Raw genomic sequence first — 56,683 nt, forward strand, 5'->3', positions numbered from 1 at the left:
GGAGCAGGTGCCGGACCGGCCCTTCCTGCTGTTCGGCCAGATGACCACGGCCGATCCGACCCGGTCCCCGACCGGAACGGAGTCCGCCTGGGCCTACACCCATGTGCCCCGCCGTATCCGCTCGGACGCGGCGGACCAGGGCATCACCGGGCGGTGGGACACCGCGGACCAGGAGCGCATGGCCGACCGGGTCGAGGAGCAGGTGGAGCGTTTCGCGCCCGGTTTCCGCGGCCTGATCCGCGGACGGCGCATCCTGGCACCCCCGACCCTGGAGGCGCTGGACGCCAACCTGGTCGGCGGGGCGATCAACGGCGGCACGACCGCCCTGCACCAGCAGCTCGTCTTCCGGCCCGTGCCCGGCTCCGGACGCCCCGAGACCCCGGTGGCGGGTCTCTTCCTCGCCTCCTCGGGAGCCCATCCGGGCGGCGGCGTGCACGGCGCGCCCGGCGCCAACGCCGCCCGTGCCGCACTGCACCGCGGCCGCGCACCCGCACTGGCGGGCGTCCAGCGGCTGCTGAGCCGGCGCGACCGCACCGGCGGAGTCCCGTGAGCGGGCCGCTGGCCGACCGGGTGGTGGTCGTGACCGGCTCGGCGCGCGGTATCGGGGCGGCGCTGGCACGCGAGCTCGCCGCGCGGGGTGCCCGCGTCGCGCTGCTCGGCCACGAGAAGGCCGCCCTGGAGGCGGTGGCGGCCTCCCTGCCCGGCACCGTCCCGGCGCTGGAGGCGGACATCACCGATCCGGCCGCCCTCGCGGCCGCCGCGGGCGAGGTGCGCGACCTCCTCGGACCCGTCTCGGCCGTGGTCGCCAACGCCGGAATCGCCGAGGGCGGCCCGTTCCTCTCCTCCGATCCGGTGACCTGGCAGCGGGTGATCGACGTCAACCTCGTCGGCAGCGCCCACACCGCCCGCGCCTTCCTGCCCGACCTGATCACCACCGCGGGCCACTTCCTCCAGGTGGCCTCCCTGGCCTCGATCGGGGCATCACCCCTCATGAGCGCCTACTGCGCCTCCAAGGCCGGGGTGGAGGCATTCGCGCACAGTCTGCGGGCCGAGGTGTCGCCGTACGGCGTCAGCGTGGGCATCGCCTACCTCAACTGGATCGACACCGACATGGTCCGCGACGCCGACCGGCACACCGTCCTGCGGCAACTGCGGGCGCACATGCCACCGCCGGCGCGCCGTACGCACAGCGTGGAACAGGCCGCCGCCCGGCTGGCCCGCGCGGTCGAACGCCGCCGGACCGCCGTCTACGTGCCGGCCTGGCTGCGCCTGCTGCAGCCGGTGCGCGCCGCGCTGCCGCCCCTCGTGCTGCGCGTCGCCCGGCGGCGGCTGCCCGGTATCCAGGCCGGGTCCGCCTTCCAGCACACCGGTCCGCTCGGCGCGGGAGGCCGTGCCGACGAGACGGCCCGGCGCCGGGACGGCTGACCAGGTCCTCGCCCGCCGGGAACGGTGCTGTCCGGGTCAGGCGTGCCCCGCCCGGACCCTCGCGCGGGTCGGGGCCAGCGCCCAGCGGATGCCGGCCGTGGTCGCCGTACCGAGCGGCCGTACGAGCAGGTCCTCGGCCACCGGGAGGCGGGGCAGGCGCAGTTCACGGGAGGCCCAGGCCGGCAGCAGTGACACGGCGTTGACGGCGAGGGCCGCGTAGGGCAGGCGGGCGGGCCACGGGATCGGCGGGCGCAGCAGCAGGAAGCGCGCGGTGTCGCGGGCCTCGGGCGTGGCGCGCAGTTCGTCGCGGTAGGCGGCCAGGCAGCGGTCGAGTCCGGCCCGGTCCGTGGGCGGGTCGGGCACGCCGAGCTCCTTGGCGATACGGGCCATGTCGGCGACGTATCCGTCACAGCCGCCCTCGTCCAGCGGATGGGCGCCGTAGCGCTGGTGGGCGCGCAGGAAGCAGTCGACCTCGGCGATGTGCACCCAGCGCAGCAGGTGGGGGTCCGACGCGGCGTAGGCGCGGCCGTCGGGGGCCGTGCCGCGTACGGAGGCATGGACGGCCCGGACACGCTCGCACGCCTCATGGGCGCGGTCGGCGGGGCCGTAGGTGGTGACGGCGAGGAAGGTGCTGGTGCGCTGGAGGCGGCCCCAGGGGTCGCCGCGGAAGCCGGAGTGTCCGGCGACGGCGGCCATGGCCAGCGGGTGCAGGGCTTGGAGCAGCAGTGCGGCCAGTCCGCCGGTGAACATCGCGGCGTCGCCGTGCACCCTGCGGATCGGCCGTTCGGGGCCGAACCAGCGCGGTCCGGGCGTGCCGTGGATGCGGGCGCGGTTCGCCGGGCCCTCCGGCCCGGCCACGCGGGAGAAGATCGCCGCACCGACCCGCTCGCGCACGGGGCCGAGATCCGGCAGCAGGTTCATGGTGCGCTCGCCCCCTTCGCGGAGGGGTCGTGGCAGGCGTCGACGACCGTGGCGATACGCATCTCAGGGTAGCCCGCCCGGAGTCCCGGCCCCGGCCGGCGGCCCCGAGGGCTCACGGCAGCGAAAGGATCCGGCCATCCTGGGATTTCCGTACGGCGAGCGCTTCCACTGCTGCTTTGTTCCTGGCTGTACGGGTGGGTTAACCTGCCGCGTATTTCTCATCGCGCAGGACCGCGAACTGCGGAAATGCGCACAGTGTGCCGGGGTTGGGGGTCCCTGCACGGGTCCGGGTCCTCGGTGTCGGGGACTCCTGGGGTGCGGAGCGAGGGGTGCGCATGACGAGGGACAGCGCCGCGGTTGCCGAGGCGGCACCGGGTGACCAGGAGCTGAGGCAGCTCCTGGCGGGACTGACCGCCGTACGGGACGGGGACTTCGGGACCCGCCTGCCGGACGACGGCGACGGGCTCATGGGCGACATCGCCAAGGTCTTCAACGGCATGGTCGACCAGTTGTCGGTGTTCACCTCCGAGGTCACCCGCGTCGCCCGCGAGGTGGGCACCGAGGGGACGCTGGGCGGGCAGGCCCAGGTGCCGGGGGTCTCGGGTACGTGGGCCGATCTGACCGACTCCGTCAACGCCATGGCGGGCAATCTCACCACCCAGGTGCGTGACATCGCGCAGGTCGCCACGGCGGTGGCCAAGGGTGATCTGTCGCAGAAGATCGACGTGCCGGCGCGGGGCGAGATCCTGCAGCTGAAGGAGACCGTCAACACGATGGTCGACCAGCTCTCCGCCTTCGCCGACGAGGTCACCCGCGTCGCCCGCGAGGTGGGCAGCGAAGGACGCCTCGGCGGCCAGGCCCAGGTGCCGGGCGTCGCCGGTGTCTGGCGGGATCTGACGGACTCCGTCAACCACATGGCCGGAAATCTCACCAGCCAGGTCCGTTCCATCGCCCAGGTGACCACGGCCGTGGCGCAGGGCGACCTGTCGCAGAAGATCACCGTCGACGCCCGCGGCGAGATCCTGGAACTGAAGAACACCATCAACACGATGGTCGACCAGCTCTCCGCCTTCGCCGACGAGGTCACCCGCGTCGCCCGCGAGGTCGGCACCGAAGGACGCCTCGGCGGACAGGCCGACGTCAAGGGCGTCAAGGGCACCTGGCGCGATCTGACGGACTCCGTCAATTTCATGGCGGGCAATCTCACCGGCCAGGTCCGCAACATCGCGCTGGTGGCGACGGCCGTGGCGCAGGGCGACCTGTCGCAGAAGATCACCGTCGACGCCCGCGGCGAGATCCTGGAACTGAAGAACACCATCAACACGATGGTCGACCAGCTCTCCGCCTTCGCCGACGAGGTCACCCGCGTCGCCCGCGAGGTCGGCACCGAAGGACGCCTCGGCGGACAGGCGCAGGTGCGCGGTGTGTCGGGCACCTGGAAGGACCTCACCGACAACGTCAACGTCATGGCGTCCAACCTCACCCACCAGGTGCGGTCCATCGCCCAGGTGGCCACCACCGTCGCCCGCGGTGACCTCTCGCAGCGGATCACGGTGGAGGCCAAGGGCGAGGTCGCCGCGCTGGCCGATGTCATCAACACGATGGTCGACACCCTGTCGGCCTTCGCCGACGAGGTCACCCGCGTCGCCCGCGAGGTCGGCACCGAAGGACGCCTCGGCGGACAGGCCCACGTGCCGAATGTGGCGGGCACGTGGAAGGACCTCACCGACAACGTCAACTCCATGGCCAACAACCTCACCGGCCAGGTGCGCAACATCGCGCTGGTGACGACCGCCGTGGCCCGCGGCGACCTGTCGAAGAAGATCGACGTCGACGCGCGCGGCGAGATCCTCGAGCTCAAGACGACGATCAACACGATGGTCGACCAGCTCTCCGCCTTCGCCGACGAGGTCACCCGCGTCGCCCGCGAGGTCGGCACCGAAGGACGCCTCGGCGGACAGGCCGAGGTCGAGGGTGTCTCGGGTACCTGGAAGCGGCTGACGGAGAACGTCAACGAACTGGCGGGCAACCTGACCCGGCAGGTCCGCGCCATCGCCGAGGTCGCCAGCGCCGTCGCCGAGGGCGATCTGACACGGTCGATCACCGTGGAGGCGTCCGGTGAGGTCGCCGAGCTCAAGGACAACATCAACTCGATGGTGGAGTCCCTGCGCGAGACGACACGGGCCAACCAGGAACAGGACTGGCTCAAGACGAATCTCGCCCGGATCTCCAGCCTCATGCAGGGGCATCGGGACCTGCCGGTGGTCGCCGAGCTGATCATGGACGAGCTGGTCCCGCTGGTGTCGGCCCAGTACGGCGCCTTCTATCTCGCCGAGGACGGCGCGGACGGGCCCGAGCTGCGGCTCGTCGGATCGTACGGCTATCCCGCGGACAGCGGGCTGCCCACCCGCATCGCCTTCGGCCGCACCCTGGTGGGCCAGGCCGCCCGCAGCCGGCGCGCCATCACGATCGACAAGCTCCCGCAGGACTACGTGACCATCTCCTCCGGGCTCGGCCAGGTCGTGCCCACGAGTCTGGTGCTGCTGCCCATCGTGGTCGAGGGGCAGGTCCTCGGGGTCATCGAACTGGCGTCGGTGAGCGCGTTCACCCAGATCCACCGGGACTTCCTGGACCAGGTGATGGAGACCATCGGGGTCAACGTCAACACCATCGTCGCCAACGCCCGCACCGACGAGCTCCTGGCCGAGTCCCAGCGTCTGACGGCCGAACTCCAGGCGCGGTCCACCGAACTGCAGGTGCAGCAGGAGGAACTCCAGCGCTCCAACGCCGAGCTGGAGGACAAGGCATCCCTGCTGGCCGCGCAGAACCGGGACATCGAGGCGAAGAACCTCCAGATCGAGCAGGCGCGGCAGGAACTGGAGGCGCGCGCCCAGCAGTTGTCCCTGGCGTCGAAGTACAAGTCGGAGTTCCTGGCCAACATGAGCCACGAGCTGCGTACCCCGCTCAACAGCCTGCTGATCCTCGCCCAGTTGCTCGCGCAGAACCCCTCGCGCAATCTCACCCCGAAGCAGGTGGAGTACGCGCAGATCATCCACTCCGCGGGCTCCGACCTGCTGCAGTTGATCAATGACATCCTCGATCTGTCGAAGGTCGAGGCCGGGAAGATGGACGTCACCCCGGAGCGCGTGGAGCTGCGCCAGCTCATCGAGTACGTCGAGGCCACCTTCCGGCCCATGACGACCCAGAAGAGTCTCGACTTCACCGTGACCACCGCCGCGGGCGCGCCGGCGGATCTGCTCACCGACGACTCCCGGCTGCGGCAGGTGCTGCGCAACCTGCTGTCGAACGCGGTGAAGTTCACCGAGTCGGGCAGCGTGGAGCTGTCCATCGAGCCCGTCGACGACACGGAGGTACCCGCCGAGGTGGTGCGGGGCGGCACCGTCGTGGCGTTCCGGGTGAAGGACACCGGCGTCGGCATCCCGCCGCAGCATCTGGAGAGCATCTTCGGCGCGTTCCAGCAGGCGGACGGCACCACCAGCAGGAAGTACGGCGGCACCGGCCTGGGGCTGTCCATCACGAGGGAGATCGCCACCTTGCTCGGGGGGGTCGTCACCGTGGACAGCACCCCCGGTCACGGCAGCACCTTCACGCTCTACCTCCCGGTGGCCCGTCCCGACTTCGCGGAGCTGCTGGCGAACGGCGGAGGCTCCCAGGGCGGCCCGGCCGATGCCGCGGTCGACGTTCCGTCGGAGCCGGCTGTGCCCGGTCTCACCTCCGGTTTCCAGCAGCGCCCCCGGCGCCTGCTCATCGTGGAGGAACGCCCGCGCGGTCTGCTCACGCTCGTGGCGGAGAGCGTGGTGGCCGACCTGACACGGGGACGTGACGACTCCGGGGTCCCTCGCCCGTCGATCGACCTCATCACGGCCGCGGGCGCGCAGGAGGCGGCCGGGGCACTGGCGGCGCAGCCCTGCCACTGTGTCGTGGTGGATCTGGGCATGCCGGAGGGGGAGGCGTCCCGGTTCCTCGACGCCGTGCAGGGCGACTCGGCGCTGTCGGCCGTGCCGGTGCTGCTGCACAACGGGCAGCCGGCCGACGTGGCGCTGCAGGAGAGCCTGCGCGCGCGGGCGGAGGCCGGGGCGTTGGAGGTCCTGACCAGCCTGGACGAGCTGCGCGAGCGCATCGCGCTGCATCTGTCGGCCGAGGAGCCCGGCGACGTCCTGTCCCTGGTACGACCGGACGAACCACAGCTTCCGGTCCCCCATCTGGTCGACCGGTCGCTGTCCGGGCGTACCGTCCTCGTCGTCGACGACGACGCCCGCAACCTCTTCGCGCTCAGCGGGATCCTGGAGCTGCACGGGTTCCGGGTCCTGCACGCGGAGAACGGCCGCAAGGGCATCGAGACGCTCGTCGACAACCCGGACGTCGCCCTGGTGCTGATGGACGTGATGATGCCGGAGATGGACGGCTACGCCGCGACCGCCGAGATCCGCAGCATGCCGCAGTACGCGGATCTGCCGATCATCGCCGTCACCGCGAAGGCGATGCCGGGCGACCGGGACAAGTCCCTCGCCTCGGGGGCCAGCGACTACGTCACCAAGCCCGTCGACACCCACGACCTCATGGCCTGCGTACGGCGCTGGCTGTCCGCATGAGGCCCCGGTCCACACAGCGCGGCCCGGCGGGGCCCGCCGGTGCGCGGCGTCCCGCGTCGCGCACCGCATCGCCCCGCAGCCGAGGAGCACTGAAGCCATGAGCACCCGCCATCCCTCCGGCGAGCCGGTCCGTGCGGAGCCCGAGTCGCGCCCGGAGGCGACGCCGCCGACCGGCGCCCGTCCGCCGGTGCGGCTGCCCGCCTCCCGGACGGACTCCGCCGTGGACGACCCGTCCATCGAACTCGCCGACGCCTCCGCCCGGTCGTCCGTGGGCAGACTGGCCGCGACCGTCGACCGGCTCAGCCGCGCGGTACGGGCGGCCCAGGCCGAGGTCGAGGGGCGTGCCTTGATCGAACTCGCCAAGGGCATCCTGGTGGAGCGTCTGGGCTGCGGCCCGGCGCATGCCGCGCGGCAGCTCACCGAGCTCGCCGAGCAGGCGCATGTGACACCGCTGGAGTTCGCGGTGGACATCATCAACCGGGCCGCCCGCGACCGTATGTCGGAGGTGACGGACGCGTTCCTGGCGGCGACGGCCATGGCGCGGACCGGGGACGCCGCTGCGTCCGACGACAAGGAGAGCGGACAGGTCTCCCTGCGCCTGCGGGCCGCCGAGAGCGGCACGCTGGCCGCGAACGACACCCAGGCCGCCGCCCACGCGCTGCTCGAGCACGCGCTGCGGCCGCTCGGCGCGGTGGCCGTCGCGATCTGGGCGGCGGGCGTCGACGGGTCGCTGAGCCTGGCGGGACACGCGGGCTTCTCCCCCGCCGAGGCCGCCCGCTGGCGTTACGTACCGCCGGACGTGGCGACCGTGGCCCGGCGCGGTCTGACCGAGCGCACGGGGCAGTGGATGACCTCGCTGGCGGAGACCGGGCTGCCCAGTGTGGGCCGGCATCAGCATCCGCGGGGCGGCCGGGTCGCGCTGCCCGCCGGAACCGGCGGCCGGATCCACGGCGTACTGGAGATCGTCTGGCCGGAGCCGCTGGAGCCGCAGCCGCCTCAGGTGATCAAGCAGGTCGAGGCCCTGGCCGAGCTGTGCGCGCACACGCTCGAGAGCTACACGCCGCCCCGCGAAGCCCTGCACGAGCGCCGGGTGCTGCCCGACATCGCGGAGCTGATGGACCTGGCCGACGCCTTGCACGACCCCGCGCTGGTCCTCGTCCCCCACCTGGACGGCGACGGGGAGTTGGTCGACTTCCGTATCCAGCACGTCAACCACCGCTTCCAGGACCCCGCCGGGCGGCCCCGAGCGGTCGTCAACGGGGCTCTGCTGCTGGAGGCGTATCCGCTGGCCGCCGACACCGGCGGACTCCTGGAGAACGTCGAGCGGGTGTACGCCACCGGGGAGCCGTTCCGGGCGCGGCGCGCGAACCTCACCGCTCTCGTCGACCAGGTGCCGCTGTCCTCCGTCGCGGACATCAGCATCAGCAGGCACGGCGGCGCGGTGCTGCTCATCTGGCGCATCGAGGACGAGTCGGCCCGGCTGGCCAGCCTCCTCCAGCACGCCCAGCGGCTCGGCCGAATCGGTGGCTTCGAGGAGAACGTGCTCACCGGTGAGATCACCTGGAACGGGCAGCTCTTCGACCTCTACGGGCGCCCCCGTTCCAGCACTCCGGTACCGCTGGAGGATCTGGCCGCCCATGCCCACCCGGACGACTTCGTCGCCATCGGCCGGTTCCTGCGGACCGTGCTGCGCCATCACCGGTCCGCGTCGACGGCGTTCCGGATGCAGCGTCCGGACGGGGTGACCCGTCATATCCGGGTGGTCGCCGAGCCGGTGCTGGACGCCGAGGGGCGCCTGCTCAGTGTGCGGGGCGCCTACCAGGACATCTCCGCCCAGCACTGGACCGAGGTTGCCCTCGCCGTCACCCGCGACCAGTTGGCCCACACCGCCCAGCAGGCCAGTGAACACAGCCGGCTGGCCTTGCAGTTGCAGCACGCCATCATGCCGCCCACCCAGGATCCGCTGCGCATCGACGACCTCCAGGTCGCCGTGCGCTACCGGCCCGCGGAGGAGGAGCAGTTGGTGGGAGGCGACTGGTACGACGCCGTCGTGCTGCCGTCCGGGCTGGTCCTGGTGTGCGTCGGTGACGTGGCCGGGCACGGCATAGACGCCGCCACCAGCATGGTCGTCCTGCGCAACGCGCTGCGCGGCCTCGCCGTCACCGGAGCCGGACCGGGCCAGTTGCTGTCCTGGCTCAACATGGTCGCGCACAACCTGACGGACGCGGTCACCGCCACCGCGGTCTGCGGCCTCTACGACCGCGACCGCCGCACCCTGCGCTGGGCCCGTGCCGGGCACCTTCCGCCCGTGCTGGTGCGCGACGGACGGTCGAGCCGCCTTCCGCTCACCAAGGGTCTGCTCCTCGGTGCCGTTCCCGAGGCGGACTACGAGGAGGCGGAGATGCAACTCGTACCGGGCGACACCCTCTTGATGTACACCGACGGCCTCGTCGAACGCCGTGACCGCTCGGTGGACGAGTCCCTGACGTACCTCCTCACCGCCGCCCGCACCCCGCTCGGCACGCTGGACCAGCAGTTGGACCGCCTCCTGACGTACAGCAAGTCGGACACGGACGACGACACGTGCATCGTGGGGATCCGCTTGGCGTGACGGTGCGGGATGCCACCGCTTTCGGCTTTCACACCAAGCAAGGGGGACGAGACATGAAGCCGTTTAAGAGGACCGTGGCCGCGATGGCCGCCACGCTTGCCGCGCTCTCGCTGGCGGCATGCGGGAGTTCGCCGGATTCACCGGACGGCACGGATCGCGAGCCGGCGCCGGAGCAGAGCGCGGCCGGTGCCGCCGCGCCGAAGAAGGCGATACCCGAGGCGTTCGACAGCACCAAGGGCTGGGTCGCCGAGCCGGACGGCAACACGGGCGATGAACTGGGCAGCCCCGTCATCGCGGCCGACGCGGGGCTGGTGCTGCTCCGGTCGAACACCGCCGACGGCAAGAGCTCGCGCATCGTCGCTCACGACGCGAGGACCGGAGCGATCCGCTGGGCCTCTGAGCCGATGGTCCGGCCTGCGCCCGGCGACGGTCATGACCACATCGATGTCCGGGTGTTCGTGACGCACAAGGACGGCAAGGAGTACGCCGTGCTCGCCGCGACCGGCACCGAAGGCGGGGACGCCGTGAACAAGGGCGCAGGCGTCACCCGGCTCGCCGTGTACGACACCGCCTCCACCGGCAAGCAGGCGGCACCGGTCAGGGAGACCACGCTTCCCGGCCTGGCGTCCGGTGGTTTCACCGTGCTGCGGGACGGCGGCCTCGCTCTGGTGAGGCTGGACGATTCCACGGCCGTGGTGGATGTGCTGTCGGGCCGGGTGACCACGCACGACCGGCAGAGCCCGGCGCTGAAGAGCCCCAAGCCCTGCGATCAGCTCATCGCCTCGTGCGAGACCGACGCCAGGATCGTCGGGATCACGCCAAAGGGCCCTCTGGTCCAGGGTTTTCGGGCTTTCTGGGTGAGCGGCGGCTGGTTCAGCGGTGACGCCGTCCCGGCCGGAGCGATCGCGAGCGAAGGCTCGCGGGACGTGGAGGTCTACGGCACCCAGGGCGGGCAGGTGGTGGCGGCCTGGCCCAGCGAGACGGGACCCGCCGACACATCGATCTGGGCCGTGCACGACGGCAGCACCGGCGAAGTCGTGGCCTCGGTCGCCTGTGAAGCACCTGACGACGATCCGCTGGAGCCCGCCGTGTCGGCCGACGGCCGCTATGTGATCGCTGATCTCGCTGTCTTCGACCTGCGGGCGAAGCGCGGCCACTGCTTCGAGTCGACCAGCGCCCGCAACCGGGTCGAGCTGGTCGCGGTGGACAAGGACGGCACGGCGTACGGCAATGCCATGGAGGTCGGCACCGTCGGGACCACCAGGGCGCCGGCCTCGGTGGACTTGGGTACGGGGAAGGCGTCCGCGCTGCCGGAGGGAACCCTCGTGCCGGATCTGATCGGCGCGGACGCGGCCGTCTTCGGCACCAGCTCCGGTGGAGGGGAGCGCATCCTCGTCTATCCGCGCCGCTGACGCGATGTGTCCGCGAAAGGCCGCGGCGCCGTGCGGGCAGACCTGAGTCCCCACCCACCCTTCCCGCACCGGCGCGCGCCACCGGGCACGGCTCACTCCGGCCTCGCGCGCCCCTCCCGACGTACGGCACGCGGGCTCGCGCCGAGCTCGCGGCGGCATGCCTTGTTGAATGCCTGGAGATCGGAGATGCCGACGGCCGCGGCGACGGCGGTGATGGAGAGCGTCGAGGACAGCAGGAGGTGGCGGGCGCGTTGCAGGCGCCGGTGCCGGATGTAGGCCACGACCGTGCGGCCGGTGTCGGCGCGGAACACGCGCGTCAGGTGGGTGTGGGAGACTCCGGCGGCGCGGGCGACGTCCGGTACGCAGAGCGGGCCGGCCAGGTGTTCCTCGATGTACGCCTGTGCGGCGGCCACGACAGGGTGGTGGCGTCCGGCCCCCTCGTCCCTCGGCAACTCCGCGATGCGCCACAGGGCGGCCCAGATCTCGGCGGTCGCCCGCGATGGGGATGCCGGCATCGCCGTCACGGCCTCGCGGAGCAGGTCGGCGAGACGCGCGCTCTCGGCGGCGGCATCCTGCATCACCGGGACCACGCGGGCGGTGCCGCGGTCGGGCAGCCGCAGATGGACGTAGAAGTGCTCCGACCGGCCCCGGTAGTGGAAGTGCACCTCCGTGTTCGGCGGCACCAGGCTGACATGGCCCGGCCGTATGGGGTGCACCGACTGCCCGAGGGACAGCGTGCCCTCGTAGTGGTACAGGTGCAGTTGCCACAGGTCGGGCAGGCGGAAGACGTCGTGGTCGGTGAAGACGCCGTGCACCCCGACACCGGCGTCGACCACGGTGGGCGGCTCGTCGAGGCCCAGCGTCACGCGCTTCACGAGGACGAGAAATTACCAGCAGTGGACGATTCCAGCCCACGACCGGGCGTGGCCGGGCACGTACGTTCGCTGTATGCCGACCACAGAGCAACTCCTGACATCGGTTCAGGTGGCGCGCTTCGTCGCGCAGGGATTTCTGCGCCTGGACGGGGTCGTGCCGCGGGAGGTCAACGAACAGGCCCTCGCCGCCTTGGCCGAGGACCTGCCGGCCGTGCCCTACGGCACTCCGCTGAGCCGGGCCTTCACGCCCGGTACCTTCATCCACGAGCTGCTCGCCCTGCCGGCCGTCGCCGGCGCCGTGCAGAGCCTGGTCGGCCCTGAGCCGACCGTCGACCACCATGCGGTGCATGTGCGCGAGCCGCACGAGGGACAGGCGCAGCCCCTGCACGGCGACGCGATCATCGACGTACGGCCCGACGCGTTCGACATCCAGCTCATGTACTACCCGCACGAGGTGACCGCCGGGATGGGCGGCACGCTCAGTGTGCCCGGCAGCCATCTGCGCAGGATCAACGAGACGGACATCGGACGCGTGCAGAACCTCAGAGGGCAGACGCGGCTGACCTGCCCGGCGGGGACGGTCGTCCTCGTGCATCACGGCATCTGGCACGGCGGCCGCCGCAACGACACCGCTCGCCGCCGCTCCATGTACAAGATCCGCCTCAACCCGACCGTGCCGCAGGTGCGTCTGTGGGACACCGCCGACCTCCAGGACCCGGCGGTCACCGCCGAGCTCAGCCGGTACTTCCCCTGGTACGAGCAGGCCACCGCGCGCCTGGAGATCTACAACCGGGTCCTGCTGTGGCGGGCCCTGACCGGTGACGACTCGTTCGATGTCGACCACTGGGTCACACGCGTCACCAACCGCCCCGCCCTGAGGAGTCACCCCAGCAGATCCTGGTCCTGTACCTCTCGACGTCAGCGCTCGACTCCGATGTCGTGGGCTGGTCCCGGTACGACGGGACCGGCCGGACCCGGCCGACGACCGGCGACAGCGACGAGCCGCCCTACCCCACCGGGTCGGCCGCGCTGCAGGACGGGTGGCGCCTCTTCCAGGCGTCCCAGCTGCTGCCGCCTCAGCCGGGTCACGAATACGATGTGTCCTTTCTCCAGCACGAGTTCCTCTTCGAGAAGCTGGAGCGGAGCACCGGTTGCTGACCCGGCGGAACTCGGCGGTTGGACGTCAGAGGCGGTGCCACGCTGTCCGTTCCCGTCCGACCGTCACCCGTACGATGACACTGTGCAAGCCCTGAGCGCGGTGATCGGCTCCGACGTCGGCGCGGGCCTGCCGGGCCAAGGGACGGGGAAGCGGTTCATGGAACGATTCGAGACGGCGAGTCTGGCGCTCATGCCCGGCCAGAAGGTGGAAGCCAGGGTCCTCGGCCACCACCCATGGGGTGTGCTCGTCGAGATCGTCGGCTACGAGAACGCCGGTCTGTCGGCCTCCATCGACATGATCCAGCAGTTCTCCGACAGCGCGAGCACGCACGACGAACTGCTCGCGCTCTTTCCACCCGTCGGTTCACGCATCGATGCGGTCATCGAGCAGATCCACCGCTGGCATCCGCCGGTGTCGGTGCGGCTCAGCATCCGGCCTGCCGACCTGGAATCGCTGGTCTGGAGCTGCGACTTCTGTGGTGAACCGATCACGTTGGGCCCGGGTGGAGACGCCCTCGTCCTGGACTCGCGCAGCAGCGACGGTCCAGGCAGCCACACCGTCATCTCCCACCGGCACTGCCTGGCCGAGCGCATCCGCCCGGAGAACGGCGGAGAGCGGGCGCGGGCGTTGACGATCGGGAAGATGTGCTGATGCCGTGAACGGCGTGATCTCGCGGCCGCCGCCGTCCGCGACGGGTCTCATCGAACCCGGCGCCGCCGGCGGTACGGCCGAGAGATCTCAGCCAGTGCGGCACATCAGGCGGCGACGAGCTCCCGCTCGCGGTCCGGCGTCTTGACCTTGGGCTTCTTGTTGGGCAGCGACAGCCGGAAGACCTTGCGCCACGCGGAGAACACCTGCTTGGGCAGCGGGCCGGTGACGTACTCCAGCTCGTACTTCTCGAACAGGGCGCGCACCTTCACCGCGACCTCGGCGTACCGGTTGCTCGGCAGGTCCGGGAACAGGTGGTGCTCGATCTGGTGGGACAGGTTGCCGGTCATGAAGTGCATGGCCTTGCTGCCGCTGATGTTCGCCGAGCCCATCATCTGGCGCAGGTACCACTGGCCGCGCGTCTCGCCCTTGATCGACCGGCGCTCGAAGACCTGGACGCCCTCGGGGAAGTGCCCGCACATGATGACCGAGTGGGACCAGAGGTTGCGGACCAGGTTGGCGGTGAACGTGGCGGCGAGCGTGGGCAGGAACGACGGGCCCGACAGCAGCGGGTGGATCACGTAGTCCTTGAGCACCTGCTTGCGGATCTTGCGGCCCACGGCCCTGGCCCGCGCGCGGAACTCCGGGTCCTTGCGGCGGTGCTTGCTCAGGTTCTTGCCCAGTTCCAGGTCGTACGCCGCGATGCCGTACTCGAAGAAGCAGGCGTTGATGAAGTTCCACAGCGGCTGGCCGAGGTGGACGGGGTGCCACCTCTGGTCCTCGTCGACGCGCATGATGCCGTAGCCGAGGTCGTTGTCCTTGCCGAGCACGTTGGTGTACGTGTGGTGCAGCTCGTTGTGGGAGTGCTTCCACTGGTCGGCCGGCGAGACGTGATCCCAGTCCCAGGTGGTGGAGTGGATCTTCGGGTCGCGCATCCAGTCCCACTGGCCGTGCAGGACGTTGTGACCGATCTCCATGTTGTCCATGATCTTCGCCACGGACAGCCCGGCGGTGCCGAGCAGCCACGCGGGCGGGAAGAACGAGAACAGCAGTACGCCCCTGCTGGCCAGCTCGAGCTTGCGCTGCGCCGCGATGACCTTGCGGATGTAGGCGGCGTCTTTCTCGCCGCGGCTGGCGATCACCTCGTCGCGGATCGCGTCGAGCTCACGGCCGAGCTCCTCGATCTGCTCGGCGGTCAGATGGGCGGTGGGGTCGATGGCGGTCAAGCTGTTCCTACCGTTCGATGTCGCAGGGGCCCGCGGCGGCGGACACGCAGGTCTGGATGAGGACGCCCGGTTCGGCCTCGGTGATCTCGCCGGTGCGCAGGTCGCGGACGGCGCCGGCCTTGAGCGGGGTGACGCAGCCGAAGCAGATGCCCATGCGGCACCCGGAGGGCATGAGCACGCCGGCTTCCTCACCGACGTCCAGCAGCGGCGTGGCGCCGTCCGCCTCGACGGTCCTGCCGGTGGTGCTGAAGGTGACCTCGCCGCCGTCCCCGGTGACGACGATGCTGGGGCGGAAGCGCTCGGTGTGCAGACGCTCCGGTACGCCGTGTTCGCTCCAGTGCTTTTCGGCGGCGTCGAGCAGGCCCGAGGGCCCGCAGGCCCAGGTCTCGCGCTCGGTCCAGTCCGGTACGAGTTCGCCGAGACGGGCGATGTCGAGCATGCCGTCCGTGTCGGTGTGCACCTCGGTGAGCCGCAGCTTCTTGTCCGCGGCCAGGGCGTGCAGCTCGTTGCGGAAGATCACGTCCTGCGGCCGGGGCGCGCTGTGGACCATGACGACGTCGTCGAACTCGGTGTCGCGCAGCATGCCCATCACGGGCGTGATGCCGCTGCCGGCCGTCAGGTAGAGCACCTTGGCGGGCTTGGCCTGCGGCAGCACGAAGTCACCGGTCGCCTGGTCGAGCTGGATCAGCGTGCCCGGTGTCGCCCGGCGGACCAGGTGGTTGCTCACCTTGCCGTCCGGGATCGCCTTCACGGTGATCGTGAGGCGGCCGTCTGGGCGGTCTGTCGGCGAGGTGATGGAGTAGGCACGCCACAGCCGCACCCCGTCGACGTCGACCCCGATCCGCACGTACTGACCGGCCGTGTGGCCGCGCCAGCCCCGTCCCGGCCTGATCACGACAGTCGCGGCGTCACTCGTCTCGGGGTGCACGGCCTCGATGCGTCCCCGCAGGTCAGCGCCCGCACGCAGGGGGCTGACCAGGTCGAGGTAGTCCGACGGCAGCAGCGGCGTCGTGACCATCTCCAGCAGTTTCCACGCCCGGCTGCGCAGGGCTGTACTCGTCATGACTCCAGCTTGCTGCGTCTCAGGGCGTAAAGTCCTGACCGTAGGACGTGAATCTGGTGGGTGGAATTGTTCGCAGGGAATAAAAACGTGAGCCGTGTAACCCAGAGGGCCAGCGAGCTGGCCCTGGACGAGACGACGGTCACCGCACTGCGGGCCGCGCTGAAGACCACCGCCGACGAGGTCGTCCAGGCGATCATCGACGAGGTCCCTCCCTACGCCAACGCCCTGTCGGGCCACATGGGCGCCACCATACGCCGGGCCGTCCGCACCGCCCTGGGACACTACCTGGACCTGGCGAGCGGCAACGCCACGGGCGGCGACGGCGGCGACGCCGCCTACGAGCTGGGCCGCGGCGAGGTGCGCGACGGCCGTTCGATGGACGCCCTGCTCAGCGCCTACCGCGTCGGCGCCCGCGTGGCCTGGCGGTGCCTGGCGGCGGGGGCCGTACCCGCCGGTCTGCCCGCCGCCGAGGTCGCCAAGTTCGCCGAGCTGACCTTCGCCTACATCGACGAGCTCTCCGCCGCGAGCGCCGCGGGCCACGCCGACGAACTGGCCGCGCGGGGCAGGGCCCACGAGCTCCACCTGGAACACCTGGCCCGCGATCTCCTCGCCGGTGCCAGCCCGGACGCGCTGCTGGCCTCCGCGCAACGAGCCGGGTGGCAGCCTCCGGTCTCGCTCACCGCGGTCCTGCTGCCCGCCGCCCAGGCCCGGCCCGCCTACCGCACGCTCGACCCCAGCACCCTCGTCCTCGACGATCTGCCGGACGCCACCGGTGTGCTGCTCGTCCCCGATGCCGACCGCTCCCATCTCCTGCGGCAGCTGACCGACCGCACCGCCGTGGTCGGCCCCGCCCGGCCATGGACTCGTGCGTCCGCCTCGTACGCACGAGCCGTACGCGCGCGCTTGCTCTCCTCCGACATCCGCGACACCGAGGACCACCTGCCCGAGCTGGTGCTCAGCGCCGACGCGGACGCGTACGCGGACCTGCGTGCCCGGGCCCTCGCACCGTTGCGGACCCTGCCGGCCTCGACCGCACGGCGCCTTGAGGAGACGCTGCGGGCGTGGCTGCTGCACCAGGGCCGGCGGGACGAGGTGGCGGCGGCGTTGTTCGTCCACCCCCAGACCGTCCGGTACCGGATGTCGCAGCTACGGGAGCTGTATCCGGATCTCGCCTCGCCGCACCGGGTCCTTGAACTGACTCTGGCGGTCGGCCTTCCGGCCGGCTGACGCGTCGTCCGACCCCCCGCGACCGCCTCCGCCGGACAACCTTGATGACGTGCCGTCAGGTGATCGGCGCTCCGACATGCTCCTCCGCCTCCGCCAGGTACCGCTCCACCGGGCCCAGGGTCAGCATGCCGCCGGCGGCGCCGGCGTGTTCCGCGCGGGCGCCGCGCAGGGCGGTCGCGGCGCGTGCGGCGATGGCCCGCTCGCCGAGGCGTACGGCGGCGCGGACGGTCAGGCACCACATGGCTTCCTGCATATGGTCATGCGCCGGCTCCGGCGCTGCCGCCAGGGCGGTACGGGCCTCCTCGCCCCGGTCCTGGGCGAGCAGCACGAGCGGGCGCGCCCACGGCAGGTACGGGCCCCAGTCGAGGCGCGGGTCGGTGGGCGCGGGCCGGTCGTGCAGCAGGCGCAGCCCCAGCAGCGCCAACGGGAACAGCCCGCGGTGCAGCCCCGGCATGCCGGCTGTCCGCAGGGCGTCCTCCGCGGCTCGATAGTGCGCCGCTGCCGTGGCGGCGGTCGGTCCGCCGGGTGCGGTGCTGCGCTCGGCGGTCGCCCTCGCCCGGAACCAGGCGGTGAACACGGGGACGAGGGGCGCCTCGGTGGTCGCGGCGAGCCGTTCGGCCGCGTGGGCGTGCGAGGCCGCGGAGTCGAGGTCGCCGAGCGCTGAGGCGGACTGCAGGCGGACGAGTCGGCCGAGCACGGCGAACTTCGGCAGGTCGTGCAAGGTCGCCAGGTCGAGAATCTCGGCCCCGATGCGGTCGCGCACCGCGGCGAGCCCGGGCCGGGCGAAGGACTGCAGGAACAGCCCGTTGAGGGCGAAGGCCAGCAGAGCGGGGTCGGCCAGCTCTCGTGCCAGCGCCTCGCTCCTGCGTGCCGCCCGGTACGCGTGCTCCAGAGCGGCCCCGGACAGATCGGCGCTGCGGCTCTCGACGGCGACCGTGGCCAGAAGGCGGGCGGTCAGGTCGGCGGGGCTGTCGGGGCCGAGCGCCGTGAGCGTGTGCTCGGCGGCCGCGACGACGGCTCGTGACTGCTCCGGGTCGTCGGCCCTGCTCCAGATCGCGGGCACGTCATAGGCGCCGATGACGCGGGCGGTCAGCAGGACGTCGCCCGTGCGTTGTGCGGCCTTAACGGCCGCGAGGCGGTCGCGCCGCGCGTGGACGAGGGCGTCGCCACCGGCCAGTGCGAGGGTGCGGGCCAGGTCCACGGTGGTGCGCGGGCCGAGCCGGACCCCCTGGCCGGGCCACCCGGTCCGTGCGCCTGCGAGGGACGGGGAATCGCTGAGGATGTCCGTCTCCAGGCTCCGCAGGGCGGGACCGGGATCGAGCCCGAGGTGGCCGACGAGCATCGCGCGGGCGCGGCGGAGGGTGGCGAGCGCGTCGGCCCGCCGTCCCGCACGGTGCAGCGCGCGGGCCAGCAGCTCCCAGGCCGGCTCGCGCCATGGATGCTCGCCGACGTGGGCACCCAGCTCGGCGACCAGACCCGGACCCTCCCCGGAGTCGAGGAGGATGCGGGCGCGCAGTTCCACCCCTTCCAGCCGCAGCTCCTCGAGCCGGGCCCGCTCGCGCTGCGCCCACGCGGAGTCGGTCACGTCGGCGTACGCGGGTCCGCGCCAGGCCGCGAGAACCGCCGCGAGCTCGGTGACCGCATCGGGGTCGCGGCGGGCTCGGGACACGGTGTCCTGGAACCGATGGACGTCCACGTCGTCGCGCGGCAGCACCAGCACGTAACCGGGGCCTTCGGTGACGATGACCCGTGGCGGAGTGCGCGGCGGCCGGTCGGGTTCGAGGGCGCGGCGCAGTGCGCCGACGAAGGTGCGCAGGGCGCCCACCGCGCGGGCCGGCGGATCGGACCACAGGTCGTCGACGAGGGTGTCGGTGGTGACCATCCGCCCCTCGGCGGCGACGAGCCGGGCGAGTACCTCACGATGGCGGGGCCCGCCCAGGTCGACGGGACTGCCGTCGTCCCGCAGGGCCCGTACGGCCCCGAGCACGTCGATGCGCATGCCCCCATCCTGGGCGCGAGGAGCCGGTGGCGCGCAATCGCACTGGTCAGCGGCTGCTTCCCGGCCGTGCCCCGCCGTACTGATCGGCTGCTGATCGCCGTCGCGCAGCCTGGTCCGGTCAGTTCTCCGGCCCGAAAGGACGGCCTTCCATGGCGCTCACCATTCCCGGCTTCGACCACATCCGCGTGCCCGGCACGGACGGTGTGGAGCTGGCCGCCGCTGTCGGCGGCAGCGGCAGCCCGGTGGTGCTGCTGCACGGTTTCCCGCAGACCCACCTGATGTGGCGGCACGTCGCCGAGCGGCTCGTCGACGAGCACACCGTGATCTGTCCTGATCTGCGCGGCTACGGCGCCAGCGACAAGCCCGAGGCCGCCGGCCCGGACGTGTACGCCAAGCGCACCATGGCCGCCGACATCGTGACGCTGGCGGCGACGCTCGGCCATGAGCGCTTCGCCCTCGTCGGCCACGACAGGGGGGCACTGGTCGCCTTCCGGGCGGGCCTGGACCACCCCGAGACCATCACGCATCTCGGCATCCTCGACATCGTGCCGACCCTCGACATGTGGAACGTCCTGCGGGGCGCTCGGGCGGCGGTCGGCTACCACCTCTTCCTCATGGCGCAGCCGCCGGGCCTGCCGGAGACGATGATCACCCACAGTGCGGACGCGTTCTTCGGCTCCTTCCTCGACGCCTGGGCCGGCGACCCGACCGCCCTGCCGGAGGAGGTGCGCGCCGAGTACCTTCGGGCGAGCGCCGGAGCAGTGACGTCGATCGTCGCGGACTACCGGGCCTCGGCGGGCATCGACATCGTCCACGACCAAGCGGACCTGGACGCCGGATCGCGGTTGGCCATGCCCGTGACGGTCGTCCAGCAGGACTGGGGCACACGCCTCGGGTACGACGCTGCCGGGGTGTGGAAGGCATGGGCGCCGGACCTGGACCACCGGCTGACCCGAGCGGGGCACTTCATGGCCGAGGAGGCGCCCGACGAGATCACCGCGGCGATCCGGGACCTTTTGGCCCGCTGAACCTCCGGGGCAGCGCCCGTGTCCGGCCGGCGAAGGACGTCACACTGCAGGCAAGCTGCGACCGGCACGTCGCATGGGCGGTCCCAGGATGTCATCGATCTCGGTGGCCACCGTATCCAGCAGCTCCTGGCCGAACAGGCACACCGACGACTCCCACGGGTGCCCGAAGCTGCCCAGCCGGAAGTCCTCCGAGAGGTAGATGTAGTAGTCGCCGTCGGGGTAGGGGCTCAGCGGCCACGGTGCCTGCCCCTGCCCGCCGACGCGATGCGGAGCGAAGGAGTAGGAGATGTGCTGCCAGTCGAGCGCGAACAGCCTGGCCTGCGGCTCGACGCACGCGGTCAGGCCCTGCTCGACGACCGCGGTCAGGCCCTGCTCGACGACCGCGACGAAGCGGTCCAGGCGCCTGTAGTTTGGATCCTCGTCCAGCGACGCCAGACTCCAAGTGACCGAGTCGACCGGCTCCTTGACGGCCGGCCACTCGGCCGGGTTCACGCTCGGGCTGAATGCGAACTCCGTGTAGAAGCGGTCCCAGACGCTTCGGTACTCGGCCTCCGGCAGCTCGGTCACAGGCTCACTCGTCATCCGCATCATCCGCACAGGCTAGCGAGCCGGCCGTGTCGTTCGAACCACTGGCCGAGCGAGGTCCGTTCGTCCGGACGGAGGGGGCTGTTGAGGTGACGCTGTCAACGGGTACGCGTGTAAGACGCCGATGTGGGCAATCGGCCGGAGAAGGATGACGGCTGTCCTCCCCTCTATCGAAGGCCAGGTGCCCAATGACGTTCAACCCCCTGGAACAGCGGGGCATCCCCCTGGACCGGCAGGTGCGGAGCTGGCGGGAGCTGGACGTCTCGCCGATCGATCCGGACGCCTCCGATCCGTACACGCGCTGCCGCGTCATCACGATGAACGGCATCGAGGTCGAGGCGATCCTCTTCAGCCACCAGCTCGCCCGGAACACGGTCGACCCGGACGTGAAGCGGTCGCTGGCCGAGGTCCGTTACGTCGAGGCCCAGCAGCAGAAGGCGGTCAACTGGCTGCTGCCGGGCGTCTCGTCGGTCCTTGAGACGACGATCGCGTACGAACAGGTCGCGGTCGACCTCACCGCCTGGATCGCCCGGATGGAGCCGGATCCGTATCTCCAGCAGGCGTACCAGTTCGGCGTTCTGGAGGACTTCGACCATCTGTATCGGTACGCGAACCTGTACGAGATGATCGAGCACCGCAAGGCCGAGGCGATCGTCGACGGTCTGACGGAGGTCATGCCGGGCCGGCCGACCCGTATGCATCACCGGCACCCGTTCGACAACGTACGGGACGCCTACGACAAGGAGCGCACGGATCCGCTCTCGAAGCTGCACGCGCTGACGGTGCTGTCGGCGGAGCAGCAGACGATGAACTTCTACATGAACACCGGCCCCACCTACATGGAGCCCATCGCCCGCCAGCTCTATCAGGAGATCGGGCTCATCGAGGAGGAGCACGTCACCCACTACGAGTCGCTCGTCGACCCGGGCGAGACGTGGTGGGAGCAGTTGGTCACCCACGAGTACAACGAGTGCTACCTGTACCACTCCTTCATGGAGCAGGAGAGCCACCCCAAGGTGAAGGCCCTGTGGGAGCTGCATCTGAACATGGAGCTGGAACACCTGCGGATCGCCTGCGACCTGATGCGCCGTCACGACGGCCGCGACCCGGAGGAGATCCTGGCGCCGCAGCTGCCGAACGTGCTGACCTTCGAGCCGAACAAGGACTATCTGCGTGAGCTGCTCGCCACGCAGATCGATCTGACCACCTTGGGCGCCGGGTACGTGAGGGAGGCGCACGAGCGCTTCGAGAAGATGCAGCAGCAGCTGCACGACGGGGAGAAGCCGCCCAGCGACCGGGTGATCGACCAGCACCGCGAGATGTTCGACCGTGACTACCGGGTGGAGACCGAGGGCCCCCACCCCGTCGAATCCGAGCGCGCCTGATGACCGCCGCGAGGAAGGGCGCCGTGGACGCGCAGGCTCAGCAGGGTGATCCGGCGGCCGTGGAGGACGTGGTGGCGCTGCTGATGCGCCAGCACGGTCAGATCCACACCCTCTTCGACGAGGTCCGTGCCGCGGAGGGGCAGGAGCGCACGGACGCCTTCCGCCGTCTGGTGCACCTGCTGGCCGTGCACGAGACCGCCGAGGAGGAGGTGGTGCACCCGAGCGCCCGTACCGCCTTCGAGGGCGGCTCGGACGTCGTCGAGGACCGCCTTGCGGAGGAGAAGGCGGCCAAGGAGAAGCTGTCCATGCTGGAGGAGATGGACACGGCCGATCCCCGGTTCATGCCCGCGCTGCTGTCCCTGCGCGACGCCGTCCTCGTCCACGCGCGGTCGGAAGAACGCTACGAGTTCGCGCTGCTGCGCCGCACCACCTCGCCCGCCCGGCTCGCCCTGATGGCCAAGGCCGTCCGGGCGGCGGAGGCGACCGCCCCCACCCACCCGCACCCCGGAGTGGAGAGCGCCACCGCGAATCTCACGCTCGGGCCCCTGGCCGCCGTCGCCGACCGGGCTCGGGACGCCATCCGCCGCACCATGGACGACGGCGACTGACGCGAGGAGCCAAGTCCGAGGCGGCCGGGAGGAGACCGTCCCGTCGATGACCGGGTGAGGCTTACTGCGCCCACCGCGTCCCTGCTACGGCTTCGGCGGACGGGGCCCGGACGTCACAGGACCGTCGGCTTGGTCCCCCGCTCGGCGGTCACACGGGCGCGCCGACCGTGCCGGCAGTGGACCAGGCGGTCGCCCAGGCCGACGGCGTCGAGCTCGGTGAGGAACGCGGACAGCGGCGAACGCATCACGGTGTAGTCGCCGTAGTGGACCGGGAGGATCAGGCGGGGGTCGAGGCGTCGGGCCAGTTCCGCTCCCTGGGCGCCGTCCATGGTCACGACGAAGCCGCCGGGAAGGCGAGTGCCGCCGAGGTGGAGGACGGCCAGATCGGCGGCCGGGAAGCGGCGGGCGATCTCGTCGAGGCCGTCGTGGACGAGCGTGTCGCCGGAGATGTACAGCCGCAGCCGGGCCGGTCCGCCGACGGGGCCGAACTCCAGCAGGCTGCCCATCACCGGCGGCAGCAGCCCGCGTATCAGGGGGTTGCCGGCGTGGCGGCCCGGCAGGGCGGTCACGCGGACCTCCGCGTCCCCGTGCTGGAGGGTCAGGTGCTGCCAGGTGCGCAGCCCCGCGGTGCGCGGGAACCGGTGCACGGTCCTGAGACGGCGAGCCGCGTGCGGTGTGGTCAGGACGGGGACGGTGTGGTCGAGGTCCCGGCGAGCTGTGCGGTCCCAGTGGTCGCCGTGCAGATGCGACAGGACGACCGCGTCGAGGTGGGGCAGGTCGGCGACGGCGAGGGCCGGTTCGGTGCGGCGGCGGCTGAGGAGTCCGTACCCGAGGTAGGCGTACTGGCCGCGGTGCAGGAAGTTGGGGTCGGTGAGCAGCGTGAGGCCGCCGTAGCGCAGCAGTACGGTCGCATTGCCGATGAAGTGCAGATTGAGCGTGCCGTCGGCGGTGGCGTCGGTGATCCGTGGCATGGCCGTGCCGTCCGTTCAGCGACCGTGGGCGTCGTCTCGGGGCAGCGGTCCGACGTCGGGGTGGCGGCCGGGCCGGAGGGCCGCGTGACGCCGGCCGGGGCCGCGGCCGTCGCGGGCGGCGAGCGCGTCGGCGACGGCACCGGTGGCGAAGGCGTAGACGGCCTTGTGCAGGAGGTCCACCGCCAGTTCGGGGCGGGGCCAGGTGGGGGGCGGGGCGCCGACGCCGGTCGCGTTCTCCAGGATCTGGTCGTTCGTGAGGCGCACGACGGCGAACTGGGCGGAGGCGGCCGGTCCGCGCAGTCCGGCCTGGGCCATGACCGAGCGCAGTACGCCGAGCAGGGCCGCCTGGCCGAAGTGCATGGCCCAGTTGAGTGGGAGGGGCTGGGTGCGGGGGCGTTCGGGCAGGCCGGTCAGTCGCTGGAGCACCCGCGCGGGTACGTGCGAGTCCGGCCGGCCGGTGACCGTCTGCTCGATCTTCTCGCCGACGGTCATCACGACGCCTCCGGCGGTACCGGCGACCAGGCCCTGCCACAGGGCACGCGTGATCATGCCCGGCCGCGTACCCCCGGCTGGAGGCTTCACCCGCGGGTGCGGGCGGCCGCCGCCCCTCACGTTCCCCTCCGGCCGAGGTGCGTCAGGCGGTGTGCTCCTGGCCTGTGCCCGTTCCCGCCGGGGACCGGCTCGCGCCGCAGGCGCACTTCGACATGGCCGTCGACGATCCGGGTGTCGAAGGCGGGCTGGGGTGCGGTGGCGGGGCCGCGGACGTTCCAGCCGTCCGCCAGCCGGAAGACGCTGCCGTGCCAGGGGCAGGTGACGCACCCGTCGGCGACCGTGCCCTCCGACAGCGGGCCGGCCAGGTGGCTGCACCGCTCGGCCAGTGCGTGGATCGTCCCGCCGGATTCCCTGACCACCAGCACCGGTACGTCGTCGACGACGCGCCGCACCGGTTCCCCGGCCGGGAAGTCGGCCACGGCACCGACGCGGTGCCAGCCGTCCTGGACGACGTGCGGTACCGCTTCGGCGTGGTTGGCGCCGGACGCCTGCCGGTAGGCCAGGTGCCCGCCCAGCATGCCGCCGATCGCGACCGCCGTGAGTCCGAGGAAGCCATAGGCACGGCCGGCTGCGGTGCGCCCGGAGAGGCGGTGGGTGAGCGAGATGGCGTACAGGGTGACGGCCGCCGTGTTCGTCGCGGCGTGCAGCAGACCCACGCGGCCCTGCTCCTGGTGCAGCTCGGCCCAGTCGACGGCGCCCGCCAGCGCTGCGGGGGCGGCCGCGGTGAGGCCGGCACCGATCAGCAGGCTCGCCTCGCGGTCGCGGCCGGGCCGGGTGTCCAGGACGGCCGCGGAGATCCAGGTGCCGATGGGCACCTGCACCATCAGCGGATGGACCGGGTGCCCCAGCCACCTGCCGTGCAGCACGTCCCGTCCGCGCCCCAGCGGCAGCCGGTGGACGCCTGCCCGGAGGGCGTCGATCAGCGGATCGGCTCGGGGGTCGCGTTCCACCCGGTCGAGGAGCCACAGCATCCGGCTCTGCTTCGTACGGCGGCTACGTGAGGGTGTGCTCATGCGCAGCCGGGTCCCCGCCCGCCGCCGACCGCAAACGGCGGCGGCGCCGTGCGTGGTGAGGTCGCACGCCGACGCGGGCGGCGCGTCCGCTGACGACGTACCACTGGACGGCCAGGGCGGCGGCCAGCGCCACCTCGACCAGGTCGCCGCCGTAGTACATGAGCAGGGCCCCGCTGTGCAGGTCGGTGACGGTGAGGGACGTGCCGGGCGGCGCAGCCGCGTACAGGCTCTTGGCCAGCACGGAGTGGAAGGCACCGGCGGCCAGCAGGGCGGCGCCGCGTACCGCGAGGCTCCAGCGGCGGCGCCCCGGGTCGACCTGGCAGACGGCGAAGGTGAACAGCAGACCGGCGGCCAGGACATGCGCGTGCACCGCGGCGTGCAGCAGGGGGTGGTGCTGTGTGGCGGCGTAGAGCCCGGTGCCGTACAGCAGCCAGAGGCCGCCGATGTCCACCGCTGCCGCCACGGGCGGGCACAGCAGGGCGCGCAGGGGCCAGGCGTGCGTGACGGCCGGCAGTGCCCGCCGCAGCCGGCCGGGCGGCAGGGTCCGCAGGGTCAGGGTGAGGGGGCGGGCGAGGACGACGAGCAGGGGCGCCGCCATGACGATGACCAGGTGCTGGAGCATGTGCGCGGTGAACGGGCCCGGCACGAGGCCCCCGAGCGGACCGGCGTGGGGATCCGCCGCCACCGCCCACGCCGACGCGCAGGCGCCGGCCGTGAACGCCGCGTCCCGGCGCCGGGGCCAGGCGTCGCCGCGGCGGCGCAGACGGCGGGCGGCCAGCAGATAGAGGGCGGCCGTCGCGATCGCTGCCGCAGCGGCGCACGTCTGGGCCGGTCCGTCCCACAGCGCTGCAACGGAGGCCGGGTGGTCGTGGACCGGGGTCACGGTCGACGCTCCGCGCGGTCCGCCCGCACCGCCAGCGCACCTCCGATCAGCAGCAGGACCAGGGCGGCGCCGTTCCAGGCCCAGTCATAGGGGGTGACGTCGACGCCGTAGCGGATCTGGTGCAGTCGCAGCAGCTTGTGGTCCACGACGCCGTCGAAGAGCTGGAAGCCGCCCAGGCCCAGGAGGAATCCCGCGCGGGCGTGGGGCGCGGACAGCGTGCGACGGCGGCGCAGGTCGGCGTGCAGCGCGAACCCGGCGACGAGTGCCAGCAGTTCGGCGGTGTGCAGCAATCCGTCGGAGAAGAGACCGACGCGGGGGGTGCTGCGGTCGTAGAAGTGGTGCCAGCCCAGGAGTTGGTGGAAGACGATCTCGTCGACCGCGGCCATGACGGCCATGCCGATCAAGGCCCACACCGCCAGTGACCTGCGGCGCTGCGGGCTCGGGCCGGTGTCGGTGCGCGGCGGGGTCCGGAGTCTCATCCGTCCGCAGCCTCATCCGTGCAGGTGGCGCGCTGCCGCGCCGGGATCGGCGTGTCAGCGCGGGCGGGCGTCGGCGACCACCTCGCCGGGGGCGAGGTGGTCGTCTTCGTGGTGGTCCGTCCCGTGGGCCGCTGCTCGGCCGACGCGCGCCCGGCCACGGCGTAGAACGCGTGACCGGCGGCCCGCAGGCCGCCGGCCGTTGGCTCCCGTACGTCGGTCACCGTCGTGACCGGCTCGGGGAAGGGGCGCGACCTTGGTCGGCCAAGGGGCTTCACGGTGCGGTCATACCGCGTCCGGACCGCTCCGACCGCCGGTCGGCGGCTGCGGCGCTGGCGGCCAGGCCCAGCAGCAGAGCGATGACTCCGACGATCACATTGTTGACGACGGTCCTGGTCGTGCTGACGTCGCCGGAGACGACCCAGGGCGCGACGATGGTCCACGCACCCAGTGCGCAGGCCGCCCACGCCATGCTGTGCGTGCGTTCGTAGGCGCGGCCGAACCCGCCGCTCATCAAGAGGGCGTAGGCGATGCCGACGATGAGGTTGGTCACCGCCAGCGCGCCGAGGTTGCTGAACCCCGCGATCCACGGGGAGGCCGCCAGATACACGCCGGTGAGCAGAGCCATCATCTCGATGGCCTGGGCCTGGGGCGTACTGGTGGCGCGCTCCGCCATCTCATGACGGTTGCGCATGGCGATGATGTCGGGATGGGTTTCCATCGACGACCTCGGAGAGGTTGTCACGCCCCTCACCTCCGAAGGCTCGATCGGTCAGTGCCGGGGCACCGGGTACCCCCGTCACGCGTCGAACGAACCGTCTGTCCTGGAGGAGGTCTCGGCGCCGGTTGTGCGCGTCGGCGCGCCCGCCGGCCGTACAGGGGGAGGCGCGACGTGTGTCCGGCGGGGCATTGGGGCACTCCTCACTCCGGTCCGAGCGCCACCGTCGTCGTGACGCGGGTGAGCGACGGCTTCCGCGGCACCGATCCGAAGCCGAAACGGACGGGCGGCAGGACCGGCGCCGTACTCCCGAGGTCGGAACCCGCCCAGGAGGCCGAGACGAGGCGGATCGGCCGCATGTCCCGCGCGCCGTACCACTGGCGGCGGCCCCGACGGGCACTCCCCCGGGTCCGCACGCCCGGCAGCAGCACACGGGCCGGCCAGTCCATGAGCGCGCTCCACGCCGGCCGGCGCGCGAGCGCGCCGGGAACGGTCCGCAGCAGCAGCCCCAGGATGCTGCGCCGCCCGGTGACGAACCGAAGGTCGAGCGGGCCCGCGGTGACGGTCCAGGTGTTGCCCGTGACGGCGACGCGCACGGGGACGACGCGCACGCTGTCGAACCGGTAGATGCCGCGGACGAACTCCGCTGTCTGCGGTGTGGGGGCCAGCAGCAGCCGCTCCCCGTCGGCGTGTTCCAGCATCACGTCGCTGAACGGTCCGAACGGTGACCGCTGCCAGTGGCCGAGGACGACACGCGTTCCCGAGGTGGTGCCCACGCCCGCGATCCATCCCTCGAAACGCAGCAGCGGGCGGCGCGCCGCGGGCCTGGGACCCCGGCTCAGCCGCATGGGCCCGCGGGAGCGGCCCCGCGCTGTGCCCTGCCCTCAGACAGCGGCAGCCGCGGGCGGACAAGGCCGTGAGGCTCCGAGCCGCACATCCCTGACTCCTTCCGAGAAGTGCACCACCGGCTCGCCAAGAGGGGCCGGCAGGCCGGCCGAGACGGTCAGCGTCTCCTCCAGCTCCTCCAGGGTGGCGCCGGCCAGCGGCCACGGCTCGTGCTCCACGGGCGTCTCCCAGAGCATGCCGAGTCGGCGTGTGTAGGCCCGCCAGCGCGAGGTCAGCCAGACATCCCGTTCCGTCGGCCGCTCGATCCGGTCCCCTGGGCGGACGACCAGACGGTAGGAGGCCCCGCCCGCCCATCGCCTTCCGGAGTACGTGACGGTGTCCGCGGCCGTGGTGACCTCAAGCGTGGCGGGGTGGTACGGAACACCGATCACCCGCGCCGCCACCATGGCCGGCCAGGCGACTTCGAGGGAGAGGAACCACAGCCCGTCCCGCCCGTCGGCCCGACGGACGTAGGTCCGCAGGTTGGTCTCCGCGAACGTCGGCAGCCCCGGCACCGCGGCGGGCACACCGGGCGGACGTACATCCGCCATCACGAACGGGGTGAGCCCCACCCAGGCGGCGCCCTCGTACTCGTCGACGGTCAGCCCCTCGGGGATCAGGGCCTGAACCGTCTCCGGCGGGAAGGACCAGTGGACGAACGTCTGCGTCAGCCAGCCCGCCGACAGCGCCGGCAGCCGAACCGGATGCTCGGCTTCGTAGGTCACCACAGCAGGTGAGTCCCCTCGCTCCGCCCACGGAAACGTACCGGTGGCAAGCCTTCCTTCCGTGCCTGGCCTGGACTGTCCGCTCGCATACGCCGGCCCTGGCGGGCGACGCCGGGCCTGCACCCGGCGGCGGGCTCGCCCGGCTCGCCCGGCATGGTCAGCGCGACAGGGCGCAGACCGCGGCCGAGGCGCCGGTGGCGCAGACCAGGACGGCGCACGCGCAGACGACGTGCCGGGCGAGCAGGCGGTGCCGCAGCGCTTCGTACCGTGTCTCGTACTCCCGGCGCAGTTCGTGACCTCGCCGTACCGTGGCTCGCAGCATCTGCCGGTGGATCGCGAGGCGCTGGTCGACGTAGTGGCGGGTCACGTCCTCGGCCTGTGTGCGGGTGAGCCAGGGCAGGCGTGCGCACAGGGCCTCGGCCTCGCGGTGCGCCTGTTCTCGCGCGGCCTGGGCGAGGAGATAGCCCTCGATCTCCTTGACCAGGGCTTCCGCCTGCGGCGGGGCACCGGGTCTTGAGAACTCTGCAGTCATCGCTCGCTCTTGTGGCTGTCTTCGTCGACGGCGTCGCGCCGACCGACGTTCGCCGCGTGCTCCAGTTGTGCGATGTGGGGGTGGTGGAGGTCGAAGGCGGGGGATTCGGAGCGGATCCGCGGGAGGGTGACGAAGTTGTGTCGTGGTGGCGGGCAGGAGGTCGCCCACTCCAGTGAACGACCGTAGCCCCAGGGGTCGTCGACCTGGACCCGCTCGCCCTTCTGGGCGGTCCGCCAGACGTTGTAGAGGAAGGGAAGCGTGGACAGGCCGAGGAGGAAGGAGCCGATGCTGGAGACGGTGTTCAGTGCGGTGAAGCCGTCGGCGGCGAGATAGTCGACGTAGCGGCGGGGCATGCCCTCCGCGCCGAGCCAGTGCTGGACCAGGAAGGTGGTGTGGAAGCCGACGAACAGGGTCCAGAAGTGGATCTTCTCCAGACGTTCGTCGAGCATCGTGCCGGTCATCTTCGGCCACCAGAAACTGAACCCGCCGAACATGGCGAAGACGATCGTGCCGAAGAGCACGTAGTGGAAGTGGGCGACCACGAAGTACGTGTCGGTCACGTGCCAGTCCATCGGGGGCGAGCCGAGGATGACGCCGGTCAGGCCCCCGAAGAGGAAGGTCACGAGGAATCCGCACGCCCACAGCATCGGTGGCTCGAACGAGATCGACCCCTTCCACATGGTGCCGATCCAGTTGAAGAACTTCACGCCCGTCGGCACAGCGATCAGGTAGGTCATGAAGGAGAAGAACGGCAGCAGCACCGCTCCGGTCGCGAACATGTGGTGGGCCCACACGGTCGCCGACAGGCCGCCGATGGCGATGGTCGCGGCGATCAGACCCTGGTAGCCGAAGATCGGCTTGCGCGAGAACACGGGGATGATCTCCGTGACCACGCCGAAGAACGGCAGGGCGAGGATGTAGACCTCGGGGTGGCCGAAGAACCAGAACAGGTGCTGCCACAGGATCGCTCCGCCGTTCTCCGGGTCGAAGATGTGCGCACCGAACTTCCGGTCGGCCTCCAGCGCGAACAGCGCGGCGGCCAGCACGGGGAAGGCGAGCAGCACCAGGACGGACGTGAGCAGCACGTTCCAGGTGAAGATCGGCATCCGGAACATCGTCATACCGGGGGCGCGCATGCAGATGATCGTGGTCATGAAGTTCACAGCGCCGAGGATCGTGCCGAAGCCGCCGAGCGCCAGACCCATGATCCACAGATCACCGCCGAGCTGTGTGGTGCGCTCACCGCCGCTGAGGGGGGTGTAGGCGGTCCATCCGAAGTCCGCGGCGCCCTCAGGGGTGAGGAAGCTGCCGAGCACCATCAGACCGCCGAACAGGAACAGCCAGTAGGAGAACATGTTCAGCCGCGGGAAGGCGACGTCCGGGGAGCCGATCTGCAGCGGCATGATCGCGTTGGCGAAGCCGGCGAACGTCGGCGTCGCGAACAGCAGCAGCATGATCGTGCCGTGCATCGTGAACGCCTGGTTGTACTGCTCGTTGGACATCAACTGCAGCCCTGGCCTGGCCAGTTCGGCCCTGATGGCCATGGCCAGCACACCGCCGACCAGGAAGAAGCCGAACGAGGTGATCAGGTAGAGATGACCGATCTTCTTGTGATCGGTCGTCGTCAGCCACTCCACGACCACCCGGCCCCGTCCGCGACGGCCCTCGACCGGTACCAAGGTGGCCGGCTCTTCCTGCGTACTCATCGCATACCTCGCATACGGTCGGTGCGGCCGGGTTCGATCAACCATTCCGTGCGAAGTCCGCCAAAGCACGGACATCGGACCGGAAGGCGGCGTGTCTCACCCTCCGCGCACGAAGAAGCTCTTCGGAGGGCTGTCGGCGACTGTGGGGCAAGCGGCACCGTCCGCGGCCGGCTCGCGGACGACGGCCGAGGCACCAGGACCATGGCATCGGCGCAGGCGAGACACGCCCGTCATCGGTGAGCGGCGACAAGGCGTCCCCAGCCGGACGACAGGCTGTCCGCATGCCGAGTCAAAGCTGCCCGAGTCCGCCCAGCAGCGGTGTCCGGCCGTGAACGCGCCGCACCTCGTCGCGCTGGTCCGTGCCGGGGCCGGCTCGGAGCGGGGCATCCTCGTCGAGCGAGCCGCTGCCCGCGCGGCATGAACACCACCGACGGCCGTCGGCCGGAAAACCGGTGGCGGGCCCGGCCGGCCCGTGGTGAAGATCGCGGCATGTCCACCTTCCTGGAGACCGACCGGCTCGTCCTGCGCGCGTTCACGACGGCCGACACCGACCACCTGTTCGCCTTGGACAACGACCCCGAGGTCATGCGCTTCATCAACGGAGGGCGCCCCACCGGCCGCGAGGCCATCGAGACGAGGGTCCTGCCGCGACTCCTGCACGACTACCCGTGCTGGGGGAACCGCGGCTACTGGGCCGCGCAGGACAAGACCACCGGCACCTTCCTGGGTTGGTTCGAGTTCCGGCCGCTGGAGGAGCACAGCTCTGCCGTGGTCGAGCTGGGTTACCGATTGAACCGGGAGGCATGGGGGCACGGTTACGCCACCGAGGGGGCCCGGGCCCTGATCCGCAAGGGGTTCACGGATCTGGAGGTCGAGCGGGTCACGGCGAACACGATGGCCGTCAACACCCGTTCCCGTCGCGTCATGGAGAAGTCGGGCCTGTCCTTCGTCCGGAACTTCACCGGGGACTGGCGGGAGGCGATCGAGGGCTCCGAACACGGGGAAGTCGAGTACGAGATCACGCGGGCCGGGTGGGAACGGCGGTAGGTGGCGGTCAGTCACCGTGCGACGGCGACGACGTCGAGCGCTGACGGCGGCCGTGCCCGCGCAGATGTACAGAAGCTCCCGGTAGACGGGGGGATCTCGCGTCCATGCCGTCCTGCCAGGAGCTTCCACGTGCTTGCCTGCCCAGTCGGCGCCGACCTGTCCGTCTCAGTCTTGCTCTTCCTGCCACTGCACTGGCGGCACGTCGCCATGAACAAGGCACGTGATGACGAGACCGTCGACGTGTCGGCCCAGCGGCTCCATCCGCGCTCAGCCCTGCCGCGCGGCGCCTCGAAGGGCCTCGTCGGTCATGTCGGCCACCTGGCCGGCCGGCGGAGCCTCCGCGTCGACCTCGGTGCCGAAGTCCGAGAACTGCATCACCGTGCTCATCTTGAGCTGCTGGGGTGCCGCGCCGCTGCCCGGCTCGGCCGAGGAGGCCGGGGCCTTGAGGGTCATGTCGATCTGCTGGCGGCGCAGCCGGCCCTCGTCGTCGAGCCAGACCTCCATCGGCAGCGTCGGGCCCAGCTGCTTGCTCATCTGCTCGCCGCCGGGCAGCTCGGAGACGTCCACGGAGACCTTGTAGTGCGTGGTGTCGGTTCCGTCGATCTTCTCGGTGCCGACCTTGGTGACGTCCTTGTCGGTGATCGCCTTGGCGTACGCGGCGGTCTGGGCCGGGTCGCCGATCTGCTGGTTGTTGACGCCCAGCTGGGCGGCGGCCCGCTTCAGGTCGATCTTGATCCAGGGCTTGCCGCCCGGCGCCTTCTGGCCGGATGCCTTCTGGTAGAGGACCTGGTCGACGACGCGTTGCTCGACGGTCTTGTCCTGCGCCGTGATGGTCATGACGCTGTCGCCCTCGTCCAGGTCGACGACGCCCTCACCGTTGGATGTGATCGTCTGGCCCTCCGCCGAGAGCTTCGTCCTGATCGTCGTCCGCGCCGACTCGGCTTCGGCCGTCTTGTCGTAGGCCGCTCGCACCTGCGCCGTGCCCTGCTCGCGGGCACCGGCGCTCGTGCTCGCGCCCTGCGGCGTGCCGTTCTCCTCCGCCTCGGTGTCGCCACCGTCACCGCAACCCGAGAGGACGACGCTCCCCAACACCGCGGCCACCACGATCGCGCCGGACTTCGTCCCCTTTAACCGCATGTGAATCCCCATCTCCTCGACGTCTGCCGACCGCCGTCCCATCACGGCGGCCCTTGGAGCCGATTGCCCCGAAATCCCGCCGAAACACCCGGTAATGACGGACATTACGGATGAGGCGGAGGCGGTCGGGTACCGCGGTGACCGTCAGGATCCGCGCGGCGCGAGTACGCAGCACTGAAGAAGGCCACCGGGGTGCAGTGGCTGCTCCCCGGTGGCCTCTCGGCACAAGTGTCGTCTTCGAATGTCTCGCCGACGACCTCCAGCGCTGAGTGCTGCGGTGTGGGCGCCCCTTAGAAGGTGACGTTCCAGGAGTCGATCCGGCCGGTGTCGCCGCCGGCGTTGTCGTTGACCCGGAGCTTCCAGGTGCCGACCGCGAGCTCGGCGGAGGCGTTGACGGTGTAGACCTGGCTGATGTTGTCGGCGCTGCCGCCCGAGCGGTTGTGGAGGGTGTAGACGGTGCCGTCCGGGGCGATCAGGTCGACCTTCAGGTCGCCGATGTAGGTGTGCACGATGTTCACACCGACCTTGAGGGTGGCCGGGGCGTTGCCGGTCACTCCGCTGACCGTGATCGGGCTTTCCACGGTGGTGTTGTCACCGATGGCGAAGTCCGTGGTGTTCTCGAAGTACTTGCCGGGCGGCGGGGTGCCGCCGACGGCCTTGAGGGCGTCGACCTGTCCCTCGCCGAAGAAGCCGTTGTTGGCCGTGGTGCCCTTGCAGCGGGTGTCCGACGGACAGGGGATGTCGTTGGCCTGGGTGGCCAGTTTCTCCCGCAGCTGCGCCGGGGTGATGCCGGGGTTGGTGCTGGCCAGCAGCGCGGCCACACCGGCGACGTGCGGCGAGGCCATCGAAGTGCCGCTCTTGGAGCCGTACTTGCCGCCCGGCAGGGTGCTGTAGATGCCGGTGGTGTCGCCGCCCGGGGCCGTGATGTCGATGACGTTCAGGCCGTAGTTGGAGTACGAGGCCTTCGCCGTGGTGCCCATCGCCGAGACGGTGACGACGCCCGGCAGCTCGGTCGGGATGTCCAGGCAGGCGTTGGTGATGGTCCGGGTGACCGGTGTCGAGTCGTTCGGGCTCTCGGTGTCGGTCGTCTTGTTGGCCAGGTCCAGGTTGGAGTTGCCGGCCGCCGCGACCTGGAGCGAGCCCTTGCTCTCCGCGTACTCCTGGGCGCGCTTGACGCCCTCGATGATCGCGGCCTGGTCGGCGTTGTCCGGGCAGTTGAACTGCCACGGGTCGGTGTAGTAGCTGTTGTTGGTGACCTTGAAGCCGTGGTCACCGGCCCACATGAAGCCGCAGATGGTGTTCTCGGCGAAGAAGAGCGAGCTGCCGGGCTCGGCGATGCGCACCGAGGCGATCTTCACGCCCGGAGCCACGCCGATGACGCCCTTGCCGTTCTTGGCGGCCGCGACCGTGCCGGCCACGTGCGTGCCGTGGGTGCCGACGTCGCGCCAGGCGCCCGTACGGGTGTCCGGCTTGCCGTAGGCGCAGGACACGGAGTCCGCGGCGTTGAAGTTCGGCGCCAGGTCCTGGTGCTGATCGTCCACACCGGTGTCCAGGATGCCGACCTTGACGGAGGCGGAGCCCGTGGTGATGGCCCATGCCTGGTCGGCCTTGATCTGGGTCATGTCGGCACGGACCGGCTCGCCCGTAGGGGTCGTGGACTGCGGCGGGTTGGCGGGAAGCGCCGGGTTGTAGGCGTCCGCCGGCACGTCGGAGGTGCGGGTGGCGCCGACCTGCTGGACCCCGCTCACACCGCGCATCGCGCCGGCGAAGGAGGCGGAGGCGGAGTGGGCGGTGATGACACCGATCGCGTCGTAGTACTGGAAGACCGTTCCGCCGTTGGCGGTCACGGCGTTGCGGACCGCCGTGGTGTCGCCCGGGGCGGTGATCACCAGGTAGGAGCGGGTGCCGGCGACCCAGGTCGCACTCGAGGACGCGGGGGCCGCGGCCTGGGGTGCTGCCGCGGGGGCGGGGGCGGGAGCGGCGGAGCCGAAGGGGGAGACGGGGTCGGTGCCGGCGAGCGCGGCCGGGGCCCCCAGGGCGAGCGTCGCGCCGAGCGTGGCGGTCAGCACGAGGGTACGGCGAGGCCGACTGGATCTGTGGGGTATCAATGCGTCCTCCGAAGACCCGGTGGTCAGGCCGGGTCGTACGAAACAAGTGATGGACGCAAGATGTCATGCACGCGGCCAGTTACGGAAGGGCCTTTTACCGCAAGGGGGTTCGGATATCGGTGGCCGAATAGCGACTATAGGTGCAAGTGTGAACATGTGGCGGGCGGGTGAGGAGGACAGCCGGACCGGACCGGTACTCCGTCCCGCCACTGGGGTGGTGCGTGGAGACCGGCGCGACGTTCGCCTCGGAGGTCGGGCGCGGGCCGGGGTCACGGTCGGGCCCGCTCCAGCCGAACGCCGTGCCGTGTCCGTCGCCGACCAGTGCCCACTCCCCTCCTTGCCCGGTCGGCGGGGCGCGGCGAACCGCCTGCCGGACACTCCCCTGCGACAGGCTGCCGCCGCCGATCGGGCATGCCCGGAGGGTTGACGAGATCACAGCCGAAACCAAGTGCGGTTGCCCGCCCGTTCCGCCAGATCTGCTGAGTGAGCGCCGCGCGCTGGGCGGTTCAGGTGGGCGGTCAGTGGCGCGGATCGTCCAGCCCCGCTGCGACATCCGGTACGTATCGGCAAGTCGCGCTGACGGGGCCGTTCGTCAAGCAGATCGGGCAGCCAGCCCCATGGCGTCCCCTAGGCCGGCCCGGAGCACGTCGGTTCGCCTGCTGCCACCCCGACACTGCGGAAAATTTCGAAAGGTTGGCCGCCACCAGAACGCCGCTGACACACTCGCACGCGTCCCATCCGACACGCACGAAAGGCCCGGACATGCGACGAAAGCTCGGAATCCTCCTCGGTGCAGCGGCCATCACCGCGAGCAGTGCTCTGGTGAGCGCGCCGACAGCGCAAGCCGCCACCTGCGGTGTCGACGGCAACACCGGAACGCTGTGGTGCACCAACCAGGCGCCGAAGGCCCTCTACGCCCACCGGAGCTTCTACTCCGACTTCCGCGACAACCTGCGCACCACCTACAGCTCCTTCGCCTGTTACGGGTACGGCGACAGCTACCAGGGCAACAGCATCTGGTACTGGACGCAAGGGGACGACTACGGCGCCTGGGGCAACATCTGGTCCGGCTACGTGCACATCGACCCCGGTACGGCCATCAGGCTCGGGATGAAGAAGTGCTGACAGCACCCGCCGGGCACGCACCCGTCGGGCACGCGCCCGTAGAGAACTGATGCCCGTACGCGAGCAGATGGCCCCGACCACGGCCTGCTCCCGTGCGGCAGGCCACTGGTTTCCAGCGTGGCTTCCCCGGTCCCGGCGGGGTGGGCGGCAGCACGTCCGCCCGCCCGTTGCCGTCGGGACCGTGGGCTGCGACCACCGCGCGCCTGTGCCGGTCATGGTGTCAGCGGATCAGTGGCCACGCTGAGGGGACTCAGTCGCTCGCGACTGCCGTATCCGCGCCGACCGCCGGCCGACCGGTCCCCTTCGCCAGCCAGCGCCGCGCGTCCTCTGTGACAAGTCCCGCACAGCATGCGGAGGATGCCACGCAGCCCAGCACAACTCCGGTGGCCGACAGCTTCAGTGCCACATGGTCCGGTGCCTCGGGCGGCGGCCCCAGCCGGGTGGCGACGTGACCTCGCGGGTCGACGGTCATGACGACCTGCGTTCCTACCGGCGACTGCTCACCCCGGAGCTTGTGCGTGGTCCCATCCGGTAGCCGTGCGACGACCCCGGAAGCGGTGCCGTCCGGGGTCGATGCCTCCCACTGCCTGGTCACGACGCCGGTCCTCGCGATCCCCCGGTCGTGCAGAGCCTGCTGGTCGGAGTCCTGCCACCCGAAATACATCACCCCGCCGTACGCGCAGAGAACGAGAAGACCGATGCCGCCTCCGACGACGTAGGACGCCTTTTCGTAGGCATGGGAGTGGAGATACACAGCCGCCAGCACGGGGACGACCAGGGAGACCGTCGTCCCGCCGCAGGCTACGAAGAAGGCCAGCGGGTTCCGGTGCCCGTGCGCCCACAGCGTCAGCGGCACCCATGCCGTGAACAGGGTGAATCCGGCCGTCACGAACGAACCCATGGCGAACGCTCCCAGCCACCCCGCGGCCCGCCCGGCCAGCCGCAGCGCCGGCCGCCCCCACGAACTCACCATGCCGCCAGCGTGACCGCGCCTGCGGCCACTGGCAAGGCTCTCCACAAGGGCAAGAGGGTTCCTGTCCGCAGCGGCTGAAGGGACCCACCGGGTGTTCGACACCTCCCTCGCCGTCTGATGATGCCTTGCGGCATGAAGAGGCCGTCGGTCCCTGGGCAGGCATGTCACCTCTGAAGGCGAACGGGAATCCCAGCCCACCAGATCCCTCGTTTTCCGCCTCTGCGCCTACGATGCGGCTCATACTGGTGGTCCGGGTGCATATCCGCCGGGGGCGTACACAAGGGGGGTTGCGTGGAGATCCGAGTCGGGGCGCGCGGAGAGCACGCTCAGGAGGTCCTGAGATCACTGCACGAGTGGTTCCTCGACGATCAGGACATCGCCCGCCATGCGAAGATCGACGTCGTAGAAGCAACACCCGAGCCCGGAGCGATGGCCGGAGACATCGAAACGATCAGCCTGATCGTGTCCTCGGCGTTCAATCTCGCCAATCTCGCACTGGCCTACGTCACATGGCGCTCGTCGCAGGCCGCACCCCCGGCACCGGTCGAGATCACGGCCAACGGAGTCCGGATCATCGTCGAGGACGCATCCGACGAGACAGCGGACCGGATCACCGCAGCGCTGACCGCCCCGGAATAGACGCGAGGGTGACGCCTTGCTCGCGGAGCCACTGAATTCACGCGCGATCCTCATGGGGACGTACGCCTACACGTCCCTCGACGATCTCCCAGCCGTCCGTAACAACGTGGAGCGCCTGGGTGAGCTCCTCACGGACGACAAGGTCTGGGGCCTGCCGTCGGAACACTGCACGCAGATGCTGCAGTGGGACAACGCCGCCAAGATGGTCGACACAGTCAAGCGGATCGCCGCGGCCGTAACGGACACGCTCATCGTCTACTACGCCGGCCACGGACTGACGGTGTCACGTTCGATGGACCTGTGCCTGTCGCTTCCCGAGTCCCGAGTCAACGAGATCCACACCACGCTCCCCTACGACTGGTTGCGACAAGCAGTCCTGTCCAGCCAGGCCCTCAGGAAGGTCGTCATCCTCGACTGCTGCTACAGCGGGAGGGCGATGCCCGGTATGAGTGCTCCCTCCGAGATCGCTCAGGACGCGGAGATCGAAGGCACCTACCTGCTCGCGGCAGCCGCGGAAACGAAGAAGGCACTCGCGCCACCAGGGGAGAACTACACGGCATTCACCGCCGAACTCGTCCACGTCATGGAGAACGGCATACCCGATGCCGGTGAACTCCTGGACATGGACACCATCTACCGCCACGTGCACACGGCACTCGCGGGAAAGTCCAGACCTCTGCCACAGCAGCGAAACCGAAACACCGCGGCTCGCATCACCTTCATCCGCAACCGGGCCGTACCCATGGACTCCGATGCCGCGCCCGACAGCACCACGCCGACGGAGAGGAAGAGCCTCGCGGAATCGGGCCTGGCCCACGCCTTGCGCCTGAAGGCCCAGATGACCGGCGACTACACGCTGATCGACGACGCCATCAGCCTCTACCAGCGAGCCCTGGCGGCCTCGCGGCTCGACAGCGCCGACTACGCCAAGCGCCTCGCCGAACTCGGTGACACCCTGCGCTTCCGCGCAGAGGTGACGGGCGACCGCGCCTCCCTCGACGACGCGATCGAGTTGCTCCGCAGCGCCGTAGCCGCCGCTCCCGAAGGTCACCTCGACCGAGTCTTCTGTCTGACGAGCCTGGGGAACGCCCTCCGACTGCGTGCCCAGGAGACCAGCGACAGCGCCTCCCTCATGGAAGCGGCGGACATCCTGCGAGCAGCGGTGGAGAGCGCTGAAACGGGACGACCCGACAGCGCGCTGCCGCTGCAGAGTCTGGGAGGGACGCTCTGGGGCATCTCCCAGATCGACGAGGGCGCCGGAATCGAAGAAGCCATCGGGGCCTGGCGTACCGCCGCGACAACCGTCGGAGCGCCGACCCGGCTGCGCATCGACGCCGCTCGGCAATGGGGTGAGGCCGCCGCCGATCACGAAGGCGCCGCGGCAGGCCGTGAAGCACTGTCCCTTGCGGTGTCCTTGATGCCTCATCTCGCCGCCTGGCAGATCGATCTACTGGACCAAGAGCGACAGCTGAGCGACTTCCTCGGCCTGGCGTCCGACGCCGCGGCCTGTCATCTCGCCGCGGGCGATCCCCACGCGGCACTCCAGGTGCTGGAGCAGGGAAGAGGCGTCCTCCTCAACAGGATCATGGACATCAGTTCGGAGAGCGCCGTGCTCCGTGAAAGCGCTCCCGAGCTCGCGGACGAATTCGAGAGACTCAGGACGATTCTCGGCGCCGAAGAGGGAGCAGCCGGCGACGGCGGCGACGGGTTCCGTGAAACACCCGTGGTGTTCTCCGGACAGGCGTTGGACCGTCGCCACTCCGCAGCGCGCCGACTCGACGAACTCATCACCCGCATCCGGCACATGCCCGGCTTCGAGGGATTCCTGCTGCCGCCCACCATGGAGGAGCTGGCCAGGGCCACCGAAGCGGGTCCGGTGGTGACGGTGAACGTGAGCCGGTACCGGTCGGACGCCCTCATTCTCAGCTCTGACGGGCTGAGCGTTCTCCCCCTACCCGCCCTCGACATCGAGACCGTCCGCAGGCGCACCTCGGAGTTCCTCGGGGCAGTCACACCGACGGGACACGCGTTCGAAGACCGGATCTCAGGACAGCGGACGATCAGAGACACGCTGGCGTGGCTCTGGGACTGCTTGGTGGAACCGGTCACCGAGGCGCTCGGCTGCACCACCGGGCCGGTGGACGGCCAGGCGTGGCCGCGCATCTTCTGGTGCCCCACCGGGCTGCTGAGCCTGCTTCCCCTGCACGCTGCCGGCCACCATGACCCGACGTCAGGCCCCACCCCTCGGAACCTGATGGATCTGGCCGTCTCGTCCTACACGACCACGCTGCGCAACCTGCTGCGGAGCCGGTCGGGCGCGGGCGAGGCCGCAGCAGCCGGTGAGCAGCGCTTCTTGGTCGTGAGTCTCGCCGACGGGGACGGTGTCGTCCCCCTGCCCGGTGCAGAGAGGGAGACGCGACGGCTCCTCGAGCGCTTCCCGCACGCGACACACCTGTCGGAGCATGGCGCGACGCGCAGCACGGTCAAGCGCGGACTGAGCACCAGCGAATGGGCGCATTTCGCCTGCCACAGCCTGACGGAACTGGACCACCCGATCAACAGCGGGCTCCTGCTGGCCGACGGCCGGCTCGCCGTCCGCGAGATCACCCGGCTCCGGTACCAGGTCACACCGAAGCTCGTCTACCTGTCGGGGTGCGGGACGGCGCAGGGCGGGACACGGCTGGCGGATGAAGCCATCCATGTGTCCTCTGCTTTTCAGGCGAGTGGCTTCGCGCACGTGATCGGGACGCTCTGGCCGATCGACGACAGGGTGGCAGCCAGCATGGCGGATGCCTTCTACGCGCAGGTCCAGGCCGGCCTGGTCGATCCCGCCTTCGCCATCCAGCAGGCCGCTCGACGGCTTCGAGACCGCTACCCGGCAGCGCCGATACTGTGGGCCCCCATGATCCATCTCGGCATGTCGCGAGGGAGCCCCGACGAGTCGAGCCCCATGGCCGTATCCCCCGCCGGCGAAGCCACGTATCCCCTCCTGCCGCAGGAGGGCAGGAGGGGAACGGTGTTGGGAGCTGTGCTCCACGAGGGCGAATGACCGGTGAGACACGAGCCGAAACGCTGAGGCTGCAGATCACCTCCGATCCCGATCCCACGGCGACGTCGTGCTACGTCACGGAGTGCGCGTGTGGGGAGCGCAGGACGAGCAGGGTGATCTCGCTGGGGGCGAGGACGCGGAACGGCGGGCCCCAGAAGCCGGTGCCTCGGCTGGTGTAGAGGAGGGTGCGGGTGCCGTGGCGGCTGAGGCCGGCGAGGGCGGGCTGGTCGAGGCGGACCAGGTGGTGGAAGGGCCAGATCTGACCGCCGTGGGTGTGGCCGGAGAGCTGGAGGTCGATGCCGTGGGCTGCCGCCCGGTCGACGAACTTGGGCTGGTGTGCCAGGAGCAGGACGGGCAGGTCGGGGTCGGCGCCGCGCAGGGCTCCGGCGAGGTGGGCGCGGTGACCGGTCAGGCCGGAGGACTCGGCGGTGACGTCGTCCACGCCGGCGACCACGAGGGTGTCGCCTCCGCGTTCCAGCAGCAGGTGGCGGTTGCGCAGCGGCTCCCAGCCGAGCTCGTCCATCAGGTCGACCCAGCCCTGGGCCTCGCTGTAGTACTCGTGGTTGCCGGTGACGTAGACACGGGCTCGGGTGGCCCGCACGGTGGCGAGTGGGGCGGCCTGGGCACGGCGGCGTTCGGCGGTGCCGTCCGCGATGTCGCCGGTGTGGCAGACGAGGTCGGCTTCGAGGGTGTTCACCCTCTCGCATACGCGTGCCGACCACCGAGCCCGATCGAGGGGACCGTAGTGGGTGTCGGTGATGAGGACGACGCGGAGGCCGTCCAACCCGGCGCCGAGTCGCGGGAGTTGTACGTCGAGTCGGCGCACGCGGGGCACGCGGCGGGCTTCGGCGTACCCCCAGGCGAGCAGGACGGCGGTGACGCCGAGGACGGCCCAGGTGACGATGCGGGCCCGGTCCTGGCTCTCGCCGACTCCGGCCACGAACAGGGCGAGCCGCAAGAGGACGCCGAGCAGAACGGACCAGGTGAACAGGACCCAGCCGGCGCCCAGCAGCGTGTCACCGACGATCGCCGCCCGGTCCTGCTGGCGTCGGCCGTGGCCGCGCGCCATCGCGAGCGGCATTCCGACGAGGCCGAGGGCGAAGAGGGCGGTGCCGGCGAGCGTGACGGGCAGCGGCCAGTGCTGACCGGTGTGCAGGAGCACCCAGCAGGGCACGGCCCACAGCAGGACGGGCGCGATCAGAGGCAGGTGACGCATCAGGCGGTGCAGCCGGCTCGGCCGCGGCGCGTGCGCTCGGGCGTCGGCGGGTCTGGTGTTGCTGGTGTCGGTCACGCTTGCCTCTCTGCCCCGGCTGCCGTCTCGCGCACTGTATCCGGGTGTCCGTCCCTACCGACAGGGCACGCTCTGCGGCCGGCTGACGCGGGCCGAGCGGACGTATTGGCTGTGGCCGGTACGACACGAGGTTCTGCCGGGTCTACGGGGAGAAGAGCCGATGACGGCTGTCGTACGACAGCGCCTGCGGGAGAACTGCCTTCTGCGCGGGCTGGACCTGTGGGAGATCGGCCCTCCTAGAATCCAGCCTGTGACAACTCATTGGTATGTCCTGGTAGAAGAAGCCCACGTCGATTATGAGCATGAATCGTGGTCCTGCACGCCCAGTTGGGAGCTGAGACGGACGGAGCATGTGGCGGGCGACCGGAAGGACGCAGAAGCCGCAGGTCTCGAGTTGGCGAAGAAGCACATACCGGAGTCCTTTTACGTGCACCCGGGAGACCAGCCACACAGAAGCGTGTTTTCGACGCAATCCGGCGCCTGGATCGTGTCGCTGAAAAGCCGTCGGCAGCAGACCCACTTCAGGGTGACGACCGGTCAGCTCGTCCATTCCGAGGAAGAGCTAGTGGCACCCCTTCCGGAGTGGTTCCCGGAGTACCACAGCACATGGTCCCATCTGAAGTTCTTGCTCGGGGGGTCGTTCACAAAGAGGAGCAAAGCCTGACAGCCTTCCCGCGTGGCCGCACAGGACGAGTGCCCGCCGACCGCAGGACAGCCGCGGAAGGCCGGCGACGAGCTGTGGGCGGTGATCGAACCTGCCGTGCTTCTCCGGTTCCTCGGCGTGGAGGAGTCGATCACCGCCCGTGAGCAGTCCGACTTCCTCTTCTACCTCAGCTCACTCAGGAGGATGACGGGGATCCGGTCACAGACGCCGGCCTCCTTCCAGGCGGGCATGCGCCAGCCCGCAGGTGACGCCCGAACCGAAACCCACCGGATCACCGGCTGAGCAACGCTTCTGAGATCGCCACGGAAGCTGACGCGAGAGCGGTTTCGCCGTCCTCGATGTCCCATAGCGAGTTCTGCAGCAGCCGCCCGAGCGTCCAGCCGGTCGCGCGTGCGCGGTCCAGGCCGAGGACCTCGGTGAGGAGGTCGAAGCGGCGCCGCACCACGCGCGAGGCATCGCCCTTCGCGACCACGTCGTCCCACCTGCTGTCCAGGGCGGGCCAGAGATCGAAGCCGGGGTCGCCGGCGAGTGGTTCAGGATCGATGGCGAGCCACGGCTCACGCTCCGCCGCGAGAACGTTGCCGACATGCAGATCCCAATGCAGCAGCCGGTCTCCGGGCTCACCGGCCAGCTCCTTCACCGCCGACGCCCAGCTGAGGAGGAGTCGCCGGTCTGCCGGGTCAGCCAGAGCTGTGACCGCCCGGGGGACCTGCTCCAGCATCTCCGTGGCGATGTCGCCGAGGCTGCGCAGTCCCTGCGGTGCCGGGATGCAGACCAGCCGGGCCTGAAGCCCGGCGAGGACAGCCATCGCTGTGTCGTCATCCTCGATCGAGGCCAGTGTGCGGGTGGCGTCCAGCCGTTCCAGGAGCATGGCACCGCTTTCGGAATCGTGATCGAGCAGCCGCACCATCCCCTCGCCGTTCCAGGTGCGCAGTCCGACGAGTGCGGCAGTGGTCTCCTCTCTGGGCATCTGCAGTTTGAGGACCGCGCGCGTGCCGTCCTCACGCAGCACCGGCAGCACCAGCGCGGCCTCCCCCGCCCTGACGACGCCGTCCCGTTTCAGTTCCCAGCGGTCGAGTAATTCGGCGGCCCTAGCCGGCAGTCCGGCGATCCAGGCCGTCCCTTCCTCTCCGAAGCCTCTGGCGTAGGAAACCGCCAGGGAATCAGGGACCTCGACCACTCCCCACGTGTTCATGTCCTGCTCCCCCTAGAAGTCATGTGTCCGCTGCAACCTATCCGAGGCTCGGCAGACGGCCGTACCTGCTTTCGACACGGCGGTTGAGGGAGTCGACGAGAGCGGATCGGCAGTGTGCCCGTTCTCGGTGGGCCGGGCCGGCCGCCGCGGTCGTTTCCTCGGGCGGCGGACTGCACCCGGCTGGTCCGGGGCGTAGCGTGAAAGGAGAGGGGCTCGGAGCGAGTGGCTTTCATCCCATGCATCGAGCTCGATGAAGGGAGCCCTCATGCACGTCGAAAACAGACGTCGCCGCACTCACGCCTCGCTTTGGCGCGCGCTGGCCGTTCCTGCCGCCGCGGTCATTGCGGTCCCTGTGCTGGCAACTGACGCCGGGGCCAGCCATCTGCGGACGGTGACAGGCAGTGTGGCCTTCCGGATCATGGATTACGAGAGTGTCGGCCGCAATGAGGTCTGCCACCGGAATGTCAGTCTCGACCACCGAGATATCGAAATCGGGGTCGACAACACCAGGCCCATAACAGTTCGAGCCCGGTGTGGTGGAGAGATAAGAATCGAAGTCCACTACGACATTCGACACGACAGTGGTGGCTTCATTCGGGTGACCAACGGACTCGTCGAGTTGTACGAGGGAACTACCACCAGAACAGGCGACAAAGACGGCTGGACAGAGTTCGAGAGAATGTTCCTCTATCCGCTGCAACGCGACTCCAGGAACATCCATGTGCAGAATACGGAAGAAGAGCAGCCCCACGACAAGGCCGACGTAACGCTCACCCTGCGCAACTCGCACTCATCGTCGTAAAGCGTAGGGCTTGCCCCGTAAGGCATCTCCGGATCGGCTCGGGCAGGGTGGCCGCCCTCGGGCTCGCTGATGCATCCAGCGGGCTCGGGCGTCAGCCGCGGCGCCCCGACGTACGCTGCCTGACACGACGTGCCGCGCACCCGCAAGGGTGGATTTCCGGCCAGTACGACGGCGACCGGCCACCCGACAGCGACGACCGGAATTGCGGCTACCGCGTCATGCGAGTTCAGGACGGGGCTCTCGCCCTGCATACCGCCCGGCGTCCCGTGCAACCCCGGCCGAAAACACCTGCCGCTGCTCGGCGAGGGCGCCGTGGGTACCCCGTCCCGCGACGAACATGACGCGCGACTCGCATTCGGTGAGCGCTGTGTCGGATGTGACGGAAGGGATACGGCCGGGGCTCGCTCGGATGGCCTGCGAAGCCCGTTGTGACGGAGGAAACCTCACACCTAGCTTTGTGCACTGCGTCGGCGCCCCGCTGATTCGGGCGGCGTGCCGGCCCATGCAGGAGGCGGGGCAACCCGCTTCTGTCGACGACGAATTGATCGACGAAGGGATAAAGACGATGGCTTACGAGCGTCCCACTCTCACCAAGGTCGGCGACTTCCAGAAGGTCACGGGCCTGGCCGGGACGGGCAGCCCCGACCTGCTGGGCGGCCACAGCCTGCTCTGACCTCTCGGGGCCCGCCCTCTGCAAGCCATGTGCGCAGGGGCTGGTCCGGAGCGTGGGCGGCGCCGTCGGTGCCGCCCACGCCCTTGTCACCCACCGCCCACGGCCCAGGTCCAGGCCCAGGCCCACCGCAGACCTCCCACCGCAGACCTCCCACCGCCCACCGCACCCTTCCGGAAGGACCCGCCTATGGTGACCGGCCCGTCGTCCCCCGCCGGGGCCTGCTGGTTCCTCGTCTTCCCGGACACCGACGCCGTCGCCGCCCTCGCCGCGCGAGCCCGTTCCCATGGGACCCGCGAGCTCCCGCACGCGTCCGGCAGGCCCTGGCTGATCGGCCGCTGGCCGGACCACGCCGTGACGTCAGCCGCACGCGGACCCGCCCGGCTGGCCGTGCTCGGGCAGCACGCGGTGACGCCGGAGGAAGCGGCGCGCGCGGCCCGTGCCGGATCACCCGAGGCCGCCGACGCGTACGCGAGGAACTGGCCCGGCAGCCACCACCTGATCACCAGCTTCGACGGCAGCACGCTGGTCCGCGGCACCGTCACCGGCGTCCGGAGCGTCTTCGCCGCCCAGGCGCCCGGCACCCACGGCGCCCACCTGCTGTCGGATCGGGCCGATGTCCTGGCGGACCTGACCGGCGCCGACCTGGACGAGGGCCGTCTGGCCGTGCAGTTGCTCAGTCCCGGCATCCTGCACCCGCTGACCGTCCAGACGGTCTGGCGCGGCGTCGACATCGTTCCCGGAGACCGGCGTGCGCTGCTCGACCGTGACGGGCGTCTGCGCACGGACCGCTGCTGGAGCCCGCCCCCGGCCGAACTCCCCCTCGCCGAAGGCGCCCGGCTCGTGAGGGATCGGCTCACCGACGCGGTCACCGTACGGATCGCGGGCCGCGAACTGGTCAGTGCCGACCTGGGTGGCGTCGACTCCACCGCGGTGGTCGCCACGGCCGACCGCGCGGGCGCGAAGACCGTCGCCTACACCGCCGCCGTCCACGACGTACTCGGCGACGACGTCGCCTACGCGCGGCGCACGGTGGAGGCGCTGGACGCGGTGGAACACCATGTCGTGCCGGCGACCGCCGTACCCCTGACCTTCGACCGCGTCGACACACTGGACGACGACCTCGACACGCCGTCGCCGTACGCGGTCAACCGCCACCGGCGGATGTACATCGTCGAGCGGGCAGCGGAGCGCGGCTCCGCGCTGCACCTGAGCGGTATGGGCGGCGACGAGCTGTTCAGCGGCGCCTCCGCGCACGTCCACGGCCTGCTGCCTCGCCACCCCCGTACGGCCTGGCGGCTGACCCGCGGCTTCACGTCCCGGCACCGCTGGTCCCGGCGCACGGCCCTGGCCCAGCTCCTGGACCGCCGCCCGTACAGTGACTGGCTGGTCCGGGTCGCGCACGACCTCACCCACCCCCAACCCCCCATGACCGTCCCCCTGTTCAGCTGGGGCACCCCGCCACGGCTGCCCCCGTGGGCCACCGGGCGGGCCGTCGAAGCCGTGCGCGAACTGGTCCTCGAACAGGCGCGGGACGCCCAGCCGCTCAGCCCCGGCCACGGCGGGCACCGGGAGCTGGCCACCCTGCGCAGCCTGGCCCGCTTCGCCCGGCACGTCCAGCAGATGTCCGAACCGCTCGGCGTCACCTTCGCCGCCCCGTACTACGACGACCTGCTCGTCGAGGCCGCCCTCGCCGTCCGGCCCCAGGACCGGGTGACGCCATGGCGGTACAAACCGCTGATCGAGGAGGCCATGCGGGGTGTCGTCCCGGAGGCCAGCCGCCACCGGACGACCAAGGCGCACGCCGCCTTCGAGGAGGAGACCGGGCTGCGCCGCCATCGCGCCGCGCTGCTCGCCCTCTGGGAGGACTCCCGGCTGCGCGAGCTGGGCCTCGTCGACCCTGCGGCCCTGCGCGACTGGTGCCTTCGGCCGCTCGCCGCCGACCTGGAGAGCGCGCTGCTGCATCCGACCATCGGCTGTGAGGTGTGGCTGCGCGCACGCGAACGACACCGCGGCCCGCTGGGGCCGGCACACACCGACACGGGAGGTATCACGACATGACGATGACCCTGCGCCCCGGCGTGGTGACGGCCGACACCGAGTACGGCATGGCCCTGCTCGACCAGAACAGCGGCGAGTACTACACCCTCAATCCCACCGCGGCGCTGATCGTCCAGACCCTGCTGGACGGCACGAGCAGGGAGCAGGCGGTGACGGCGCTCACCGACCGGTACGACGTGAGCAGCGAGCAGGTCGAGGAGGACATCACCCGCATCCTCGAGGAACTGCGCACCGCGAAGCTCCTGGCCGCCTGACCCGGCGCCGCTGCCGCCCCCTGCCCGCTCTCCACCCCGACCCGGAGGGATTGCCGCCGTGTCCACCTCGCAAGTCGTCCCGCACGATCCACGCTCGGTGCCCCTCGGCCCGCGGCTGGTGACCCGGCTGGTCGTCGGCTGCGCCCACCTGCTCGCCCGGCAGCCGCCCGCCCGCATCCGTACGGTGCTCCTGCGGCTGCGCCGCGGCGCCCGGCCCGCGACCCTCGCCGAGGCCGCCCGCGCTCGCGAGACCGTCCTCGCCGTCAGCCTGGCCGCCGGCGGCCAACAGGGCTGCCTGCCCCGCTCGTTGGCCACCGCGCTGCTGTGCCGGCTGCACGGCCAGTGGCCGACCTGGTGCGTCGGCGTCCGCACCCAGCCGCCGTTCGCCGCGCACGCCTGGGTGGAGGCGGAGGGCGTCCTGGTCGGCGAAGGCGTGCCCGCCGACTACTTCCAGCGGTTCATCACGGTGGACTGAGCGGCGAAGAGTTCTCCGACCTGTCGGCTCCTACCGGGCAAGCCGACGCCCGTCCGGGGACGGATTGCCCGGCCTCTTCCGGTCGGCTCGGTCGTGGCGGGTGATGCCCCCGCGGGTCGCAGAAAGGACCGAGGGCCTGGGCGCCGACGGGATTGCGTCGGCGCCCCGGCCCTCGGCACCGTGTGCGTACGCTGAGGGGGCGAGCCGTCAGCGTCGGCCCCGCAGCCTGCCCAGCAGCCGCTGCGCCTGGGCGCGGCGACGCGGGTCGGCGGAGGCGCGGCGCAGCTGCTCCACGGCACGACGGCCCTGCGGACTCCTGCTGAACTGCTTGATCCGGTTCAACATGCCTGCCACGGATGCCTCCTGAGAACGGTCGACGACAAAGCCGGTACGGCTGAGTCTTCGTGGAAGCCGGTTACCCCCGTCCGGCCGTGCCATCCCTCCTCACGGCGAGTGCGCCGGTACTCTTCGCACATCCCTCGTCGCTCAGCGGAGCCGGCCGTCGCACTGGCCGCGTTTCTGCGTTTGACGACGGCCCGGCGCGGGGGTGCACTGGAATCATGGCGCTGCGGCGACTCCGTCGTAGGGAGAGCAGCGATGACGACCACGGAGAATTTCAGTCTTCTGCAGCCGTACAAGATCGCTGAGGAGACGTTCGTCATCCCGTGGGCCCTCGAGGCTCCACCGGTCGGTCACTTCCCGATGAATTCGATGGTGATCCGGGGCGCCGAGCCGGTCCTGGTGGACACCGGGGCGCCCGCGGTGCGCGCCCAGTGGCTGGAGGCGGCCTGGTCCGTCGTGGACCCCCTGGACGTACGGTGGATCTTCCTCACCCACGACGACCGCGACCATGCCGGCAACCTCCTGGCGGTCCTCGCGGAGTGCCCGAACGCGACCCTGCTGACGACATGGTTCTCCATCGGCCGCATGGCCGAGGAGTGGGAGACACCCGTCAACCGGTGCCGCTTCATGACCGACGGCGACACGATCGACGCGGGAGACCGCACTCTGGTGGCCAAGCGACCGCCCCTGTACGACAACCCCACGACCCGAGCCCTCTTCGACTCGAGGACCAGCGTCCTGTGGGCCGTCGACACCTTCGCCACGAATGTGCCGACGCCCATGCCCGACACCGCGGCGCTGTCGCCGGACGAGTTCCGCGACGGCCAGTTCTTCGGCGGAAGGCTCGTCTCCCCCTGGGTGGCCCTGCTGGACGCCGAGAAGTTCGGGACGGTCGTCACCGATTTCCAGCGTCTGAACGCCGAGGTCATCGCCGGCTGCCACTGCCCGGTCCTGCGCGGCTCCCAGATCCCCGATGCCTACGACTTCCTGCGCCGGCTCCCCGAGATCCCACCGTGGACCGAGTTCACCCAGTCCGACCTGGACCAGTGGATGGCGGTCGCCGAGAGCTCGGTTCCTCCGGAGCAGCCGCGGCCCTCGGCGACGTGACGTGGGCGGCGCGCAGGCAGCCGTGGCGGGCGGCGAGAGCCGGCCCGCGGTCCTGACCGCTCAGCGGTTGAACGTCAGACGCGGTACCGCGTTGCGGGCCAGGGTGTGGGCCTGGTCGGGCCACCAGGTGCCGGCGGGCGGGTCGACGATGCCGTACTCGGGGTCGATGGTCCCGCCGGTGTTGCGGGTGCAGCTGCCGTCGGACTCGCCGGGGATCTTGATCCACAGGTACGCGTCGACGAGCGGGACGCCGGTGTCGGCGGTGGGGCGCGGGCCGAGACCTCGGCCGGGCGCGTTGCACCAGATCTCCGGGTCCCCGGTGTACTTGCCCGGCTCCGGGGTCCAGGCGCCCAGGCCGTTGCGGCTGGTGTCGATCACGAAGTGGTGGAGTTCGTCGGCCGGCGGGGTGCCCACGTGCTGCTCGAACCAGGCGTCGGTCCACCGCCAGGTGGTGGGGTCGGTGGAGGAGACGGCGTTGCCGGGGGTGCCGTCGTTGGGGGCGGCCGCCGAGTAGTACTGGCCGGCGCACGAGTCGGCGGGACCACCTGTCGTGGTGGCGAACCACATGCACTTGGCGATCCAGGTGCCGTATCTGGCGTTGTGGTCGGTGGGGTGGGTGTTGGAGACGTTCAGGGCGAAGCCGTCGCTGTGGCGGATCCCGGCGTCCAGGAGCCGCTGGGCCATCTCGCCGACGGGGCGCCACTGGACGTTGCCCGCGTCCAGGTAGACCGCGGTGCGGGGCTTGGCCTTCAGGGTCTTCACGGCGTAGGCGAGGTCGGCGATCCGGGCGGCGGTCAGTCGGCCGGTCGGGTCCACGGTGGGGCCGCAGTCCTTGGGAAGCAGGGCCGTGCCGTCGGGTTCGACGACGACCACCGCCTTGTGGTTGCCGATGCCCGCGGCGAAGGCGTCGATCCACTGCCGGTAGGCGGCGGAGGACGCGGCTCCACCGCTGGAGTACTGCGTGCAGTCCCGGCCCGGGACGTTGTACGCGACCAGGACGGGCGTCCGGCCCACGGCCCTGGCGCGGTGGACGAGCTTGCTCACCTTGCCGCGCACCTCGTCGGGTGTGCCCTCGGTGAACCACTGGGCCTGCGGCCAGCTCGCCAGCTTGGCCATGTTCACGGCGTTCTCGGTGTCGCCGTTCCTGAAGTCCACGAGAGCCTGCTTCGCGGCCTTGCTGTGCGGGTCCACGTAGAACTCGGTGGCCGGGGTGATCACGTCCTGCGCGGGTGTGGCCTGCGCGGGTGTGGCCTGCGCGGGTGTGGCCTGCGCCTGCGTCGCGGTGAGGGCGGCGCAGGCCGTGAGGGCCGCGACGACGGCGGCCGCGAGGCGCCGTGGGCTGCGATGGTTCATGGCTGCTTTCTGGTCGATTTTCTGGTCGATGAGATGGTTGCGGAGCCTCCCGCCGCCCCGGCGGACCGGCGGCGTTCGCGTGTCCGGGCGGCGGGAGCATCGCCGGTGCCGACGGCGGGGGCGTCGTCCGTGCCGACGGCAGGAGCAATCGTCCGCGCCGCCGGCGCAAACAATCGTCCGTGCCGCCGGCGCAAGCATTCGTCCGTGCCGACGGCGGAGGCATCGGCCCTGCCGGCAGCAGAGGCATCGTCCCTGCCGGCGGCGCGAGTCCGGATCAGTAGCCGTAGATCATCTTGTAGGCGACCTCCGGGAGGAACTGCCCGGCCGTGGAGCCCGCGCCCACGCCGCAGTTGCCGTCGGACTCGCCCGGAGTCTTGATCCACAGGAGCATCTCGGCGCCTCCGCCCAGCCGGGTGGGGGTGCCGATGCGGCGGCCCGCGGGGTTGCACCACTGGCCGTTGGAGCCGTTGCCGTTGCGGCTGGTGTCCACGACGAACGGCTTGGTGTAGCCGTAGCGGGCGGCCAATTCGTTGTTGACGGCGTTGCCGAAGGCGGTGTTCTCGGCGGTCGTGAAGTAGTTGGAGACGTTGAGCGAGAAGCCGTGGGCCTGACGCAGGCCGGCCTCGTGGAGGCGCCGGGCCATGGTCCCCGCGCTGACCCAGCCCGGATTGCCGGCGTCCATGTAGACCCAGGTGTTGGGGGCCTGTCGGTTGAACTCGGCGAGGGCGTTGGTCAGCATGCCTTCGCGCTCGTCGATCTGAACCTGGGTCATACAGCCGTAGTCACCGAGGGAGTCGGGTTCGAGGACGACGACGGCCGGGCGGTTGCCGATGCCTCCGGCGAACTGGGCGATCCAGTTGGCGTAGGCGGAGGGCGAGGATGCTCCGCCCGCGGAATGCCCGCCGCAGTAGTCGCGGTGGTAGATGTTGTAGGCGACGAGGATGGGCAGTTTGTCGGCTTGGTCCGCCGCTCCGACGTACGCCCCCGTGGCGGTGCCGATGGTGCCGCTCCAGGAGCCGAACCAGCGGGCCATGGGGGTGTTGGCGATGGCTGCGTTGATCGCGGAGGCCCGGCCGTCGCCGGGGTTGGCGGCCACCCACCTCTTGGCGCTGGAGTTGGGGTCCACGTAGAACCCGCTCGTCATGGTGGTGGGGTCGGCCGCGTGTGCGGACGGGGCGGCGGCGAGCGCCAGCGGCAGGGCGAAGAGCGCTGCCGCCAGGGTGCGGAGTCTGCGGCTCATCACAGGACCTCGGTTTCCTGGCCGGGGAGTTACGGGGCTTGGGAGCGCTCCCACTGGAAGCGGTCCCAATCGTGGGGTGGGCTGGTTTAACTGTCAATAGATCGCGCAGGATCAAGATTTCGATCAGCGGCAAGGTCTCGGTGAGCATGCTTTTGCGCTTCTGCAGCCCGCCGGAACTGGAAGCGCTCCCAGCCCGTCGGCACGTACGGCGCCCCACCTGTGCGAGACTCCCGCTCCATGGCAGAAGATGCGCCGCGTCGGCAACCGACGCTCGACGAGGTGGCCGAACGCGCCGGTGTCTCCCGCTCCGTGGCCTCCCGCGCCCTCAACAACGCCCCGCACGTCAGCCGTGCCAAACGGGAGGCCGTCGAACGAGCCGTCCGGCAACTCGGTTACGTCCCCAACCCGACCGCGCGCGCCCTGGCCACCCGGCAGACGGGAGCGGCCGCCCTGGTCGTCTCGGGAGAGAATCCGTCGATCTTCGCCGATCCGTTCTTCGCCCGGGTCATCGTCGGGGCGTCGGCCGCTCTCGAGGAGGCCGACCTGCATCTGATGCTGTGCCTGGCCGCTTCCGACCGCGGCCGCAAGCGGGTGGCGGAGCTCCTCAGGTCCAGGGGCGCCGACGGGGTCATGCTGATGGCGCTGCGCGAGGACGACCCGCTGGCCCGTACGGCCGAATCGGCGCGGATGCCCGTGGTGTTCGGCGGACGGCCGGTCGGTCCGACTCCCCGGTGGTACGTCGATGTCGACAACGTCGGAGGGGCGCGCGCGGCGACCGAGCACCTGGTCTCACGTGGCCGGACCCGTGTGGCCGCGATCTGCGGGCGGCTGGACACCGAGGCCGGACGCGCCCGGTACCGCGGCTACCGGGACGCCATGCTGGCCGCCGGTCTCGATCCGTTCCCGCCGCAGGAGGGCGACTTCACCGAACCCAGCGGCGCCGCCGCCATGGCCGCACTGCTGGCAAAGCACCCGGATCTCGACGGGGTGTTCGCGGCCAACGACAACATGGCCGCAGGCGCGCTGCGCACCCTGCGGCAGGCCGGCCGGCAGGTTCCCGCGGACGTCGCCGTGGTCGGCTTCGACGACCTGGCCGTCGCGGAGATCGCCGACCCTCCGCTCACCACCGTCCATCAGCCCATAGAGGCTCTGGGCCGGGAGATGGCGCGCATGCTGGTCGCGCTCGTCAACGGGCAGGACCCCACTCCCCTGCTGCTGCCGACCCGCCTGGTCGTCCGCTCAAGCGCCTGACGGTGGTGAGGGAAACTCGCCTGCCTGCGCCGCTGCGCGTGGGGGATGATGCACCGATGCTCCACACCACTGATGCGGACGAGGCCGCGAGCGCGGCTCTCCTGCTGACCACGGTGCGCCGGCTGCACCGGCAGCTGGACGATTTCACCACTCACCTCTACACCTCCCATGATTTCGGGGACGATTCCGGCCTGGTGCCCGCCGTCCTGGTCGAAGAGCGCGCCACGGGGCCCGAACTGCGGCTCCATCACCGCTTCGGCTTCTTCGCCGAGGGCGATGCGGATGTCAGTGAGCTTCGGTTCTCGGCAGGTGTGACCGTCACTCCCGGCGGGTGCATCGTCGAAGCCGTGGTGGAGGTCGACCTTGAACGGCCCCGCGGAGAGTTCCGTGCCGGTTGCTGGATCCTCTACTCGGAGCGGATCGCTCACCTTTCCCTGAGGGAAGCCCTGGGCCGCTTGGAGGAGCAGGTCGCCGTGCTCTGCGGAATGGACGACGTCCCCAAACGCCTTGGTTTCCCAGCGCGTTGAGCATGGCGCAAGGCGAAGAGCCGGGCGGGACGCGGTGTTGACACCCCTCGACACACCTCTAACATCCCTGACATCGCACGTTTCCGAACGAGGATCGAAATTTCGAACACCCCCCCTAAGGAGCCCTCTGGTGCTCATACGCTCAAGCGGACGACTGCTCCGCCTCCTCGCAGCCGCCGCCCTGACGGTCGCCGCGTCCGTGACGGCCTCCGCCCACTCCCCCGCCTCGGCCGCGCCGGGCAGCCCCGCCCTCACCCCGCCGCTGGGCTGGAACAGCTGGAACAGCTTCGGGTGCGGGATCACCGAGGCCCAGGTCCGTCAGGCCGCGGACGCGATGGTGTCCTCGGGCATGCGGGACGCCGGCTACCGCTATGTGGTGGTCGACGACTGCTGGTTCGACCCGCAGCGTGACGCGCAGGGCAACCTGCGGGCGAACCCCACCAAGTTCCCCAGCGGCATGAAGGCGCTCGGGGACTACATCCACAGCAAGGGCCTGAAGTTCGGCATCTATCAGGCACCCAACGAGCGCACCTGCGCGCAGGGCGTGGGCACCTACCCCGGCTCCACCGGCAGCAAGGGCCACGAGGCCCAGGACGCCGCCACCTTCGCCTCGTGGGGCGTGGACTACCTCAAGTACGACTGGTGCTCCTCCAGCGGCACCCTCAGCGAGCAGATCGCACGGTTCACCCTCATGCGTGACGCCCTGCGCGCGACCGGCCGCCCGATCGTCTACAGCATCAACCCCAACAGCTTCCACGCCCCCACCGGCGCCTCGTACAACTGGGGCGAGGTCGCCGACCTGTGGCGGACCACCGAGGACCTGCTCGACATCTGGCAGAACGGCAACACCAACAGCTACCCCATGGGCGTCGGCAACGTCCTGGACATCACCGCGCCGCTGGCCGCGCAGTCGGGTCCGGGCCACTGGAACGACCCCGACATGCTGGTCGTCGGCCGTCCCGGTCTGACGCTGACCGAGTCCCGCTCCCACTTCGCCCTGTGGGCCCTGATGGGTGCCCCGCTCATGGCCGGCAACGACATCCGCACCATGTCCGCCGACGTCAGCGCGATCCTGCGCAACTCGCGTCTGCTGGCGGTGAACCAGGACTCGCTGGGTGCGGGCGGACGCCGGGTCCGCGACGACGGCAGCACCGAGGTCTTCGCCAAGCCGCTGTCGGACGGTTCGGTCGCGGTGGGCCTGTTCAACCGCGGTGAGAACACCGCGACGGTCACCACGACCTCCGCACAAGTCGGCCTGTCCGGCGGCCCGTTCACCCTCACCGACCTGTGGACCGGCGGGACGTCGAGCACGTCCGGGCAGATCTCGGCGAGCGTCCCCGCGCACGGCGTCGCCGTGTTCCGGGTGACCGGGGGCACCCCGCTGGCCGCCACCACCTCGCGCCTGCGCGGCAGCGCGTCCGGCCGCTGCGTGGACGTGGACAACGCCTCCACCGCCGCCGGCGCCACGGTTCTGCTGTGGGACTGCCACACGGCCGCCAACCAGCTGTGGACCACCTGGGCGGGCGGCGAGATCCGGGTCTACGGCGACAAGTGCCTGGACGCCTACAACCAGGGCACCACCAACGGCACCCGTGTCATCACCTGGCCCTGCAACGGCCAGAACAACCAGAAGTGGACGATGGGCTCCGACGGATCGATCCGCAACGTCCACGCCGGACTCTGCCTCGACGCCAACGGGGCCGGCACCGCCAACGGCACCCCGCTGATCCTGTGGACCTGCAACGGCCAGGCCAACCAGAAGTGGTCCCGCGCGTGACCGACCGCGCCGCACACGCCGTCCCCGTCACGGATGCGGCGGGGGCGGCATGGTGGACAGGCCCGGCGACGACTCGGGCCAGACCAGGAGCACCGGACAGGGGGCGTGGTCGACGACGAAGCGGCCGGCGGGGCCGAGACTGTGCGGGCCGAGGTGCGTACGGTCGCCGTCGCGGGCCACGATCAGCAGATCGCAGCCCTCGGCCGCGGCGACGACCTCCCGCTCGACACGTCCGGTGCGCTCGGTACGAGTGCAGGGGCGCCCCAGGCGGTCGGCGGCGGACCGCAGCAACTCCCGCGCGGACACGGCGGCGAGGCGCTCCACACGTGTACCCGGGTCACGCTCGGGGT

General features: G+C 70.9%; 50 protein-coding genes and 2 pseudogenes (2 of these 52 only partly in view). 27 read left to right on the forward strand and 25 right to left on the reverse strand.

Features of this window, described 5'->3' with window-relative positions:
• Together ACSU6M_RS00230 and ACSU6M_RS00235 are read left to right on the forward strand one after the other, a co-directional pair.
• Positions 1 to 550 carry the 3' portion of a phytoene desaturase family protein gene (locus ACSU6M_RS00230; protein ID WP_437065935.1) on the forward strand. The gene continues 1,070 nt to the left of window position 1, outside the view, so the window shows 550 of its 1,620 coding nt (coding positions 1,071-1,620); its start codon lies beyond the left edge, outside the window; the stop codon is at positions 548 to 550.
• Positions 547 to 1,425 (forward strand): SDR family oxidoreductase, encoded by an 879-nt coding sequence (locus ACSU6M_RS00235; RefSeq protein WP_437065936.1) that lies wholly within the window; start codon positions 547 to 549, stop codon positions 1,423 to 1,425. Before ACSU6M_RS00230 ends, ACSU6M_RS00235 begins: the two co-directional genes overlap by 4 nt.
• 36 nt (positions 1,426 to 1,461) lie before the next feature.
• Here ACSU6M_RS00235 and ACSU6M_RS00240 read toward each other — a convergent pair whose 3' ends face one another.
• Entirely contained in the window at positions 1,462 to 2,346 is an 885-nt protein-coding gene (locus ACSU6M_RS00240) for an oxygenase MpaB family protein (RefSeq protein ID WP_437065937.1), read from the reverse strand.
• A gap of 335 nt (positions 2,347 to 2,681) precedes the next feature.
• Here ACSU6M_RS00240 and ACSU6M_RS00245 point away from each other — a divergent pair, with 335 nt between their 5' ends.
• The 3 genes from ACSU6M_RS00245 to ACSU6M_RS00255 all read left to right on the forward strand — a co-directional run bounded on the left by ACSU6M_RS00245 (position 2,682) and on the right by ACSU6M_RS00255 (position 10,982).
• On the forward strand, positions 2,682 to 6,959 hold the full coding sequence (locus tag ACSU6M_RS00245; RefSeq protein ID WP_437065939.1) for a HAMP domain-containing protein: 4,278 nt from the start codon (positions 2,682 to 2,684) through the stop codon (positions 6,957 to 6,959).
• A 97-nt stretch (positions 6,960 to 7,056) separates the two neighbouring features.
• Positions 7,057 to 9,570, forward strand: coding sequence for a SpoIIE family protein phosphatase (locus tag ACSU6M_RS00250; RefSeq protein ID WP_437065940.1), 2,514 nt, complete (start codon positions 7,057 to 7,059; stop codon positions 9,568 to 9,570).
• 53 nt (positions 9,571 to 9,623) lie between these two features.
• Positions 9,624 to 10,982: a hypothetical protein gene (locus tag ACSU6M_RS00255; RefSeq protein WP_437065942.1), complete on the forward strand. Its 1,359-nt coding sequence runs from the start codon at positions 9,624 to 9,626 to the stop codon at positions 10,980 to 10,982.
• 92 nt (positions 10,983 to 11,074) lie between these two features.
• Here ACSU6M_RS00255 and ACSU6M_RS00260 read toward each other — a convergent pair whose 3' ends face one another.
• Entirely contained in the window at positions 11,075 to 11,848 is a 774-nt protein-coding gene (locus ACSU6M_RS00260) for a helix-turn-helix domain-containing protein (RefSeq protein WP_437074937.1), read from the reverse strand.
• A gap of 82 nt (positions 11,849 to 11,930) precedes the next feature.
• On the opposite strand from ACSU6M_RS00260, the pseudogene ACSU6M_RS00265 reads away from it, so the two are divergent.
• Both ACSU6M_RS00265 and ACSU6M_RS00270 read left to right on the forward strand, forming a co-directional pair.
• Positions 11,931 to 12,743: pseudogene (locus tag ACSU6M_RS00265) on the forward strand (phytanoyl-CoA dioxygenase family protein); the annotation flags it as partial.
• On the forward strand, positions 12,701 to 13,015 hold the full coding sequence (locus ACSU6M_RS00270) for a hypothetical protein (RefSeq protein ID WP_437074938.1): 315 nt from the start codon (positions 12,701 to 12,703) through the stop codon (positions 13,013 to 13,015). The pseudogene ACSU6M_RS00265 and the gene ACSU6M_RS00270, both read left to right, overlap by 43 nt.
• A gap of 756 nt (positions 13,016 to 13,771) precedes the next feature.
• Here the strand turns inward: ACSU6M_RS00270 and ACSU6M_RS00275 are convergent.
• Both ACSU6M_RS00275 and ACSU6M_RS00280 read right to left on the reverse strand, forming a co-directional pair.
• Complete coding sequence (locus ACSU6M_RS00275) at positions 13,772 to 14,890, reverse strand: fatty acid desaturase family protein (RefSeq protein ID WP_437065943.1); 1,119 nt, start codon at positions 14,888 to 14,890, stop codon at positions 13,772 to 13,774.
• A 7-nt stretch (positions 14,891 to 14,897) separates the two neighbouring features.
• Positions 14,898 to 15,953: a ferredoxin reductase gene (locus ACSU6M_RS00280; protein ID WP_437065944.1), complete on the reverse strand. Its 1,056-nt coding sequence runs from the start codon at positions 15,951 to 15,953 to the stop codon at positions 14,898 to 14,900.
• Between the two features lie 87 nt (positions 15,954 to 16,040).
• Between ACSU6M_RS00280 and ACSU6M_RS00285 the strand changes: the two genes are divergently transcribed.
• Complete coding sequence (locus ACSU6M_RS00285) at positions 16,041 to 17,180, forward strand: PucR family transcriptional regulator (protein WP_437065945.1); 1,140 nt, start codon at positions 16,041 to 16,043, stop codon at positions 17,178 to 17,180.
• Positions 17,181 to 17,235: 55 nt separating this feature from the next.
• Here the strand turns inward: ACSU6M_RS00285 and ACSU6M_RS00290 are convergent, their stop codons facing one another.
• On the reverse strand, positions 17,236 to 19,179 hold the full coding sequence (locus ACSU6M_RS00290) for a BTAD domain-containing putative transcriptional regulator (protein ID WP_437065946.1): 1,944 nt from the start codon (positions 19,177 to 19,179) through the stop codon (positions 17,236 to 17,238).
• Between the two features lie 149 nt (positions 19,180 to 19,328).
• On the opposite strand from ACSU6M_RS00290, the gene ACSU6M_RS00295 reads away from it, so the two are divergent.
• Complete coding sequence (locus tag ACSU6M_RS00295) at positions 19,329 to 20,207, forward strand: alpha/beta fold hydrolase (RefSeq protein ID WP_437065948.1); 879 nt, start codon at positions 19,329 to 19,331, stop codon at positions 20,205 to 20,207.
• A gap of 39 nt (positions 20,208 to 20,246) precedes the next feature.
• Here the strand turns inward: ACSU6M_RS00295 and ACSU6M_RS00300 are convergent, their stop codons facing one another.
• Positions 20,247 to 20,789 carry a DUF2716 domain-containing protein gene (locus tag ACSU6M_RS00300; RefSeq protein ID WP_437065950.1) on the reverse strand — a complete coding sequence of 181 codons (543 nt, stop codon included), beginning with the start codon at positions 20,787 to 20,789 and terminating at the stop codon, positions 20,247 to 20,249.
• Positions 20,790 to 20,980: 191 nt separating this feature from the next.
• Between ACSU6M_RS00300 and ACSU6M_RS00305 the strand changes: the two genes are divergently transcribed.
• Positions 20,981 to 22,177, forward strand: coding sequence for a hypothetical protein (locus tag ACSU6M_RS00305; protein WP_437065951.1), 1,197 nt, complete (start codon positions 20,981 to 20,983; stop codon positions 22,175 to 22,177).
• A complete protein-coding gene (locus ACSU6M_RS00310) occupies positions 22,177 to 22,785 on the forward strand; it encodes a hemerythrin domain-containing protein (protein ID WP_437065953.1) in 609 nt (202 codons plus the stop codon). Before ACSU6M_RS00305 ends, ACSU6M_RS00310 begins: the two co-directional genes overlap by 1 nt.
• Before the next feature lie 113 nt (positions 22,786 to 22,898).
• Here the strand turns inward: ACSU6M_RS00310 and ACSU6M_RS00315 are convergent, their stop codons facing one another.
• The 10 genes from ACSU6M_RS00315 to ctaD form a co-directional block, all read right to left on the reverse strand.
• Positions 22,899 to 23,756 carry an MBL fold metallo-hydrolase gene (locus ACSU6M_RS00315; RefSeq protein ID WP_437065955.1) on the reverse strand — a complete coding sequence of 286 codons (858 nt, stop codon included), beginning with the start codon at positions 23,754 to 23,756 and terminating at the stop codon, positions 22,899 to 22,901.
• Between the two features lie 15 nt (positions 23,757 to 23,771).
• Positions 23,772 to 24,305, reverse strand: coding sequence for a hypothetical protein (locus ACSU6M_RS00320; protein WP_437065957.1), 534 nt, complete (start codon positions 24,303 to 24,305; stop codon positions 23,772 to 23,774).
• Between the two features lie 59 nt (positions 24,306 to 24,364).
• Complete coding sequence (locus tag ACSU6M_RS00325; RefSeq protein ID WP_437065959.1) at positions 24,365 to 25,321, reverse strand: Rieske 2Fe-2S domain-containing protein; 957 nt, start codon at positions 25,319 to 25,321, stop codon at positions 24,365 to 24,367.
• Positions 25,302 to 26,204, reverse strand: a complete 903-nt coding sequence (locus tag ACSU6M_RS00330; protein ID WP_437065960.1) for a cytochrome c oxidase assembly protein — start codon at positions 26,202 to 26,204, stop codon at positions 25,302 to 25,304. Before ACSU6M_RS00330 ends, ACSU6M_RS00325 begins: the two co-directional genes overlap by 20 nt.
• The gene (locus tag ACSU6M_RS00335) at positions 26,201 to 26,683 is read right to left on the reverse strand and encodes a DUF2243 domain-containing protein (protein WP_437065962.1); all 483 of its coding nucleotides are present in this window, start codon (positions 26,681 to 26,683) and stop codon (positions 26,201 to 26,203) included. Before ACSU6M_RS00335 ends, ACSU6M_RS00330 begins: the two co-directional genes overlap by 4 nt.
• 271 nt (positions 26,684 to 26,954) lie before the next feature.
• A complete protein-coding gene (locus ACSU6M_RS00340) occupies positions 26,955 to 27,401 on the reverse strand; it encodes an SPW repeat protein (RefSeq protein WP_437065963.1) in 447 nt (148 codons plus the stop codon).
• A 200-nt stretch (positions 27,402 to 27,601) separates the two neighbouring features.
• On the reverse strand, positions 27,602 to 28,246 hold the full coding sequence (locus tag ACSU6M_RS00345; RefSeq protein ID WP_437065964.1) for a hypothetical protein: 645 nt from the start codon (positions 28,244 to 28,246) through the stop codon (positions 27,602 to 27,604).
• 36 nt (positions 28,247 to 28,282) lie between these two features.
• Positions 28,283 to 29,011, reverse strand: a complete 729-nt coding sequence (locus ACSU6M_RS00350) for a YqjF family protein (RefSeq protein WP_437065966.1) — start codon at positions 29,009 to 29,011, stop codon at positions 28,283 to 28,285.
• A gap of 154 nt (positions 29,012 to 29,165) precedes the next feature.
• Entirely contained in the window at positions 29,166 to 29,540 is a 375-nt protein-coding gene (locus ACSU6M_RS00355) for a hypothetical protein (RefSeq protein ID WP_437065968.1), read from the reverse strand.
• Positions 29,537 to 31,246 (reverse strand): aa3-type cytochrome oxidase subunit I, encoded by a 1,710-nt coding sequence (gene ctaD, locus ACSU6M_RS00360; RefSeq protein WP_437065970.1) that lies wholly within the window; start codon positions 31,244 to 31,246, stop codon positions 29,537 to 29,539. The genes ACSU6M_RS00355 and ctaD overlap by 4 nt, the downstream gene beginning before the upstream one ends.
• Positions 31,247 to 31,538: 292 nt before the next feature.
• Here ctaD and ACSU6M_RS00365 point away from each other — a divergent pair.
• Both ACSU6M_RS00365 and ACSU6M_RS00370 read left to right on the forward strand, forming a co-directional pair.
• Positions 31,539 to 31,667: pseudogene (locus ACSU6M_RS00365) on the forward strand (IS256 family transposase); the annotation flags it as partial.
• Between the two features lie 68 nt (positions 31,668 to 31,735).
• Positions 31,736 to 32,293 (forward strand): GNAT family N-acetyltransferase, encoded by a 558-nt coding sequence (locus ACSU6M_RS00370; RefSeq protein ID WP_437065972.1) that lies wholly within the window; start codon positions 31,736 to 31,738, stop codon positions 32,291 to 32,293.
• 267 nt (positions 32,294 to 32,560) lie between these two features.
• Here the strand turns inward: ACSU6M_RS00370 and ACSU6M_RS00375 are convergent, their stop codons facing one another.
• A complete protein-coding gene (locus ACSU6M_RS00375; RefSeq protein ID WP_437065974.1) occupies positions 32,561 to 33,442 on the reverse strand; it encodes a hypothetical protein in 882 nt (293 codons plus the stop codon).
• Positions 33,443 to 33,720: 278 nt separating this feature from the next.
• Positions 33,721 to 35,499, reverse strand: a complete 1,779-nt coding sequence (locus ACSU6M_RS00380; protein ID WP_437065975.1) for a S8 family serine peptidase — start codon at positions 35,497 to 35,499, stop codon at positions 33,721 to 33,723.
• Positions 35,500 to 36,360: 861 nt separating this feature from the next.
• Between ACSU6M_RS00380 and ACSU6M_RS00385 the strand changes: the two genes are divergently transcribed.
• Entirely contained in the window at positions 36,361 to 36,663 is a 303-nt protein-coding gene (locus tag ACSU6M_RS00385; RefSeq protein WP_437065977.1) for a hypothetical protein, read from the forward strand.
• Between the two features lie 250 nt (positions 36,664 to 36,913).
• Here ACSU6M_RS00385 and ACSU6M_RS00390 read toward each other — a convergent pair whose 3' ends face one another.
• A complete protein-coding gene (locus ACSU6M_RS00390; protein ID WP_437065978.1) occupies positions 36,914 to 37,564 on the reverse strand; it encodes a hypothetical protein in 651 nt (216 codons plus the stop codon).
• A 363-nt stretch (positions 37,565 to 37,927) separates the two neighbouring features.
• Between ACSU6M_RS00390 and ACSU6M_RS00395 the strand changes: the two genes are divergently transcribed.
• Both ACSU6M_RS00395 and ACSU6M_RS00400 read left to right on the forward strand, forming a co-directional pair.
• Entirely contained in the window at positions 37,928 to 38,275 is a 348-nt protein-coding gene (locus tag ACSU6M_RS00395; protein ID WP_437065980.1) for an effector-associated constant component EACC1, read from the forward strand.
• 16 nt (positions 38,276 to 38,291) lie between these two features.
• Positions 38,292 to 41,324 (forward strand): caspase, EACC1-associated type, encoded by a 3,033-nt coding sequence (locus ACSU6M_RS00400; RefSeq protein ID WP_437065981.1) that lies wholly within the window; start codon positions 38,292 to 38,294, stop codon positions 41,322 to 41,324.
• Between the two features lie 70 nt (positions 41,325 to 41,394).
• On the opposite strand, the gene ACSU6M_RS00405 is transcribed toward ACSU6M_RS00400, so the two are convergent.
• Positions 41,395 to 42,615: a metallophosphoesterase gene (locus ACSU6M_RS00405; RefSeq protein ID WP_437065983.1), complete on the reverse strand. Its 1,221-nt coding sequence runs from the start codon at positions 42,613 to 42,615 to the stop codon at positions 41,395 to 41,397.
• A 160-nt stretch (positions 42,616 to 42,775) separates the two neighbouring features.
• Between ACSU6M_RS00405 and ACSU6M_RS00410 the strand changes: the two genes are divergently transcribed.
• Both ACSU6M_RS00410 and ACSU6M_RS00415 read left to right on the forward strand, forming a co-directional pair.
• A complete protein-coding gene (locus tag ACSU6M_RS00410) occupies positions 42,776 to 43,279 on the forward strand; it encodes a hypothetical protein (protein ID WP_437065985.1) in 504 nt (167 codons plus the stop codon).
• Between the two features lie 12 nt (positions 43,280 to 43,291).
• Positions 43,292 to 43,561 (forward strand): hypothetical protein, encoded by a 270-nt coding sequence (locus ACSU6M_RS00415; protein ID WP_437065986.1) that lies wholly within the window; start codon positions 43,292 to 43,294, stop codon positions 43,559 to 43,561.
• On the opposite strand, the gene ACSU6M_RS00420 is transcribed toward ACSU6M_RS00415, so the two are convergent.
• The gene (locus ACSU6M_RS00420) at positions 43,551 to 44,474 is read right to left on the reverse strand and encodes an aminoglycoside phosphotransferase family protein (RefSeq protein WP_437065987.1); all 924 of its coding nucleotides are present in this window, start codon (positions 44,472 to 44,474) and stop codon (positions 43,551 to 43,553) included. The two genes, ACSU6M_RS00415 and ACSU6M_RS00420, sit on opposite strands and share 11 nt — an antisense overlap.
• A 265-nt stretch (positions 44,475 to 44,739) precedes the next feature.
• Between ACSU6M_RS00420 and ACSU6M_RS00425 the strand changes: the two genes are divergently transcribed.
• The 5 genes from ACSU6M_RS00425 to ACSU6M_RS00445 all read left to right on the forward strand — a co-directional run bounded on the left by ACSU6M_RS00425 (position 44,740) and on the right by ACSU6M_RS00445 (position 48,736).
• A complete protein-coding gene (locus ACSU6M_RS00425) occupies positions 44,740 to 45,276 on the forward strand; it encodes a hypothetical protein (RefSeq protein ID WP_437065989.1) in 537 nt (178 codons plus the stop codon).
• A 565-nt stretch (positions 45,277 to 45,841) separates the two neighbouring features.
• On the forward strand, positions 45,842 to 45,949 hold the full coding sequence (locus ACSU6M_RS00430; protein WP_110635242.1) for a keywimysin-related RiPP: 108 nt from the start codon (positions 45,842 to 45,844) through the stop codon (positions 45,947 to 45,949).
• 186 nt (positions 45,950 to 46,135) lie between these two features.
• Positions 46,136 to 48,007: an asparagine synthase-related protein gene (locus ACSU6M_RS00435; RefSeq protein WP_437065991.1), complete on the forward strand. Its 1,872-nt coding sequence runs from the start codon at positions 46,136 to 46,138 to the stop codon at positions 48,005 to 48,007.
• Positions 48,004 to 48,261, forward strand: coding sequence for a lasso peptide biosynthesis PqqD family chaperone (locus ACSU6M_RS00440; protein WP_437065993.1), 258 nt, complete (start codon positions 48,004 to 48,006; stop codon positions 48,259 to 48,261). The genes ACSU6M_RS00435 and ACSU6M_RS00440 overlap by 4 nt, the downstream gene beginning before the upstream one ends.
• A gap of 58 nt (positions 48,262 to 48,319) precedes the next feature.
• Positions 48,320 to 48,736: a lasso peptide biosynthesis B2 protein gene (locus ACSU6M_RS00445; RefSeq protein WP_437065995.1), complete on the forward strand. Its 417-nt coding sequence runs from the start codon at positions 48,320 to 48,322 to the stop codon at positions 48,734 to 48,736.
• A 207-nt stretch (positions 48,737 to 48,943) separates the two neighbouring features.
• On the opposite strand, the gene ACSU6M_RS00450 is transcribed toward ACSU6M_RS00445, so the two are convergent.
• On the reverse strand, positions 48,944 to 49,090 hold the full coding sequence (locus ACSU6M_RS00450; RefSeq protein ID WP_437065996.1) for a hypothetical protein: 147 nt from the start codon (positions 49,088 to 49,090) through the stop codon (positions 48,944 to 48,946).
• A gap of 243 nt (positions 49,091 to 49,333) precedes the next feature.
• Here ACSU6M_RS00450 and ACSU6M_RS00455 point away from each other — a divergent pair, with 243 nt between their 5' ends.
• Positions 49,334 to 50,185: an MBL fold metallo-hydrolase gene (locus ACSU6M_RS00455; RefSeq protein ID WP_437065998.1), complete on the forward strand. Its 852-nt coding sequence runs from the start codon at positions 49,334 to 49,336 to the stop codon at positions 50,183 to 50,185.
• A 60-nt stretch (positions 50,186 to 50,245) separates the two neighbouring features.
• Here the strand turns inward: ACSU6M_RS00455 and ACSU6M_RS00460 are convergent, their stop codons facing one another.
• Together ACSU6M_RS00460 and ACSU6M_RS00465 are read right to left on the reverse strand one after the other, a co-directional pair.
• Positions 50,246 to 51,538, reverse strand: coding sequence for a glycoside hydrolase family 6 protein (locus ACSU6M_RS00460; RefSeq protein WP_437065999.1), 1,293 nt, complete (start codon positions 51,536 to 51,538; stop codon positions 50,246 to 50,248).
• Between the two features lie 274 nt (positions 51,539 to 51,812).
• A complete protein-coding gene (locus tag ACSU6M_RS00465; protein WP_437066000.1) occupies positions 51,813 to 52,778 on the reverse strand; it encodes a glycoside hydrolase family 6 protein in 966 nt (321 codons plus the stop codon).
• A gap of 237 nt (positions 52,779 to 53,015) precedes the next feature.
• On the opposite strand from ACSU6M_RS00465, the gene ACSU6M_RS00470 reads away from it, so the two are divergent.
• The 3 genes from ACSU6M_RS00470 to ACSU6M_RS00480 all read left to right on the forward strand — a co-directional run bounded on the left by ACSU6M_RS00470 (position 53,016) and on the right by ACSU6M_RS00480 (position 56,333).
• A complete protein-coding gene (locus tag ACSU6M_RS00470; protein WP_437066002.1) occupies positions 53,016 to 54,029 on the forward strand; it encodes a LacI family DNA-binding transcriptional regulator in 1,014 nt (337 codons plus the stop codon).
• Between the two features lie 56 nt (positions 54,030 to 54,085).
• On the forward strand, positions 54,086 to 54,556 hold the full coding sequence (locus ACSU6M_RS00475; protein WP_437066004.1) for a hypothetical protein: 471 nt from the start codon (positions 54,086 to 54,088) through the stop codon (positions 54,554 to 54,556).
• Positions 54,557 to 54,686: 130 nt separating this feature from the next.
• Complete coding sequence (locus ACSU6M_RS00480) at positions 54,687 to 56,333, forward strand: glycoside hydrolase family 27 protein (RefSeq protein WP_437066006.1); 1,647 nt, start codon at positions 54,687 to 54,689, stop codon at positions 56,331 to 56,333.
• A gap of 27 nt (positions 56,334 to 56,360) precedes the next feature.
• On the opposite strand, the gene ACSU6M_RS00485 is transcribed toward ACSU6M_RS00480, so the two are convergent.
• On the reverse strand, positions 56,361 to 56,683 hold the 3' portion of the coding sequence (locus ACSU6M_RS00485; RefSeq protein WP_437066008.1) for a universal stress protein. The gene runs 163 nt beyond the window's last position; only the last 323 of its 486 coding nucleotides appear in the window; the start codon falls outside the window, past its right edge; its stop codon occupies positions 56,361 to 56,363.

The organism is Streptomyces sp. enrichment culture (genome assembly GCF_964272895.1).
GTDB lineage: Bacteria > Actinomycetota > Actinomycetes > Streptomycetales > Streptomycetaceae > Streptomyces.

Bases quoted from the DNA above. Each gene is read 5' to 3' on its own strand.
- ACSU6M_RS00255 (WP_437065942.1), top strand. From the start codon at position 9,624: ATGAAGCCGTTTAAGAGGACCGTGGCCGCGATGGCCGCCACGCTTGCC.
- ACSU6M_RS00320 (WP_437065957.1), bottom strand. From the start codon at position 24,305: ATGATCACGCGTGCCCTGTGGCAGGGCCTGGTCGCCGGTACCGCCGGA.
- ACSU6M_RS00370 (WP_437065972.1), top strand. From the start codon at position 31,736: ATGTCCACCTTCCTGGAGACCGACCGGCTCGTCCTGCGCGCGTTCACG.
- ACSU6M_RS00460 (WP_437065999.1), bottom strand. From the start codon at position 51,538: ATGAACCATCGCAGCCCACGGCGCCTCGCGGCCGCCGTCGTCGCGGCC.
- ACSU6M_RS00420 (WP_437065987.1), bottom strand. From the start codon at position 44,474: ATGAACACGTGGGGAGTGGTCGAGGTCCCTGATTCCCTGGCGGTTTCC.
- ACSU6M_RS00300 (WP_437065950.1), bottom strand. From the start codon at position 20,789: ATGACGAGTGAGCCTGTGACCGAGCTGCCGGAGGCCGAGTACCGAAGC.
- ACSU6M_RS00340 (WP_437065963.1), bottom strand. From the start codon at position 27,401: ATGGAAACCCATCCCGACATCATCGCCATGCGCAACCGTCATGAGATG.
- ACSU6M_RS00430 (WP_110635242.1), top strand. From the start codon at position 45,842: ATGGCTTACGAGCGTCCCACTCTCACCAAGGTCGGCGACTTCCAGAAG.
- ACSU6M_RS00440 (WP_437065993.1), top strand. From the start codon at position 48,004: ATGACGATGACCCTGCGCCCCGGCGTGGTGACGGCCGACACCGAGTAC.
- ACSU6M_RS00310 (WP_437065953.1), top strand. From the start codon at position 22,177: ATGACCGCCGCGAGGAAGGGCGCCGTGGACGCGCAGGCTCAGCAGGGT.
- ACSU6M_RS00250 (WP_437065940.1), top strand. From the start codon at position 7,057: ATGAGCACCCGCCATCCCTCCGGCGAGCCGGTCCGTGCGGAGCCCGAG.
- ACSU6M_RS00305 (WP_437065951.1), top strand. From the start codon at position 20,981: ATGACGTTCAACCCCCTGGAACAGCGGGGCATCCCCCTGGACCGGCAG.
- ACSU6M_RS00425 (WP_437065989.1), top strand. From the start codon at position 44,740: ATGCACGTCGAAAACAGACGTCGCCGCACTCACGCCTCGCTTTGGCGC.
- ACSU6M_RS00315 (WP_437065955.1), bottom strand. From the start codon at position 23,756: ATGCCACGGATCACCGACGCCACCGCCGACGGCACGCTCAATCTGCAC.
- ACSU6M_RS00390 (WP_437065978.1), bottom strand. From the start codon at position 37,564: ATGGGTTCGTTCGTGACGGCCGGATTCACCCTGTTCACGGCATGGGTG.
- ctaD (WP_437065970.1), bottom strand. From the start codon at position 31,246: ATGAGTACGCAGGAAGAGCCGGCCACCTTGGTACCGGTCGAGGGCCGT.
- ACSU6M_RS00245 (WP_437065939.1), top strand. From the start codon at position 2,682: ATGACGAGGGACAGCGCCGCGGTTGCCGAGGCGGCACCGGGTGACCAG.
- ACSU6M_RS00345 (WP_437065964.1), bottom strand. From the start codon at position 28,246: ATGCGGCTGAGCCGGGGTCCCAGGCCCGCGGCGCGCCGCCCGCTGCTG.
- ACSU6M_RS00240 (WP_437065937.1), bottom strand. From the start codon at position 2,346: ATGAACCTGCTGCCGGATCTCGGCCCCGTGCGCGAGCGGGTCGGTGCG.
- ACSU6M_RS00295 (WP_437065948.1), top strand. From the start codon at position 19,329: ATGGCGCTCACCATTCCCGGCTTCGACCACATCCGCGTGCCCGGCACG.
- ACSU6M_RS00335 (WP_437065962.1), bottom strand. From the start codon at position 26,683: ATGAGACTCCGGACCCCGCCGCGCACCGACACCGGCCCGAGCCCGCAG.
- ACSU6M_RS00280 (WP_437065944.1), bottom strand. From the start codon at position 15,953: ATGACGAGTACAGCCCTGCGCAGCCGGGCGTGGAAACTGCTGGAGATG.
- ACSU6M_RS00465 (WP_437066000.1), bottom strand. From the start codon at position 52,778: ATGAGCCGCAGACTCCGCACCCTGGCGGCAGCGCTCTTCGCCCTGCCG.
- ACSU6M_RS00435 (WP_437065991.1), top strand. From the start codon at position 46,136: ATGGTGACCGGCCCGTCGTCCCCCGCCGGGGCCTGCTGGTTCCTCGTC.
- ACSU6M_RS00355 (WP_437065968.1), bottom strand. From the start codon at position 29,540: ATGACTGCAGAGTTCTCAAGACCCGGTGCCCCGCCGCAGGCGGAAGCC.
- ACSU6M_RS00455 (WP_437065998.1), top strand. From the start codon at position 49,334: ATGACGACCACGGAGAATTTCAGTCTTCTGCAGCCGTACAAGATCGCT.
- ACSU6M_RS00325 (WP_437065959.1), bottom strand. From the start codon at position 25,321: ATGAGCACACCCTCACGTAGCCGCCGTACGAAGCAGAGCCGGATGCTG.
- ACSU6M_RS00290 (WP_437065946.1), bottom strand. From the start codon at position 19,179: ATGCGCATCGACGTGCTCGGGGCCGTACGGGCCCTGCGGGACGACGGC.
- ACSU6M_RS00375 (WP_437065974.1), bottom strand. From the start codon at position 33,442: ATGGGGATTCACATGCGGTTAAAGGGGACGAAGTCCGGCGCGATCGTG.
- ACSU6M_RS00470 (WP_437066002.1), top strand. From the start codon at position 53,016: ATGGCAGAAGATGCGCCGCGTCGGCAACCGACGCTCGACGAGGTGGCC.
- ACSU6M_RS00475 (WP_437066004.1), top strand. From the start codon at position 54,086: ATGCTCCACACCACTGATGCGGACGAGGCCGCGAGCGCGGCTCTCCTG.
- ACSU6M_RS00410 (WP_437065985.1), top strand. From the start codon at position 42,776: ATGACGGCTGTCGTACGACAGCGCCTGCGGGAGAACTGCCTTCTGCGC.